The 54,238-nt window shown below is 69.2% G+C and carries 61 protein-coding genes and 2 pseudogenes (2 of these 63 cut by a window edge); 46 read left to right on the top strand and 17 right to left on the bottom strand.

The annotated features are described in order from the left end of the window. The 21 genes and pseudogenes from rplN to truA form a co-directional block, all read left to right on the top strand. Positions 1–193 carry the 3' portion of a 50S ribosomal protein L14 gene (gene rplN / locus ABZ896_RS06230; protein WP_003998823.1) on the top strand. 176 nt of this gene lie to the left of the window's left edge, so only the last 193 of its 369 coding nucleotides appear in the window; its start codon lies beyond the left edge, outside the window; its stop codon occupies positions 191–193. A 2-nt stretch (positions 194–195) separates the two neighbouring features. After that, positions 196–519, top strand: a complete 324-nt coding sequence (gene rplX, locus ABZ896_RS06235; protein ID WP_003992365.1) for a 50S ribosomal protein L24 — start codon at positions 196–198, stop codon at positions 517–519. After that, the gene (gene rplE / locus ABZ896_RS06240; protein WP_020135807.1) at positions 519–1,076 is read left to right on the top strand and encodes a 50S ribosomal protein L5; all 558 of its coding nucleotides are present in this window, start codon (positions 519–521) and stop codon (positions 1,074–1,076) included. Before rplX ends, rplE begins: the two co-directional genes overlap by 1 nt. Before the next feature lie 5 nt (positions 1,077–1,081). Continuing rightward, positions 1,082–1,267: a type Z 30S ribosomal protein S14 gene (locus ABZ896_RS06245; protein ID WP_003956452.1), complete on the top strand. Its 186-nt coding sequence runs from the start codon at positions 1,082–1,084 to the stop codon at positions 1,265–1,267. Positions 1,268–1,477: 210 nt separating this feature from the next. Beyond that, complete coding sequence (gene rpsH / locus ABZ896_RS06250) at positions 1,478–1,876, top strand: 30S ribosomal protein S8 (protein WP_013001411.1); 399 nt, start codon at positions 1,478–1,480, stop codon at positions 1,874–1,876. 25 nt (positions 1,877–1,901) lie between these two features. Continuing rightward, positions 1,902–2,441, top strand: a complete 540-nt coding sequence (gene rplF / locus ABZ896_RS06255; protein ID WP_360922716.1) for a 50S ribosomal protein L6 — start codon at positions 1,902–1,904, stop codon at positions 2,439–2,441. Between the two features lie 3 nt (positions 2,442–2,444). Then, the gene (rplR, locus tag ABZ896_RS06260) at positions 2,445–2,828 is read left to right on the top strand and encodes a 50S ribosomal protein L18 (protein WP_030930487.1); all 384 of its coding nucleotides are present in this window, start codon (positions 2,445–2,447) and stop codon (positions 2,826–2,828) included. Positions 2,829–2,864: 36 nt separating this feature from the next. Then, positions 2,865–3,470: a 30S ribosomal protein S5 gene (rpsE, locus tag ABZ896_RS06265; protein ID WP_009190144.1), complete on the top strand. Its 606-nt coding sequence runs from the start codon at positions 2,865–2,867 to the stop codon at positions 3,468–3,470. A gap of 2 nt (positions 3,471–3,472) precedes the next feature. Next, positions 3,473–3,655 carry a 50S ribosomal protein L30 gene (gene rpmD / locus ABZ896_RS06270; protein ID WP_003974250.1) on the top strand — a complete coding sequence of 61 codons (183 nt, stop codon included), beginning with the start codon at positions 3,473–3,475 and terminating at the stop codon, positions 3,653–3,655. Positions 3,656–3,657: 2 nt separating this feature from the next. Then, positions 3,658–4,113 carry a 50S ribosomal protein L15 gene (rplO, locus tag ABZ896_RS06275; RefSeq protein ID WP_003974249.1) on the top strand — a complete coding sequence of 152 codons (456 nt, stop codon included), beginning with the start codon at positions 3,658–3,660 and terminating at the stop codon, positions 4,111–4,113. Positions 4,114–4,308: 195 nt separating this feature from the next. Beyond that, on the top strand, positions 4,309–5,622 hold the full coding sequence (gene secY, locus ABZ896_RS06280; RefSeq protein ID WP_360922720.1) for a preprotein translocase subunit SecY: 1,314 nt from the start codon (positions 4,309–4,311) through the stop codon (positions 5,620–5,622). Further along, positions 5,622–6,284, top strand: coding sequence for an adenylate kinase (locus ABZ896_RS06285; protein ID WP_360922723.1), 663 nt, complete (start codon positions 5,622–5,624; stop codon positions 6,282–6,284). Before secY ends, ABZ896_RS06285 begins: the two co-directional genes overlap by 1 nt. A 136-nt stretch (positions 6,285–6,420) precedes the next feature. Continuing rightward, positions 6,421–7,257, top strand: coding sequence for a type I methionyl aminopeptidase (gene map / locus ABZ896_RS06290; protein ID WP_360922726.1), 837 nt, complete (start codon positions 6,421–6,423; stop codon positions 7,255–7,257). 104 nt (positions 7,258–7,361) lie between these two features. Beyond that, positions 7,362–7,520: pseudogene (locus ABZ896_RS06295) on the top strand (type I methionyl aminopeptidase); the annotation flags it as partial. Between the two features lie 249 nt (positions 7,521–7,769). Beyond that, positions 7,770–7,991 (top strand): translation initiation factor IF-1, encoded by a 222-nt coding sequence (gene infA, locus ABZ896_RS06300; protein WP_003948620.1) that lies wholly within the window; start codon positions 7,770–7,772, stop codon positions 7,989–7,991. Positions 7,992–8,020: 29 nt separating this feature from the next. Next, the gene (gene rpmJ, locus ABZ896_RS06305; protein ID WP_003998809.1) at positions 8,021–8,134 is read left to right on the top strand and encodes a 50S ribosomal protein L36; all 114 of its coding nucleotides are present in this window, start codon (positions 8,021–8,023) and stop codon (positions 8,132–8,134) included. Positions 8,135–8,328: 194 nt separating this feature from the next. Further along, complete coding sequence (rpsM, locus tag ABZ896_RS06310; RefSeq protein ID WP_037680379.1) at positions 8,329–8,709, top strand: 30S ribosomal protein S13; 381 nt, start codon at positions 8,329–8,331, stop codon at positions 8,707–8,709. Between the two features lie 70 nt (positions 8,710–8,779). Beyond that, positions 8,780–9,184, top strand: a complete 405-nt coding sequence (rpsK, locus tag ABZ896_RS06315; RefSeq protein ID WP_003956432.1) for a 30S ribosomal protein S11 — start codon at positions 8,780–8,782, stop codon at positions 9,182–9,184. Between the two features lie 125 nt (positions 9,185–9,309). After that, complete coding sequence (locus ABZ896_RS06320; RefSeq protein ID WP_003966937.1) at positions 9,310–10,332, top strand: DNA-directed RNA polymerase subunit alpha; 1,023 nt, start codon at positions 9,310–9,312, stop codon at positions 10,330–10,332. Between the two features lie 173 nt (positions 10,333–10,505). Beyond that, the gene (gene rplQ, locus ABZ896_RS06325; RefSeq protein WP_360922730.1) at positions 10,506–11,015 is read left to right on the top strand and encodes a 50S ribosomal protein L17; all 510 of its coding nucleotides are present in this window, start codon (positions 10,506–10,508) and stop codon (positions 11,013–11,015) included. Between the two features lie 74 nt (positions 11,016–11,089). Continuing rightward, positions 11,090–11,947: a tRNA pseudouridine(38-40) synthase TruA gene (truA, locus tag ABZ896_RS06330; protein WP_360922735.1), complete on the top strand. Its 858-nt coding sequence runs from the start codon at positions 11,090–11,092 to the stop codon at positions 11,945–11,947. A 26-nt stretch (positions 11,948–11,973) separates the two neighbouring features. Here the strand turns inward: truA and ABZ896_RS06335 are convergent, their stop codons facing one another. The 8 genes from ABZ896_RS06335 to ABZ896_RS06370 form a co-directional block, all read right to left on the bottom strand. Then, the gene (locus ABZ896_RS06335; protein WP_360922738.1) at positions 11,974–13,179 is read right to left on the bottom strand and encodes a glycosyl hydrolase family 28-related protein; all 1,206 of its coding nucleotides are present in this window, start codon (positions 13,177–13,179) and stop codon (positions 11,974–11,976) included. Between the two features lie 26 nt (positions 13,180–13,205). Next, positions 13,206–15,227, bottom strand: a complete 2,022-nt coding sequence (locus ABZ896_RS06340) for an acyltransferase family protein (RefSeq protein ID WP_360922741.1) — start codon at positions 15,225–15,227, stop codon at positions 13,206–13,208. 35 nt (positions 15,228–15,262) lie between these two features. After that, entirely contained in the window at positions 15,263–16,363 is a 1,101-nt protein-coding gene (locus ABZ896_RS06345) for an NDP-sugar synthase (protein ID WP_360922744.1), read from the bottom strand. Between the two features lie 16 nt (positions 16,364–16,379). Then, positions 16,380–17,624: a hypothetical protein gene (locus ABZ896_RS06350; RefSeq protein ID WP_360922747.1), complete on the bottom strand. Its 1,245-nt coding sequence runs from the start codon at positions 17,622–17,624 to the stop codon at positions 16,380–16,382. A gap of 23 nt (positions 17,625–17,647) precedes the next feature. Then, the gene (locus ABZ896_RS06355; protein WP_360922750.1) at positions 17,648–19,099 is read right to left on the bottom strand and encodes a glycosyltransferase family 2 protein; all 1,452 of its coding nucleotides are present in this window, start codon (positions 19,097–19,099) and stop codon (positions 17,648–17,650) included. A gap of 243 nt (positions 19,100–19,342) precedes the next feature. Further along, entirely contained in the window at positions 19,343–20,683 is a 1,341-nt protein-coding gene (locus tag ABZ896_RS06360) for a glycosyl hydrolase (RefSeq protein WP_360922753.1), read from the bottom strand. A gap of 10 nt (positions 20,684–20,693) precedes the next feature. Further along, entirely contained in the window at positions 20,694–22,709 is a 2,016-nt protein-coding gene (locus tag ABZ896_RS06365; protein WP_360922756.1) for a glycosyl hydrolase family 28-related protein, read from the bottom strand. Between the two features lie 71 nt (positions 22,710–22,780). Further along, complete coding sequence (locus ABZ896_RS06370; protein WP_360922759.1) at positions 22,781–23,662, bottom strand: hypothetical protein; 882 nt, start codon at positions 23,660–23,662, stop codon at positions 22,781–22,783. Between the two features lie 336 nt (positions 23,663–23,998). Here ABZ896_RS06370 and rplM point away from each other — a divergent pair, with 336 nt between their 5' ends. The 4 genes from rplM to ABZ896_RS06390 all read left to right on the top strand — a co-directional run bounded on the left by rplM (position 23,999) and on the right by ABZ896_RS06390 (position 28,082). Then, positions 23,999–24,442: a 50S ribosomal protein L13 gene (gene rplM / locus ABZ896_RS06375; RefSeq protein ID WP_058923752.1), complete on the top strand. Its 444-nt coding sequence runs from the start codon at positions 23,999–24,001 to the stop codon at positions 24,440–24,442. Positions 24,443–24,482: 40 nt separating this feature from the next. Continuing rightward, complete coding sequence (gene rpsI / locus ABZ896_RS06380) at positions 24,483–25,010, top strand: 30S ribosomal protein S9 (protein WP_360922763.1); 528 nt, start codon at positions 24,483–24,485, stop codon at positions 25,008–25,010. 167 nt (positions 25,011–25,177) lie between these two features. Beyond that, positions 25,178–26,536, top strand: a complete 1,359-nt coding sequence (gene glmM, locus ABZ896_RS06385; protein WP_360922766.1) for a phosphoglucosamine mutase — start codon at positions 25,178–25,180, stop codon at positions 26,534–26,536. A 247-nt stretch (positions 26,537–26,783) separates the two neighbouring features. Then, positions 26,784–28,082 (top strand): glycosyl hydrolase family 28-related protein, encoded by a 1,299-nt coding sequence (locus ABZ896_RS06390; protein ID WP_360922769.1) that lies wholly within the window; start codon positions 26,784–26,786, stop codon positions 28,080–28,082. Between the two features lie 14 nt (positions 28,083–28,096). On the opposite strand, the gene ABZ896_RS06395 is transcribed toward ABZ896_RS06390, so the two are convergent. From ABZ896_RS06395 to ABZ896_RS06405, 3 genes are all read right to left on the bottom strand, one after another. After that, positions 28,097–29,026, bottom strand: a complete 930-nt coding sequence (locus tag ABZ896_RS06395; protein ID WP_360922772.1) for a DUF389 domain-containing protein — start codon at positions 29,024–29,026, stop codon at positions 28,097–28,099. A 26-nt stretch (positions 29,027–29,052) separates the two neighbouring features. Further along, on the bottom strand, positions 29,053–30,021 hold the full coding sequence (gene coaA, locus ABZ896_RS06400; protein ID WP_360922888.1) for a type I pantothenate kinase: 969 nt from the start codon (positions 30,019–30,021) through the stop codon (positions 29,053–29,055). An 88-nt stretch (positions 30,022–30,109) separates the two neighbouring features. Beyond that, complete coding sequence (locus tag ABZ896_RS06405; RefSeq protein WP_360922775.1) at positions 30,110–30,628, bottom strand: hypothetical protein; 519 nt, start codon at positions 30,626–30,628, stop codon at positions 30,110–30,112. Between the two features lie 107 nt (positions 30,629–30,735). On the opposite strand from ABZ896_RS06405, the gene glmS reads away from it, so the two are divergent. Further along, positions 30,736–32,583 (top strand): glutamine--fructose-6-phosphate transaminase (isomerizing), encoded by a 1,848-nt coding sequence (glmS, locus tag ABZ896_RS06410; RefSeq protein WP_360922778.1) that lies wholly within the window; start codon positions 30,736–30,738, stop codon positions 32,581–32,583. Here glmS and ABZ896_RS06415 read toward each other — a convergent pair. Next, complete coding sequence (locus ABZ896_RS06415; protein ID WP_360922781.1) at positions 32,544–32,750, bottom strand: DUF397 domain-containing protein; 207 nt, start codon at positions 32,748–32,750, stop codon at positions 32,544–32,546. The two genes, glmS and ABZ896_RS06415, sit on opposite strands and share 40 nt — an antisense overlap. 8 nt (positions 32,751–32,758) lie before the next feature. Next, a complete protein-coding gene (locus tag ABZ896_RS06420; RefSeq protein WP_360922784.1) occupies positions 32,759–33,592 on the bottom strand; it encodes a helix-turn-helix transcriptional regulator in 834 nt (277 codons plus the stop codon). Between the two features lie 174 nt (positions 33,593–33,766). Between ABZ896_RS06420 and ABZ896_RS06425 the strand changes: the two genes are divergently transcribed. Further along, positions 33,767–34,195 (top strand): ATP-binding protein, encoded by a 429-nt coding sequence (locus tag ABZ896_RS06425; protein ID WP_360922787.1) that lies wholly within the window; start codon positions 33,767–33,769, stop codon positions 34,193–34,195. Between the two features lie 1,157 nt (positions 34,196–35,352). Then, on the top strand, positions 35,353–35,526 hold the full coding sequence (locus ABZ896_RS06430; RefSeq protein ID WP_360922790.1) for a hypothetical protein: 174 nt from the start codon (positions 35,353–35,355) through the stop codon (positions 35,524–35,526). On the opposite strand, the pseudogene ABZ896_RS06435 reads toward ABZ896_RS06430, so the two are convergent. After that, positions 35,523–35,767: pseudogene (locus tag ABZ896_RS06435) on the bottom strand (transposase); the annotation flags it as partial. The gene ABZ896_RS06430 and the pseudogene ABZ896_RS06435 overlap by 4 nt on opposite strands. Before the next feature lie 60 nt (positions 35,768–35,827). On the opposite strand from ABZ896_RS06435, the gene ABZ896_RS06440 reads away from it, so the two are divergent. The 8 genes from ABZ896_RS06440 (at position 35,828) to ABZ896_RS06475 (ending at position 42,341) form a co-directional block, all read left to right on the top strand. Next, on the top strand, positions 35,828–36,034 hold the full coding sequence (locus ABZ896_RS06440) for a hypothetical protein (protein WP_360922793.1): 207 nt from the start codon (positions 35,828–35,830) through the stop codon (positions 36,032–36,034). A gap of 38 nt (positions 36,035–36,072) precedes the next feature. Continuing rightward, on the top strand, positions 36,073–36,444 hold the full coding sequence (locus tag ABZ896_RS06445; RefSeq protein WP_360922796.1) for a holo-ACP synthase: 372 nt from the start codon (positions 36,073–36,075) through the stop codon (positions 36,442–36,444). An 83-nt stretch (positions 36,445–36,527) separates the two neighbouring features. Next, positions 36,528–38,147, top strand: a complete 1,620-nt coding sequence (locus ABZ896_RS06450; RefSeq protein ID WP_360922799.1) for an NAD(P)H-hydrate dehydratase — start codon at positions 36,528–36,530, stop codon at positions 38,145–38,147. A 135-nt stretch (positions 38,148–38,282) separates the two neighbouring features. After that, positions 38,283–38,909: a M23 family metallopeptidase gene (locus ABZ896_RS06455; RefSeq protein WP_360922802.1), complete on the top strand. Its 627-nt coding sequence runs from the start codon at positions 38,283–38,285 to the stop codon at positions 38,907–38,909. A 71-nt stretch (positions 38,910–38,980) separates the two neighbouring features. Beyond that, positions 38,981–40,147, top strand: a complete 1,167-nt coding sequence (alr, locus tag ABZ896_RS06460; protein WP_360922804.1) for an alanine racemase — start codon at positions 38,981–38,983, stop codon at positions 40,145–40,147. Positions 40,148–40,278: 131 nt separating this feature from the next. Beyond that, positions 40,279–41,538, top strand: coding sequence for an alpha/beta hydrolase (locus ABZ896_RS06465; RefSeq protein ID WP_360922807.1), 1,260 nt, complete (start codon positions 40,279–40,281; stop codon positions 41,536–41,538). Continuing rightward, entirely contained in the window at positions 41,507–42,037 is a 531-nt protein-coding gene (gene tsaE, locus ABZ896_RS06470; RefSeq protein ID WP_360922810.1) for a tRNA (adenosine(37)-N6)-threonylcarbamoyltransferase complex ATPase subunit type 1 TsaE, read from the top strand. Before ABZ896_RS06465 ends, tsaE begins: the two co-directional genes overlap by 32 nt. Positions 42,038–42,176: 139 nt before the next feature. After that, a complete protein-coding gene (locus tag ABZ896_RS06475; protein ID WP_360922813.1) occupies positions 42,177–42,341 on the top strand; it encodes a hypothetical protein in 165 nt (54 codons plus the stop codon). Between the two features lie 8 nt (positions 42,342–42,349). Here ABZ896_RS06475 and ABZ896_RS06480 read toward each other — a convergent pair whose 3' ends face one another. After that, positions 42,350–42,895 carry a hypothetical protein gene (locus ABZ896_RS06480; protein ID WP_360922816.1) on the bottom strand — a complete coding sequence of 182 codons (546 nt, stop codon included), beginning with the start codon at positions 42,893–42,895 and terminating at the stop codon, positions 42,350–42,352. A 157-nt stretch (positions 42,896–43,052) separates the two neighbouring features. Here ABZ896_RS06480 and tsaB point away from each other — a divergent pair, with 157 nt between their 5' ends. The 4 genes from tsaB to ABZ896_RS06500 are packed head-to-tail and all read left to right on the top strand — an operon-like array spanning position 43,053 to position 45,541. Further along, positions 43,053–43,706 (top strand): tRNA (adenosine(37)-N6)-threonylcarbamoyltransferase complex dimerization subunit type 1 TsaB, encoded by a 654-nt coding sequence (gene tsaB / locus ABZ896_RS06485; RefSeq protein WP_360922819.1) that lies wholly within the window; start codon positions 43,053–43,055, stop codon positions 43,704–43,706. After that, positions 43,703–44,209, top strand: coding sequence for a ribosomal protein S18-alanine N-acetyltransferase (rimI, locus tag ABZ896_RS06490; RefSeq protein ID WP_360922822.1), 507 nt, complete (start codon positions 43,703–43,705; stop codon positions 44,207–44,209). Before tsaB ends, rimI begins: the two co-directional genes overlap by 4 nt. Continuing rightward, positions 44,202–45,287 carry a tRNA (adenosine(37)-N6)-threonylcarbamoyltransferase complex transferase subunit TsaD gene (gene tsaD, locus ABZ896_RS06495; protein ID WP_360922825.1) on the top strand — a complete coding sequence of 362 codons (1,086 nt, stop codon included), beginning with the start codon at positions 44,202–44,204 and terminating at the stop codon, positions 45,285–45,287. Before rimI ends, tsaD begins: the two co-directional genes overlap by 8 nt. Further along, positions 45,284–45,541 carry a hypothetical protein gene (locus ABZ896_RS06500; RefSeq protein ID WP_360922828.1) on the top strand — a complete coding sequence of 86 codons (258 nt, stop codon included), beginning with the start codon at positions 45,284–45,286 and terminating at the stop codon, positions 45,539–45,541. The genes tsaD and ABZ896_RS06500 overlap by 4 nt, the downstream gene beginning before the upstream one ends. Here the strand turns inward: ABZ896_RS06500 and ABZ896_RS06505 are convergent. Together ABZ896_RS06505 and ABZ896_RS06510 are read right to left on the bottom strand one after the other, a co-directional pair. Further along, entirely contained in the window at positions 45,492–46,040 is a 549-nt protein-coding gene (locus ABZ896_RS06505) for a hypothetical protein (RefSeq protein ID WP_360922831.1), read from the bottom strand. The genes ABZ896_RS06500 and ABZ896_RS06505 overlap by 50 nt on opposite strands. Before the next feature lie 33 nt (positions 46,041–46,073). Further along, the gene (locus tag ABZ896_RS06510; RefSeq protein WP_360922834.1) at positions 46,074–48,389 is read right to left on the bottom strand and encodes a glycoside hydrolase family 3 N-terminal domain-containing protein; all 2,316 of its coding nucleotides are present in this window, start codon (positions 48,387–48,389) and stop codon (positions 46,074–46,076) included. A 131-nt stretch (positions 48,390–48,520) separates the two neighbouring features. Here ABZ896_RS06510 and ABZ896_RS06515 point away from each other — a divergent pair, with 131 nt between their 5' ends. The 6 genes from ABZ896_RS06515 to ABZ896_RS06540 form a co-directional block, all read left to right on the top strand. Further along, positions 48,521–49,555, top strand: coding sequence for a LacI family DNA-binding transcriptional regulator (locus tag ABZ896_RS06515; RefSeq protein ID WP_360922838.1), 1,035 nt, complete (start codon positions 48,521–48,523; stop codon positions 49,553–49,555). A 141-nt stretch (positions 49,556–49,696) separates the two neighbouring features. After that, positions 49,697–51,025, top strand: coding sequence for an endo-1,4-beta-xylanase (locus ABZ896_RS06520; protein ID WP_360922841.1), 1,329 nt, complete (start codon positions 49,697–49,699; stop codon positions 51,023–51,025). A gap of 62 nt (positions 51,026–51,087) precedes the next feature. Then, the gene (locus ABZ896_RS06525) at positions 51,088–52,143 is read left to right on the top strand and encodes an LCP family protein (protein WP_360922844.1); all 1,056 of its coding nucleotides are present in this window, start codon (positions 51,088–51,090) and stop codon (positions 52,141–52,143) included. A gap of 135 nt (positions 52,144–52,278) precedes the next feature. Then, positions 52,279–52,635 carry a YciI family protein gene (locus tag ABZ896_RS06530; protein WP_360922846.1) on the top strand — a complete coding sequence of 119 codons (357 nt, stop codon included), beginning with the start codon at positions 52,279–52,281 and terminating at the stop codon, positions 52,633–52,635. A 117-nt stretch (positions 52,636–52,752) separates the two neighbouring features. Beyond that, on the top strand, positions 52,753–53,970 hold the full coding sequence (locus ABZ896_RS06535) for an RNA polymerase sigma factor (protein ID WP_360922891.1): 1,218 nt from the start codon (positions 52,753–52,755) through the stop codon (positions 53,968–53,970). A gap of 86 nt (positions 53,971–54,056) precedes the next feature. Further along, positions 54,057–54,238, top strand: the 5' end (the start) of a protein-coding gene (locus ABZ896_RS06540; protein ID WP_360922849.1) for an NACHT domain-containing protein. It continues 3,187 nt past the right edge of the window; only the first 182 of its 3,369 coding nucleotides appear in the window; its start codon is at positions 54,057–54,059; its stop codon lies beyond the right edge, outside the window.

The following is a 54,238-nucleotide window of genomic DNA, read 5'->3' on the forward strand; positions in this document are numbered from 1 at the left end:
GGCGGTCATCGTTCGCACCGTCAAGGAGCGCCGCCGTCCGGACGGCTCGTACATCCGCTTCGACGAGAACGCCGCCGTCATTCTGAAGAACGACGGCGACCCTCGCGGCACCCGTATCTTCGGCCCCGTCGGCCGTGAGCTGCGCGAGAAGAAGTTCATGAAGATCATCTCGCTCGCGCCGGAGGTGCTGTAAGCATGAAGATCAAGAAGGGCGACCTGGTCCAGGTCATCACCGGTAAGGACAAGGGCAAGCAGGGCAAGGTCATCGCGGCCTTCCCCCGCGAGGACCGTGTCCTGGTCGAGGGTGTCAACCGGGTCAAGAAGCACACCAAGGCCGGCCCGACCGCTCGCGGTTCGCAGGCCGGCGGCATCGTCACGACCGAGGCCCCGATCCACGTCTCCAACGTCCAGCTGGTCGTGGAGAAGGACGGCAACAAGGTCGTCACGCGTGTCGGTTACCGCTTCGACGACGAGGGCAACAAGATCCGCGTTGCCAAGCGGACGGGTGAGGACATCTGATGGCTACCACCACGACTCCGCGTCTCAAGACGAAGTACCGCGAGGAGATCGCGGGCAAGCTGCGTGACGAGTTCAAGTACGAGAACGTCATGCAGATCCCCGGCCTCGTCAAGATCGTGGTCAACATGGGTGTGGGCGACGCCGCCCGCGACTCCAAGCTGATCGAGGGCGCCATCCGCGACCTCACCACGATCACCGGTCAGAAGCCGGCCGTCACCAAGGCCCGCAAGTCCATCGCGCAGTTCAAGCTGCGTGAGGGCCAGCCGATCGGTGCCCACGTCACGCTCCGTGGCGACCGCATGTGGGAGTTCCTGGACCGCACCCTGTCGCTCGCGCTGCCGCGCATCCGCGACTTCCGTGGTCTGTCCCCCAAGCAGTTCGACGGCCGTGGCAACTACACCTTCGGTCTCACCGAGCAGGTCATGTTCCACGAGATCGACCAGGACAAGATCGACCGTACCCGGGGCATGGACATCACCGTGGTGACCACGGCGACCAACGACGCTGAGGGCCGCGCGCTCCTTCGTCACCTCGGCTTCCCCTTCAAGGAGGCGTGAGCGAGATGGCGAAGAAGGCTCTGATTGCCAAGGCTGCTCGCAAGCCCAAGTTCGGTGTGCGCGCGTACACCCGCTGCCAGCGCTGCGGCCGTCCGCACTCCGTGTACCGCAAGTTCGGTCTGTGCCGCGTGTGCCTTCGTGAGATGGCTCACCGTGGCGAGCTGCCGGGCGTGACCAAGAGCTCCTGGTAATCCCCTAGTTGGGATTACCTGAAGCTCTCGGTAAGCAAAGGGTTTGGTCAGGGGCCCACCCCTTCATGGCTTAGGCTAGGAGGGTTGGGCGCCCTGACGCCCGTACGACTTACTACGCCGTAGGTCCACCGCACCGCACCCGCCTCGTCTCGGATCGAGGAGAGGGATGGGCACCTGGAAACCCCGGCGAGAGAGGCCGAAGGCCAATTCATGACCATGACTGATCCGATCGCAGACATGCTTACGCGTCTGCGGAACGCGAACTCGGCATACCACGACTCCGTGACGATGCCGGCGTCCAAGATCAAGTCTCACATCGCGGAGATCCTCCAGCAGGAGGGCTTCATCACGGGCTGGAAGGTCGAGGACGCCGAGGTCGGCAAGAACCTCGTCCTGGAGCTGAAGTTCGGCCCCAACCGTGAGCGCTCCATCGCGGGCATCAAGCGGATCTCCAAGCCCGGTCTCCGGGTTTACGCGAAGTCCACCTCCCTGCCCAAGGTGCTGGGCGGCCTCGGCGTGGCGATCATCTCCACGTCGCACGGGCTCCTCACCGACAAGCAGGCCGGCAAGAAGGGCGTAGGCGGAGAAGTTCTCGCCTACGTCTGGTAGCGGAAAGGAATCGGAGGAAACAGCTATGTCGCGTATTGGCAAGCTCCCCATCACGGTTCCCGCCGGCGTGGACGTCACCATCGACGGCCAGACGGTCTCGGTCAAGGGCCCCAAGGGCTCGCTGACTCACACCGTCGTGGCGCCGATCGAGATCGCCAAGGGTGAGGACGGCGTGCTGAACGTCACCCGCCCCAACGACGAGCGTCAGAGCAAGGCCCTGCACGGCCTGTCCCGCACGCTGGTGGCGAACATGATCACCGGCGTGACCCAGGGTTACGTGAAGAAGCTCGAGATCAGCGGTGTCGGTTACCGCGTGCAGGCCAAGGGTGCGAACCTCGAGTTCGCGCTCGGCTACAGCCACCCGATCACCGTCGAGGCGCCCGAGGGCATCACCTTCAAGGTGGAGAACCCGACCCGGTTCTCGGTTGAGGGCATCGACAAGCAGAAGGTCGGCGAGGTTGCGGCCAACATCCGCAAGCTGCGCAAGCCCGACCCGTACAAGGCCAAGGGCGTCAAGTACGAGGGCGAAGTCATCCGCCGCAAGGTCGGAAAGGCGGGTAAGTAAGCCATGGCATACGGACAGAAGATCCTCAAGGGCGACGCCTACAAGCGCGCCGCGATCAAGCGCCGCCACATCCGGATCCGTAAGAACATCAACGGAACGGCGGAGCGTCCGCGTCTGGTCGTTACCCGCTCGAACCGCCACATCGTGGCCCAGGTGATCGACGACATCAAGGGTCACACCCTGGCGTCGGCGTCCACCCTGGACACCTCGATCCGCGGTGGCGAGGGCGACAAGTCCGCGCAGGCCAAGCAGGTCGGTGCCCTGGTCGCCGAGCGCGCCAAGGCCGCCGGTGTCGAGGCCGTCGTATTCGACCGTGGTGGCAACCAGTACGCCGGGCGCATCGCCGCCCTGGCGGACGCCGCCCGCGAAGCCGGGCTCAAGTTCTGAGCCGCTCGTAGCTAGCGGAAAGAGAGAGGTAATCCAATGGCTGGACCCCAGCGCCGCGGTGGCGGTGCCGGTGGCGGCGAGCGGCGGGACCGTAAGGGCCGTGACGGTGGCGCAGCCGCCGCCGAGAAGACCGCTTACGTTGAGCGTGTCGTCGCGATCAACCGTGTCGCCAAGGTTGTGAAGGGTGGTCGTCGCTTCAGCTTCACCGCGCTGGTCGTGGTGGGCGACGGTGACGGCACCGTGGGTGTCGGTTACGGCAAGGCCAAGGAGGTGCCGGCCGCCATCGCCAAGGGTGTTGAGGAGGCCAAGAAGCACTTCTTCAAGGTCCCCCGTATCCAGGGCACCATCCCGCACCCCATCCAGGGTGAGAAGGCTGCCGGCGTCGTTCTGCTCAAGCCCGCGTCCCCCGGTACCGGCGTTATCGCCGGTGGTCCGGTGCGCGCCGTGCTCGAGTGCGCCGGTATCCACGACGTGCTGTCGAAGTCGCTCGGCTCCGACAACGCCATCAACATCGTGCACGCGACCGTGGAGGCCCTGAAGGGTCTGCAGCGTCCCGAGGAGATCGCGGCCCGCCGTGGTCTGCCGCTCGAGGACGTCGCCCCCGCGGCTCTTCTCCGTGCGCGTGCCGGGGCGGGTGCGTAATCATGGCGCAGCTCAAGATTACGCAGGTCAAGTCCTACATCGGCAGCAAGCAGAACCACCGTGACACCCTGCGTTCCCTTGGTCTCAAGGGCATCAACACGCAGGTCGTCAAGGAGGACCGCCCCGAGTTCCGCGGCATGGTGCACACCGTCCGCCACCTCGTGACGGTCGAGGAGGTCGACTGATCATGGCGGAGAACAACCCGCTCAAGATCCACAACCTCCGTCCCGCCCCGGGCGCCAAGACCGCCAAGACCCGTGTGGGTCGTGGTGAGGCGTCGAAGGGTAAGACGGCCGGTCGTGGTACCAAGGGCACGAAGGCCCGCTACCAGGTTCCGGAGCGCTTCGAGGGTGGGCAGATGCCCCTCCACATGCGTCTTCCGAAGCTGAAGGGCTTCAAGAACCCGTTCAAGACCGAGTTCCAGGTCGTGAACCTCGACAAGCTGGCCGCGCTCTACCCCGAGGGTGGCGAGGTCACGGTCGAGGGTCTGGTGGCCAAGGGTGCGGTTCGCAAGAACAGCCTCGTCAAGGTCCTCGGCCAGGGCGAGATCTCCGTGGCGCTGCAGGTGACGGTCGACGCCGTCTCCGGCTCCGCCAAGGAGAAGATCACCGCCGCCGGCGGCACCGTCACCGAGCTCGTCTGAACTCAACAGGCGTCTCGATGACTTGAGCGATCCCGACCGGGGATACCCCATGAACGGGGTATCCCCGGTTGGTCGTTCCACAGGGAGCAGTCTCGCCGGTAAGGTAGCCTGCGCTGTTCTTTTCTGTATCCCTCATTCGTCGAACCTCAAGACCGTCACCCTTGACGCAGTAGCGCGGGGGTCGCAGGAGGCACCGTGCTCACCGCGTTCGCCCGGGCGTTCAGGACGCCCGACCTGCGCAAGAAGCTGCTCTTCACGCTCGCCATCATCGTGGTGTACCGGGTCGGTACCCACATCCCGATCCCGGGCGTCGACTACAAGTCCGTCCAGGAGTGCGTGGACCAGGCGTCCGGCAACCAGGGACTCTTCGGTCTGGTCAACATGTTCAGCGGCGGCGCACTGCTGCAGATCACGGTCTTCGCGCTCGGCATCATGCCGTACATCACCGCGAGCATCATTCTCCAGCTGCTGACCGTGGTCATCCCGCGCCTCGAAGCCCTCAAGAAGGAGGGCCAGGCCGGTACGGCGAAGATCACGCAGTACACCCGTTATCTCACGGTGGCCCTCGCCATCCTGCAGGGCACCGGCCTGGTGGCCACCGCCCGCAGCGGCGCCCTCTTCTCCGGCTGCACCGTCGCGTCGAGCATCGTCCCGGACCGCGCGATCTTCACCACGATCGTCATGGTCATCACGATGACCGCCGGTACGGCCGTCGTCATGTGGCTCGGTGAGCTCATCACCGACCGCGGCATCGGCAACGGCATGTCGATCCTGATGTTCATCTCGATCGCCGCCACCTTCCCGTCCGCGCTGTGGGCCATCAAGAAGTCGGGCACCCTGGCCGACGGCTGGATCGAGTTCGGCACCGTCATCCTCGTCGGCCTGGTCATGGTCGGCCTGGTGGTCTTCGTCGAGCAGGCCCAGCGCCGTATCCCGGTGCAGTACGCGAAGCGCATGATCGGCCGCCGTTCCTACGGCGGTACCTCGACGTACATCCCGCTGAAGGTCAACCAGGCCGGTGTGATCCCGGTCATCTTCGCGTCGTCGCTGCTCTACATCCCGGCTCTGATCGCGCAGTTCTCCAGCGGCCAGTCCGGGTGGAAGACGTGGATCGAGCAGAACCTCGTCAAGGGCGACCACCCCATTTACATCAGCATGTACTTCCTGCTGATCGTTTTCTTCGCGTTCTTCTATGTGGCGATCTCCTTCAACCCCGAGGAAGTCGCCGACAACATGAAGAAGTATGGTGGCTTCATCCCGGGCATCCGGGCTGGCCGACCGACCGCTGAGTACCTCTCCTACGTGCTCAACCGGATCACCTGGCCGGGTTCGCTGTACTTGGGTCTGATCGCTCTTGTTCCAACGATGGCGTTGGTCGGCTTCGGGGCAAGCCAGAACTTCCCGTTCGGCGGGACCAGCATCCTGATCATCGTGGGTGTCGGTCTTGAGACGGTGAAGCAGATCGAGAGCCAGCTCCAGCAGCGCAATTACGAAGGGTTCCTCCGCTGATGCGTATCGTCCTCGTCGGGCCGCCGGGTGCCGGCAAGGGAACGCAGGCTGCGTTCCTCGCCAAGAACCTGTCGATCCCGCACATCTCCACGGGCGACCTGTTCCGCGCCAACATCAGCCAGCAGACGGACCTCGGCAAACTCGCGAAGTCCTACATGGACGCGGGCAACCTGGTTCCGGACGAGGTCACCATCGGGATGGCCAAGGACCGCATGGAGCAGCCGGACGCCGAGGGCGGCTTCCTGCTGGACGGCTTCCCGCGCAACGTGTCGCAGGCCGAGGCGCTCGACGAGATGCTGCAGACCGAGGGCATGAAGCTGGACGCCGTGCTCGACCTCGAAGTACCCGAGGAGGAGGTCGTCAAGCGGATCGCCGGCCGGCGCATCTGCCGCAACGACTCCGCGCACGTCTTCCACGTCTCGTACAAGGCGCCGAAGACGGAAGGCGTCTGTGACGTCTGCGGCGGCGAGCTGTACCAGCGCGACGACGACTCCGAGGAGACCGTCCGCAAGCGGCTTGAGGTCTACCACACCCAGACCGAGCCGATCATCGACTACTACAAGGCCCAGGGCCTGGTGGTCACGATCTCGGCGCTCGGCAAGGTGGAGGCGGTCACCGGCCGCGCGATGGAGGCGCTCCAGCACCAGGACGACGCCGCGTAGCGGTTTCTTGTACGAGCATGTCAGCCGCGGTTCCCTTGACAGGGGGCCGCGGCTGCTGTGTGGGTGCACGTATCGTTGAGGGCGTCCGTGAGGGCGTCCGTCCTTCTTCCCTCTTCCCCTGAAAGGCTCCCACCGCATGGTGCAGATCAAGACCCCCGAGCAGATCGCCAAGATGCGCGAGGCGGGGCTGGTCGTCGCCGCCATCCACGCGGCGACCCGTGAGGCCGCGGTGCCCGGGGCCACGACCAGGGATCTCGACCAGGTCGCGCGCAAGGTCCTCGCGGAGCACAACGCCAAGCCGAACTTCCTCGGGTACGGCGGCTTCCCCGCGACGATCTGCACCTCCGTGAACGAGGTCGTCGTCCACGGCATCCCGTCCGACGAGGTCGTCCTCAAGGACGGCGACATCATCTCCATCGACTGCGGCGCGATCATCGACGGCTGGCACGGGGACGCGGCGTACACCGCCTTCGTGGGCTCGGGGCACGCTCCGGAGCTGCTGGAGCTGTCCCGGGTGACCGAGGGGTCGATGTGGGCCGGGATCGCGGCGATGAAGCACGGACACCGGCTCGTGGACGTCTCCCGGGCCATCGAGACGTACATCCGCCGGCAGCCCAGGCCCGGCGGCGGGCGGTACGGGATCATCGAGGACTACGGCGGCCACGGCATCGGCACCGAGATGCACATGGACCCGCACCTGCTGAACTACGTCGACCGGCGGCGCGGCAAGGGGCCGAAGCTGGTCACCGGGTTCTGCCTGGCGATCGAGCCGATGGTGTCCCTGGGCACACCGAAGACAGAGGTCCTGGCGGACGACTGGACGGTCATCACGACGGACGGTACGTGGTCGTCCCACTGGGAGCACTCGGTCGCGCTGACGGAGGAGGGGCCCTTGGTGCTCACGGCTCCGGACGGCGGGAAGGCGAAGCTTGCGGAGTATGGGGTGACCGCGGCTCCTGATCCTCTCGCCTGACGGCGGCGGGTGCCGCGACCGCCGGTCGGAGGCCGGCGCAGCCGCTCGAAGCTTGTGAGGCGCCTTGGGCGCCGAGCCCGCGAGAGCGGCGTCCAGGATTGGTCGACTGGACGGTCATCACGACGGACGGTACGTGGTCGTCCCACTGGGAGCACTCGGTGGCGCTGACGGAGGAGGGGCCCTTGGTGCTCACGGCTCCGGACGGGGGGAAGGCGAAGCTCGCGGAGTACGGGGTTGTCGCGGCTCCGGATCCGTTGGCGTAGGTCGTCTGCCGTCTGCGAGTCGTGTGTGGCTGGTCGCGCCCGCGCGGCGGAGCCGCATATCGACACAGCCCCGCGCCCCTGGGTGTCCTCGCTGCCTCGGTGTGCTTAAGGATCTCCGTCTCGGGGCATGAATCCTCGATTCGTCTTTCTGGGTGTGCTGACGTAGACTGACTCGTCGGCTCTCGTGCACCCGCATGTCTTCATGCGCTGGCGGGAGTCGATCAAGGTAGTCGATTCGAAGGGCGAAGCGTGGCCAAGAAGCAAGGTGCCATCGAGATCGAGGGCACTGTCGTCGAGTCTCTTCCGAACGCCATGTTCAAGGTCGAGCTCCAGAACGGCCACCAGGTCCTGGCACACATCAGCGGCAAGATGCGTATGCACTACATCCGCATCCTCCCTGACGACCGGGTCGTGGTGGAGCTGTCTCCGTACGACCTGACGCGTGGCCGGATCGTCTACCGGTACAAGTAGATCCCTCTGACTCGGAGAACCTCAATCCCATGAAGGTCAAGCCGAGCGTCAAGAAGATCTGCGACAAGTGCAGGGTGATCCGCCGTCACGGTCGGGTCATGGTCATCTGCGAGAACCCGCGCCACAAGCAGCGCCAGGGTTAATCGCAATCGGCCTCACCTTCTGCATCCGCAGAGATTCGCGCGACGCGAGCTGAAAAAGTAATTACGTGGAACCCGGGCCGCCCTGTGCGCGCCTGACACCCCCGGTTCGGAGGCCGGGGACCCGATTCGTACCTGGTACGGCGGTCGGGAACCGGTTCTGCGGCAGACCTCCGAAGATCACCAGGAGCCATTGAATGGCACGCGTTTCCGGTGTTGACATCCCGCGCGAAAAGCGCGTGGAGGTCGCCCTGACCTACGTGTTCGGTATCGGTCGGACCCTCTCCCAGCTGACGCTGGCCGAGACCGGCATCGACCCGAACACCCGCGTTCGCGACCTCTCCGAAGAGCAGCTCGTCGCGATTCGTGAGTACGTCGACAACAACATCAAGACCGAGGGTGACCTCCGTCGCGAGATCCAGGCCGACATCCGCCGCAAGGTCGAGATCGGCTGCTACCAGGGTCTGCGGCACCGCCGTGGTCTGCCCGTCCGTGGTCAGCGCACCAGCACGAACGCTCGTACCCGCAAGGGCCCGCGTCGCGCGATCGCCGGCAAGAAGAAGCCGGGCAAGAAGTAGTCCTCAGCGGACAACGCTTCATCAGCGGTCTTCGCTGTAGGACCGACCACCTCCCCGTAGGAGTTTGTAGATGCCCCCCAAGGGTCGTCAGGGCGCTGCCAAGAAGGTGCGCCGCAAGGAAAAGAAGAACGTCGCTCACGGCCACGCGCACATCAAGAGCACGTTCAACAACACGATCGTCTCCATCACGGACCCGTCCGGCAACGTGATCTCCTGGGCCTCCGCCGGCCACGTCGGCTTCAAGGGCTCCCGGAAGTCCACGCCGTTCGCCGCGCAGATGGCCGCCGAGTCGGCTGCCCGTCGCGCGCAGGAGCACGGCATGCGCAAGGTCGACGTGTTCGTGAAGGGTCCCGGCTCCGGCCGTGAGACCGCGATCCGCTCGCTCCAGGCCACGGGCCTCGAGGTCGGCTCCATCCAGGACGTCACCCCGACCCCGCACAACGGCTGCCGTCCGCCGAAGCGTCGTCGCGTCTGACGCACGGCTGCTTCGTGCAGGCTTTCGGGCGGTACGGCTCTGTAAGGGTCGTATCGCCCGTACCCTTGTAGCAGTACCTCAGGGCATCAAATAGTGGGTGCCCCTGAACTGAAGGATCTCACCACATGCTGATCGCTCAGCGTCCCTCGTTGACCGAAGAGGTCGTCGACGAGTTCCGCTCCCGGTTCGTGATCGAGCCGCTGGAGCCGGGCTTCGGCTACACCCTCGGCAACTCGCTCCGCCGCACCCTCCTGTCGTCGATCCCCGGTGCCGCTGTCACCAGCATCCGGATCGACGGCGTCCTGCACGAGTTCACCACCGTGCCGGGCGTCAAGGAGGACGTCACCGACCTGATCCTCAACATCAAGCAGCTGGTCGTCTCCTCGGAGCACGACGAGCCGGTCGTGATGTACCTGCGCAAGCAGGGCCCGGGTCTGGTCACCGCCGCCGACATCGCGCCCCCGGCCGGTGTCGAGGTGCACAACCCCGACCTCGTCCTCGCCACGCTCAACGGCAAGGGCAAGCTGGAGATGGAGCTGACGGTCGAGCGTGGCCGCGGTTACGTCTCCGCCGTGCAGAACAAGCAGGTGGGCCAGGAGATCGGCCGTATCCCGGTCGACTCCATCTACTCGCCGGTTCTCAAGGTCACCTACAAGGTCGAGGCGACCCGTGTCGAGCAGCGCACCGACTTCGACAAGCTGATCGTCGACGTCGAGACGAAGCAGGCCATGCGTCCCCGTGACGCCATGGCGTCGGCCGGCAAGACCCTGGTCGAGCTGTTCGGTCTCGCCCGCGAGCTGAACATCGACGCCGAGGGCATCGACATGGGCCCGTCCCCGACGGACGCCGCCCTTGCCGCCGATCTGGCCCTGCCGATCGAGGAGCTGGAGCTCACCGTTCGGTCGTACAACTGCCTCAAGCGTGAGGGCATCCACTCCGTGGGTGAGCTCGTGGCGCGCTCCGAGGCGGACCTCCTGGACATCCGCAACTTCGGTGCGAAGTCCATCGACGAGGTCAAGGCGAAGCTGGCCGGCATGGGCCTGGCCCTCAAGGACAGCCCGCCCGGATTCGACCCGACCGCCGCCGCGGACGCCTTCGGCGCGGACGACGACGCGGACGCCGGGTTCGTCGAGACCGAGCAGTACTGAGAGCTCGGGACCACCGGTCCGTACTCGGGCGCGGGTGCGCTGTGCTTGATCGCGCAGTTCCCCGCGCCCCTTCCAGGCCCCTTCGGGGACCTGGATCTCCGACAGGCGGCCGCCTGCTCGGATACTGACCCCGGTACCTAGTACGGCCGGGGCAGACATCTAGGAGAAACACCATGCCGAAGCCCACCAAGGGTGCCCGTCTGGGCGGCAGTGCCGCGCACGAGAAGCTGCTCCTCGCGAACCTGGCGAAGAGCCTCTTCGAGCACGGCCGTATCACCACCACCGAGGCGAAGGCCCGCCGCCTTCGTCCGTACGCCGAGCGTCTGGTCACCAAGGCGAAGAAGGGTGACCTTCACAACCGCCGTCAGGTGCTCCAGGTGATCACGGACAAGAGCGTCGTCCACACGCTCTTCACCGAGATCGGCCCGCGCTACGAGAACCGTCCGGGTGGCTACACCCGTATCACCAAGATCGGTAACCGCCGTGGCGACAACGCGCCCATGGCTGTCATCGAGCTGGTCGAGGCGCTGACCGTCGCGCAGGAGGCCACCGGCGAGGCCGAGGCCGCCACCAAGCGTGCCGCCAAGGACGCCGAGGCCGCTCCGGTCGCCGAGGAGACCAAGGTGGACGTGACCAAGGCCGACGAGGCCGAGGACGCTGCCGAGGAGTCGAAGGACGCGTAAGCGTTCTGCCGACGTGGGCGGGTCCGTTCCTTTCGGGAGCGGGCCCGCTTTGGTGTTCTTGAGAGGATCTCTGGGTGAGTGACGAAGCAGCGCCCGGTCACGTCCGTGTCCGTCTCGACCTGTCCTACGACGGGACCGACTTCTCCGGCTGGGCCAAGCAGGCCGGCGGACGGCGGACCGTGCAGGGCGAGATCGAGGACGCGCTGCGGACGGTGACGCGGTCGGGGGAGACGACGTACGAGCTGACCGTGGCCGGGCGCACCGACGCCGGGGTGCACGCACGCGGGCAGGTGGCGCATGTCGATCTGCCCGAGCCGGTCTGGGAGGAGCACCGCGAGAAGCTGCTGAAGCGGCTCGCGGGGCGGTTGCCGAAGGACGTGCGGGTGTGGTCCCTGGAGGAGGCCCCGGCCGGGTTCAACGCGCGGTTCTCCGCGATCTGGCGGCGGTACGCCTATCGCGTCACCGACAACCCCGGTGGCGTCGACCCGCTGCTGCGGGGGCATGTCCTGTGGCACGACTGGCCGCTCGACGTCGACGCCATGAACGAGGCGGCGCGGCGCTTGCTCGGCGAGCACGACTTCGCGGCGTACTGCAAGCGGCGCGAGGGTGCGACGACGATCCGTACGCTCCAGGAGCTGAGCCTCGTGCGCGGTGCGGACGGGGTCGTCACCGCCACCGTGCGGGCCGACGCCTTCTGCCACAACATGGTGCGCTCGCTGATCGGGGCGCTGCTGTTCGTGGGGGACGGGCACCGGGGGGCCGAGTGGCCGGGGAAGGTGCTGGCCGCCGGTGTCAGGGACTCGGCCGTCCATGTCGTACGACCGCACGGGCTGACGCTGGAGGAGGTCGGGTACCCGGCGGACGAGCTGCTGGCGGCGCGGAACCTGGAGGCGCGGAACCGGCGGACGCTGCCGGGAGCGGGCTGCTGCTGAGCGGCCGCTCCCGGCAGGGCGTCTCGTCAGCCGGTGCCCACGAGGGTTCCCTTGACGAACTTGGTGTTGCCGGTGCCGGTCGGCCAGGGGTTCGTGACTCCCTGCAGATGGCCCGAGTTGACCACGACGTAGGCGGAGTTGTCGGCCCGGACACCGTACTGGGGGCTCGCCACCCCCGTTCCGTCGTCGTCCTTGCCCGTGAGGACCACGAGTCCGTCGGCGATGACCTTGCACTGGGAGCTCGCGACGGCCAGTCCCGCGTAGCCGCCGCCACCGCTGCCGTTGTTCTTTCCGTCCCGGGTGAGCTGGGTGGCGGAGAGCATCAGGACGCTGGTGGTGTCCGTCGCGTGGACGTACATGCCGTTCCAGCCGTTGCGGTCGGTGGAGCACGCGACCATCTTGATCACTCCGGGGACGGACTCGATGTCGAACCCGTGCAGCTTCGACCACTCCGCCCGGCAGCTGGTGAAGGAGGAGTTGCCCGCGCCCGACATCCACCAGCCGCAGCCGCCGACGCCCAGGACGTACACGTCGTGGAAGACGGAGTCGGTGGAGTTGTTCAGCACGATGCCGTGGGAGCCGGCCCACAGCACGGAGACGCGGTCGTAGTGCAGGCAGAACGGGGCCTGGGGGCCGCCGGTGGCGTTGAAGTTGTACCAGGTGTTGATCCCGATGCCGGTGACCGAGCGGACGTGGACGTCCCGGAGCTGGAGGTGCTGGATCTGCCCGGTCGCGCGGATGCCGTCGATCTCCGCTCCGGAGCTGGGCAGGGCGGACCCGTCGATGGTCAGGGAGAAGATGCGCTGCGCGTTGGCCGGGCGGGAGTAGCCGCCCAGCTGCTGGTCCAGGATCTCGACGACGGCGTTTCCCGTGAACGACGGGAGGGGGCGGATGCCGACCACCGGGTTCTCGGCGTTGGGCTGGGACTCCCCGCCGGCGTGCGAGCCCTGGAGGGTGACGTAGGGGCCGATGCGCACGGGAGCGCTCGTGCGGTACACCCCGGCGGGGAGCACGGTGACGTTGCCCGGCTGGCAGGCGTCCAGCGCCGCCTGGATGGCGGCGGTGTCGTCGGTGGTGCCGTCTCCCTTGGCGCCGTAGTCCTTGACGTTCACCCATCCGGCGTCGGCCGCCACGGCGGCGGCGTCCCCGGTGGAGACCGCGGTGGCGGAGACGGCGACACCGCCCACCGCGAGGGCCGATCTGAGCACGGAACGGCGTGAGTTAGAGGTCACTGCTGGTCTCCAAGGGACGTGATCTGTCAGCCGGCGAGGATCTTCTCCAGGGCTGGCTCGAGGAAGGGCTTCAGCGTCTTCGAGTACGACGACGTGATGTGGCTGTTGTCGTAGTAGACGACCTGGTCTCCGATGACCGACGGGCAGACGTCGTTCGCGCAGAACGCGTCGGTGGTGTCGATGATCTCTGCCCCGTACTTCTCGGCCACCTCCTTCTCCATGGCGCGGAAGTCCGTGTACTCCAGGGCCTGCCATTCAGGGCGGTTGCATGCGGTCGCGTCGTCCAGGTGGGTGGCGAGGCAGTCGGGCACGTTCTGCCCGGGCTGCGGAGTGTCCGTCATGTAGACGAGCTGGGAACCGGTCTTCTGGAGCACTTTCCAGGCGGCCACGGCGCCGTCCCGCCCCGCCTCCTGCCGGACCCGGTCGGCGACGACGATGACGTCGGGCTTCGACTTCGTCAGTGCCGCGAAGGCCGATTCGCGCCAGGAGTCGCACTCCCGGTACTCACGGTTCACCTGGGGATTGAGGATCCGGTACATCTGCGGCGAGCAGCCTGCCTTCGAGATGACCGTGACACGGATGCCGAGATCCTTGCCGATCATGTCGTACAGGTCCATCCACTGCCAGGCGTGCGAGTCGCCGAAGAGCGCCATGGTCGTCTTGGCGTCGGAGGCGCCCACCACGCATGTGTCGAGGGGCTGGTACCGCGTGACCTCGATGGTGGCGATGCAGTCGCGGTCGGTGGTGTCGCCGAGGGCCTGGGGCAGCGCTGACTGGGTGAGTGCCGAGAGCTTCGTGACGGTGACGGCCTTCCGGACGGAGGTCCGGTCCGTGTAGCCCGCGGCGACCGCGCCCGAGGAGGCGGTCGCCAAGTGCAGCGGGACGATCGCCGCCAGGACCATTGCCCCGGCCGTGCTTGCGGTGGTGAAGCCGCCGGTGAAGACGCCCTTCCAGGGGCGGGTCACCAGCGACACGTTCTTCTTGAACCTGCGCTCGACGGCGTAGTGCATGACGATGGCCACCAGGAACGAGAGGACGACGACACGCATCCGCTCCTCGAAGGTGAAGTCCCGGTCGGTGATGGACGGCCAGAGCACCAGGAGCGGCCAGTGGGTCAGGTACCAGCCGTAGCTGACGTTGCCGACGAAGTCGAGGACGGGGTTGTCCAGCAGCCGCTCGGCGCCGAACCGGGGATTGGCGCAGCCACCGGCGATGACCATGACGGCGCCGATGACCGGGCCGGCCACCGCGTAGCCGGGCAGCGGTGTCTCGTCGGAGATGAGCATCGCGGTGACGAGCACGGTGCCGAGCCCCAGCCACGAGACGACCGCGGCCAGACCGGTGTTCATACGGGAGACCAGCGGAGCGGCGAGGGCGAGCAGGACGCCGCAGGTGATCTCCCAGATCCGGGTGTGCGTACTGAAGTACGCGAGCGGCTGGTTCTCGGACGTCTTCGACCAGCCCAGGTAGAACGATCCGGCGATGGCGGCCGTCAGGAACAGCGCGACGAGAGCGCGGTTGCGGAAGATCTTGCGGCTGATCCAGACCAGCGCGACGAGGATGATCGGGGCGGCGGCGTAGAACTGCTCCTCGATGCCCAGCGACCAGAAGTGCTGGTACGGGGACTGCGTCCCGTCGTTGGCGAAGTAGTCGGTGCCGGTCTCGACCAGGCGCCAGTTCAGGAAGCTGAGAGACGCGCTGAGGCCGTCCTCGATGTAGGAGCGGAACCTGAGCGGGCTGCCGTACATCCAGGCCAGGACCGCGGTGCCGACGATGACGACGGCCATGGGCGGGGTCAGCCGCCGGAAACGGCGGGCCCAGAACTTGGTCAGGGAGACCTTTCCGGTCTTGTCGATCTCCGCGAAGAGCTGGCCGCCGATGAGGAAGCCGCTCAGCACGAAGCTCACGTCCACGCCACCGTGGATGTCGAGAATGCCGCAGTGCATGGCGACGACCATCATGATGGCTACGGCACGCAGGCCCTGGATGTCGGGCCGGTACTTACGGAGACGCTCGGTCTCCTCGTCCGTGGTGCGATGGCGGGACATGGTTCTCCAGTGACTGTCCGGGCGGACCGGCTGATTCAGTGGACCGTCGGGCAGGCGAGAGCCGTGCCGCTGACGCGTACGCCTTGGGCGGGGATGCGGATGCCGCAGGACAGCCGCAGTTGGGCGGGCAGCTCGTTCTGGGCGCCGACGTGCGAGTGGCAGCCGACCACGACCTCGCTCAGGAGCGACTCGCTGCCGATCGAGGAGTCGTGGTCCACCACGGACTCGTGCACCCGGGCGCCCTCGGAGACGACGACGCTCGCGCCGATGATCGAGCGGTCGACGACCACGTGCGCGCCGATGACTGCGTGCGGGCCGATCGTCGAGCCGCCCGTGACCCGGGCGGTCGGGTCGACTACGGCCGTGGGGTGGATCAGTGCCTCGGCCGGCCCGCCCACCAGGGGTGAGGTCGCCCTGCCGGTGACCAGGTCGGCGGAGCCCTGGACGAAGGCCAGGGGGGTGCCGAGGTCCCGCCAGTAGTCGTCCGTGGTGTGGCCGAACACCCGCCCGCCCCGGGCGACGAGCTGCGGGAACGTCTCCTGCTCGACCGAGACCTCGCGGTCGGCCGGGATGGCGTCCAGGACGGACCGGCGGAAGACGTAGCAGCCGGCGTTGATCTGGTCCGTGACGCATTCCGCCACGGTCTTGGGCTTCTCCAGGAAGGACAGCACCCGCCCGGAGTCGTCGGTGGGGACCAGGCCGAAGGCGCGCGGGTCGGAGACCCGGGTGAGGTGCAGGGTCACATCGGCTTCCCGCGCCTCGTGCCGCTCCAGGAGGGCGGGCAGGTCGACGCCGGAGAGGATGTCGCCGTTGAGGACGAGGACCGGTGCGTCCGCCGAGTCGCCGCGCAGCAGCCGCGCGGCGTTGCGGATCGCGCCGCCCGTGCCGAGCGGGACCTCCTCGATGGCGTAGGAGATCTCCAGGTCCTGGGAGAAGTCCTTGAACTCCTCCTCGAAGAGGCTGGCGAGGTACGAGGTGGCGAACACCACGTGCCCGATGCCCGCGTCCATCAGCTTGGCGATCTGGTGCCGGATGAAGGACGAGCCCGCGACGCTCAGCAGCGGCTTCGGGGTGTGGTTGGTCAGGGGGCGCAGGCGGGTTCCCTTGCCGCCCACCAGAATGATGGCTTCCTGCATGATTGCCTCCGCTCGGTCAGCTTGCGGTGTCGGTCCCGGGTCCTGCGTAATCAGAGGTGAAACAGGACTTGATCGCTTTTTCGGAGAGCGGACGTCCGGCGAAGTCGAGGCGGGAGGCAACCTTGTCGTCGGGCTTGGTGTTCGGATCGTCGTCGAACCAGAGCGACCACCAGTAGATGCCCTGCATCTTCCGGTCCTCGACCACTTCGCAGACGGCCTTGTACCAGTTGGCCTGCACCTCGGGGTTGACGGCACGCTTCGTGTAGAAGTCCCCGGGGGCGTGGTAGGCGCCGTTCATGGCGCCGATGCCGGTCTCGGAGATGAGGATCTTCGGCAGCGGGCCGGTGGCCTTCTTGTCCAGCCAGTCGTTCCAGCCGTCGACCAGGTCGGAGACCGGGGCGGTGTCCGGCACCTTGATGGGGAAGTAGGCGTCGACGCCGAGGTGGTTGACCGGCATGTTGATGCGGCCGGAGACGTAGTTGTCCCAGTTGGCGTCGTAGGAGATCTCACCGGGGAAGGTCTTCTCGGCGGACGAGACCAGGGTGTCCCACTCGGGGTCGCCCTCCAGGGAGTTGAGCTCGGTGGCGATCACGAAGGTGTTGGCCTTCGCCTCGTCGGCGGCCTTGAGGTACGGGGTGAGGAACTTCTTGTACGAGGCGAACCAGGCGGAGCGGGAGGCGGGGTCGATGTTGCCGCGCCAGCCGTTGTTCTGCTCCAGGTTTCCCTCGTCCATGATCGGGCGCAGGGTGGTGCGGAACCCGGCGTCCTTGAACACCTTCAACACCTTTTCGAGGCGTTCGGGAGACGGCGTCTGGGCACCGGCCGAGAGTTCGTCGGACGTGCTGCCCCCGATGAAGAAGGGGAAGGAGAGGGAGACCGAGTTCGCGCCCAGGCCGATGAGGTACTCGGCGTGCTTGCGGGCCTGCTTCTCGATGAAGGTGTCGGACCGTTTCTCCTTCTCCTTCTCCTCCTCCCAGTAGAGCTGGACGCCCCACTGCGGCATACCCGGCTTCCAGGGCTTGGCGACCTGGAGGGCGTCGGTGGCGGAGGAGGCGGACCCGGACGGAGCGGAGGCCTGAGCCGTGTCGGAGCCGTCGTCGGACGGGGTGGCGGAGTCCTCGGAGCCGCCCACCACGAGCTTGGGCAGGGCCGAGCCGGCCTCCCAACGCACCGGGTGGTTGCCGAGGACGAAGGGGGTGCCCAGCACGACGGTGAGGACCGTCACCGGGAAGATGGCGAGCAGGGGCAATCGTGAGCGCATGTCAGTGGGTGTCTTCCGGGCGGCTAGGCGGGTTTGGCGATCACGACGAACTTGTTCTCCTCGCGCCGGACGAACTTCAGGAAGCCCTTGAAGCCGCCGATTCCCTCCAGCACGGAGAAGACGGGGATGAGCGCTACCACCACGATCGGCTCCCACCACTTGCGCCGGCCGCTGATCGACGCGAGCGCGTTCAGTCGCAGGCCCTCCCAGTACGTCCAGATGACGTAGGCGAAGTTGAAGGCCCAGAGGATGGTGACGGACTGGGTCACCGGCGAGGTGTTCATGTCGTTGATGAGCCAGCCGACGAGGAGTACGGCGCCGATGTGCTGGAGCGGGCCGAGGATCCAGGTGGTCACGCAGATCGACAGGAACCAGCGGTAGCGCAGGGGCACGGCCCGGTTGAAGCAGAGCGCCACCAGACCCCAGGCCCAGCGGTCGCGCTGCTTGATGAAGTCGGCCGCGCTCGCCGGGGAGGCGCCGTAGCAGCGGCCGTTGAACCAGTCGCTGCGGCCCGGGTACTTGCGGCAGAAGGTCAGGGCGAGCCGGGCGTCCTCGACGATCTCCTTGGGACCGAAGTCCCAGCCGATCTCGGCCTCGATGGACGCGCGTAGCACCAGCAGCTCGCCGTGTACGCCGGCCGCCGGGGTGCCCATACCGGTCAGCGCACGGAACCGGGCGATGTCGTCGGCGGGGCGTACCGCGTCGGCGAGCCAGGTGAACATGTTGACCGCGTTCTCGCGCGGGTACGTGAGGATGCCCTGCGCCATGTGCTTGGCCTCGTCCGGGTGGGCGCGGCGCTGGCGGTTGATGAACTGGGCGAGCGAGGAGGCGGTGTCGGGCCCGACGCCGGTGTCGTCGTCCATGTGCAGCACCCAGACGTACTCGAGGGCCTCGCCCTCGGCGATGCGCAGCTCATGGGCGTAGTGGTTGGCGCGGGCCTTGAAACGGGTGCCGTTGGCCGGGACGTAGTCCTTGGGCACGGTGACCACCCGGATCAGCGGGTGGGAGTCGGCGAGCCGGTCGATGTCCGCGGCCGCCTCGCAGCCCTCCTCGGTGAGGATGTCGACGCGCAGGTACGGGAACCACTCGGGCAGGTGCTCGACGTACGAGAGGATCGAGCGTTCCAGGGCCGGGTAGGTGTCGTTGCGCCCGATGGTGGGGCACAGGACGATCAGGAAGTCCTGCTCGGCCGGTGCGGGCGGGACCATCTGATCGCTCTTGCGAACCCGGCGGCGGATCAGCAGGGCGCCCTGGATGCCGACCAGCACGCCGGCCACCGGAAGGGACCAGACGACGGTCAGGATCCAGCTGATGGCGGACGAGCTGGGCCGGTAGCTCCACAGCCCGAAGACGACGAGCAGGACGAAGGGCAGCAGGAACGGCAGGATGCCCGGTCTCCACTCAGCCGTGCGTTTCGCGAGCTTCTGGTTGTGCCGCGAATGCGGCGCGCCCCCGTCGACGGTTGTCGATGCCATGACGACTACGGAACTCCCCGTGAGATCGGTTGGTGCGTTGAGGCATCGACGGATCTCGGCCATGGGCATGCGTACGCACCGTGACCAGCAGCAGGTGTAACGGGTCCATCCCCCTCAACGCCTTCATTGGCGTGTCGGTCAGTCGCGCTCAGATGCCCCCCAGGCGCCCGAAGACCGACCGAACAGAACACAGATACTCGCATGCATGAACGAAAAATGGGAATGCTTGTGAGCTTCATGTGCTCAAAAGTTAATCAAGTCACGTCTTGTGTGGAGATCTTGGGCGGTCATCACCACGGGTGACGTGTAGGTCTGTTTCACGTCAGCGGCGGTGTTCTCGGCGGTCAGCCCCTGCCCCCACACCGTCCACAGCACCCAGGGCGTCCGGGACAGCGTCCCCGCCTGGGCCGCGTTCAGCGGTACGTGGAAGGACTCCGCGAGGATGCGCGGCCTGCGGTACTTCTCCAGACCGCGGTACCAGACCTCCGTCCAGGATCCGCCGCCGAACGGCCGGGCCGGGGTGTCGCTGTAGTCGTCGACGCCGACGACGTCGACGTAACCGCCGCCGGGGAAGTACGCGTCCGGGTCACGGCCGTAGGAGCCGTCCCAGGAGTTCGGCGACCAGACGAAGACCAGGTTGTGCAGGCCGCGCCGGTGCACCAGGTAGTCGTACGTCAGCCGCCACAGCCGGTGGTAGTCCGCGGGCTCCTGGCCCGCCCACCAGAAGCCCCGCCCGGGTGCCGTGTTCATCTCGTGGTACGGCCGCAGCAGCACCGGTACGCCCCGGCCCGCGAGGTAGCCGAGGTGGTCGGCGAGGAACGCCAGGTCGCCCAGCAGGGCCCGGTGCTCGGAGGTGCCCTCGGTGACCACCCGGCCGAACCAGGCACGGTCCTTCGCGCCCGGGGAGTTGCGGTGCAGCGTCTGCGCGTAGCCCTTGACCGGGCTGCCCGGATACGGCTGGTGGAAGGAGAAGCCGACCAGGCTCTGCGGTCCGGCTCCGATGTCCGGCAGGGACACCTCCGCGCCGGTCGCGCACTCCCGGTGCGTCCCGGAGGGCCGGTAGGAGCCGTCGGCCGGCCGGGGCAGGCCCGCCCACACGCCGACCGCGAGGTCCATGGCGTCCTCGACGTACCCCCAGGCGCGACGGCAGCTCGGCCAGGCGCGGTTGTACGAGCGGGCCTCGCCCACCGCCCAGCCGGGCTGTCCGTAACCGGGACCGAGGTCCAGCTCCAAGAAGGCCGGCAGCTTGCCGGTGATGTCCCGCGCCTTGCGGTAGTAGTAGCCGGGCTGCTTGGTGCCCCGGTAGTCGCCGTACCGCGCGTTGTACCGCTCGTTGTGCAGCTCCACGTGCTGGCCGATCAGCGTGCGGGTGGCGTGGCCTCGGCGGGCGTCGTTCTCCAGGCCCGCCAGCAGCGCGTACGCCCGGCGGGCCTGCGGGGTCGCCTTCGGGTCCCGGTCCCGCAGATCGGTGGGGACGGCTCGTGGGCCGTCCGTCCCGTCCCGCTCCGACCAGGCCCACACCCCCAGCGGGGCCAGCAGTGCCGCCCCCACCGCGGTCCCGACGAGCCTGACCCGTCCCCGCATGTCCATGGCCCTAGGCCGGTTCCACGATGAGCCACGCGACGGTCGAGGTGTCACCGGCGACTCCCTTGACGCTGAAGGACCTGCCCGCGGTGCGGCCCGAGACGTAGGCGACACCGGCCGGGGTGCCGCCGGGGGCCTGCACGGTGAGGAAGACGCGGCTGGTGGCGGTGACGGCGGTGGTCGCCACCTCGACCGCGGTGGCGCCGTTCAGGGTGAGCGTCCCCATTTTGGCGTCGGTGCCCTCTTTGACGCGAAGGCCCTTTCCGGCCATGCCCGCCACGATGTCCGAGTCACTGCTGCCCACCCGGGCGGCGCCCAGTCGCCCCCAGCTCGTGTCGCGCCCCGCGCCCCCGCCCGGCCCGAAGGTCTGGGTGCCGTCGACCCCGATGGCGAAACGGTTCACCGAGTCGCCCGTGACCTGGGACTGGAAGGCGCGCGCGGAGGTGTCGGGGCCCGTGACGGCGTAGCCCTGGCCGGCGGCCTGCGTCTGGACGAGGTTCACGCCCGGGCTGGCCGTGGCGTTGACCACCATGCCCGGGGTGGTGAGCGTCACGCGGCCCGAGGCGCGGCCCACGGTGAGCGGGGTGTCGAGGGCGGCGCCGTTGTCGGCGTACCGGACCAGGGCGAAGTCGGAGCCCTGGTTCGCGCCGGACTCCGCGGCGGCCGTGGCCCGCAGCGCCCAGCGGACGTTCGCGCCCCGGCTCCAGAACTCCACGTCCCGGACCGTCCCGGGCGCCCCGGACAGCCGGTGCACATCGGACTTGTCCCAGACGATGCCCGTGTCGGTCTGCGTGCCGGCGGCGACCCCGCTGTGCCGGACCACGACCGCGCCCACGTCGTGGAAGGGACCCTCGGTGCCGACGTACTCACCGCCGACGACCGAGACACAGCTCGCCGAGTTCAGCGCCGAGGTGGTGATGCCGTACGACGGCGAGAAGGCGCCGGTGTTGTCGTCGTCGCGGCCGGTGGAGGTGGAGCAGCCGGTCAGGACGACGCCCTCGGCGGCGGTGCCGGTGACCCGGAAGCCCGCCGAGTCGGTGGCCTCGCGGCCGTCCCGCTTGGCGAGGCAGCCCACGAGCTGGGCGAACCGGCCGCCGGCCGACGTGGCGAGGTGGAAGCCGTCCGCACCGTTGCGGTCGGTGTTGCAGCCGACCATCACCAGCGAGTAGTTGATCCCGGTGATGTGGAAGCCGTGCTGGTCGTTCCACTCCGACCGGGAGTCGACCAGGGTCACGGCGTTGGGGTTGAGGATGTCGTAGCCGTGTCCGCCGTTGCCCTGCGCGTAGCACTGGAACAGGTCGGCGTCGACCAGGCCGCCGCCGGTGCCCTGGGAGTCGCCCCAGGTAAAGCCGTGGCCGTCGTTGCCGACGCAGTGCACCTGGTTGAGCTGGAAGGCGGCCGCGTTCTGGGCGTTCAGGCCGTCGCCGGTGAACCGCCAGACGGTCACCTTGTCCATGCCGACGTCCTTGACGCCGGGGGTGACGCGGATGCCGTCGATGCCGGTGCCCGCCTTGTTCTGCGCCTTGAGGTTCTGGTCGTCGTAGCACCCGCGCAGGGCGAGGCCGTACAGGCGCGGCCCGCCCTGGTAGGCGGACTTGAAGTAGGTGTCCTGCACCGGGGCCGGGTCCACGACGATCAGGGCGTCGCCGTCGAAGACGCCGCCGTAGGCGGGGCGGATGAAGGAGTCCACCATGAAGGTGCGGTCCGGGAAGTGCGGGTTCCAGTCGCCGCGCAGCGTCACGCCCAGGGAGAGCCTGAGCGGGGCGGCGATCCGGTAGCGGCCCGGCGGGAGGTAGACCGTGCCGCCCTGACCCGCCGCGTCGATGGCCTTCTGGATCGCGGGCCCGTCGTCGGCGGCGTTGTCGCCGAGGGCGCCGTACGCCGGATCCCGCACGTTCAGCCAGCTCGCACCGGTGTCCGCCGCGGCCGCCTCGCCGGCGGTGGCGACCGTGGCGGCGAGGGCGGTGCCGCCGAGGCCGGCGGCGGTGGTGAGCAGATGGCGTCTGGACGTGCGGTGCGCGGCCATGGACAGTCCCCCCAGGACGTGATCAGCCGATGATCGGAAGGGGGGAGGCTCTCACACGGCCGCGCGGACTGTCACTGGCTCGCCGCCGCCGAGGCCTGGGTCTCGCCGCGCCGGCGGATCTGCCGGAAGGCGAACTCGGCGAGGTCGTCGCCGGTCTGGAAGACCTGGGTGTCCTTGTCGGTGACGTTCTTGCCGTCGGTGAAGCCGGCGGTGGTGAAGTAGGCGTAGCGGCCGTAGGAGTTCGTGGTGGTGCGGCAGACCGCCGCGTTGCAGAACGCCTTGATGCCGTCGCCGGCGAGCGAGCTGATGAGGCTCTTGTTGGTCGACTGCTTCTTCGCCCTGGTCGCCTGCGCCTCGGTGTCGAAGACGGCCACGCCGACCGTCACCGCGACACCGCCCTTGACGTAGCTGACCCGCAGCAGGCGCGTGCAGCCGTTGTCGGTGAGGATCTTGGGCAGGGTGCCCTTGGCGGCCGAGGCGCAGTTCTTGGTGTCGGCCGTGGCGCCCTTCTTGTACACCGTCGAGCCCATGGTCAGCTGCGTGCCCGGGAACAGGTCCGTCACGCTGAGCGGAGCCGTGTCCTTGGCCTTGCTGGCGATGAACTCCTTGGGGTCCAGCGGCGGCGGGGCGCTGGTCGGCGCGAAGGAGGGCGCCGAGCCGCTCGCGCTGGGGAGGTCGGAGGCGGCCGGCAGCGAGGAGGTCGGTTTGTTCGACTCGTCGTTACTGCCGTTCGCCGATACGACGGCCATCGCCACGGCGGTGCCGATCGCCACCGTGGCCAGCGCGCCGCCGACGATGAAGAGCACCTTGCGCCGCTTGTTGCGCGTCTCGGACGCTTCGGCGAGCGCGGCCCAGTCCGGGGTGTCGCCGCTGCCGCTGTCCCACGGCTGCTGCGAGTTCGGTTTCCAGGGATCCCACTGCGACTGGGGTCCCCCCTGCTGCCCAAAGCTCATGGGGCGCATCTTAGACGGGAGACGGGAGGTGCTGTCGGGCCTGTGGACACCGGCCGCGGGGACCTTTCCGGCACCGCCGCACAAAGGCGTCGTCCCGGCCGTGAAGAGTCGCCGGAGCCCCGTTTTGACCCGTCCGGGGCAGCGCTAGTACCCTTGCAGTTTGTTATGCGTATCGGTCTGGTCGCTCTCAGGCGAGAGGCCCTTACGTAGGTTCCCTGGAGCAGTTACCAGTGGGCGGCATACGGGCAGTGTTCCCGGCTTCTGTCGTCCCCAGCTGCACGATCGCTTCAAGGATGCCTTGTGTCAGCACCCATCCCTGAAGAAGAAGGCTGAGAAGTGCGTACGTACAGCCCTAAGCCCGGCGATGTGACTCGCCAGTGGCACGTCATCGACGCTCAGGACGTTGTCCTGGGTCGTCTCGCCACCACCGCCGCGTCCCTCCTGCGGGGCAAGCACAAGCCGATCTACGCGCCCCACGTCGACACCGGTGACTTCGTCATCATCATCAACGCCGACAAGGTGCACCTGTCCGGCAACAAGCGGACCCAGAAGATGGCGTACCGCCACTCCGGCTACCCGGGTGGTCTGCGCTCCGTCCGCTACGACGAGCTGCTCGACAAGAACCCCGAGAAGGCCATCGAGAAGGCCGTCAAGGGCATGCTCCCCAAGAACACGCTGGGCCGTCAGATGCTCTCGAAGCTGAAGGTCTACAAGGGTGACCAGCACCCGCACGGCGCGCAGCAGCCGCAGCCGTTCGAGATCACCCAGGTCGCGCAGTAGTTCCGGCCACCCCCAAGACGAAGAGAAGCTGAGGAAAACCGTGGCCGAGACCACCGCTGAGCAGCCGGTCGAAGAGACCGAGACCGAGCTCGTCGACATCGACAGCTACACCACCGAGTCCGAGGTCCCCGTCGAGGGCGAGTACACCTCGGAGTCGCTCGCGTCCCGCTTCGGCGACCCGCAGCCGGCCGCCGGCCTGGGCCGTCGCAAGAACGCCATCGCCCGCGTCCGGATCGTCCCGGGCACCGGCAAGTGGAAGATCAACGGTCGCACCCTCGAGGACTACTTCCCGAACAAGGTGCACCAGCAGGAAGTCAACGAGCCCTTCAAGGTGCTCGAGCTCGAGGGCCGCTACGACGTCATCGCCCGCATCGCGGGTGGCGGTGTCTCCGGCCAGGCCGGCGCCCTGCGCCTCGGCGTGGCCCGCGCGCTGAACGAGGCCGACGTGGACAACAACCGCGGCGCCCTCAAGAAGGCCGGCTTCCTCCGCCGCGACGACCGTGCGGTCGAGCGCAAGAAGGCCGGTCTCAAGAAGGCCCGCAAGGCCCCGCAGTACAGCAAGCGTTAATCGCAGCTGCCTGTACGTCCGAACGCCCCGGCGGCACGCCACAGTGCCGCCGGGGCGTTCGTTTATCACAGTCTTGGGCGTATAACGGCACAAGACGCTCAAAGGCTCATGTGATCGGTTGATCCAGGCAAGGATTCTCCGAAACTGACGCTTCCTCAGGAGGACAAGTGGGACGACTCTTCGGCACGGACGGCGTGCGCGGTGTCGCCAACGCGGATCTGACGGCCGAGATGGCGCTCGGTCTGTCGGTCGCGGCGGCGCACGTGCTGGCCGAGGCGGGTTCGTTCGAGGGCCACCGGCCTACGGCGGTCGTCGGACGCGATCCCCGCGCGTCCGGGGAGTTCCTGGAGGCCGCGGTCGTCGCGGGCCTCGCCAGCGCCGGCGTCGACGTGCTGCGGGTCGGCGTCCTGCCGACACCCGCCGTGGCGTATCTCACGGGCGTCCTCGGCGCCGACCTCGGCGTGATGCTCTCCGCGAGCCACAACGCCATGCCCGACAACGGCGTGAAGTTCCTCGCCCGCGGCGGCCACAAGCTCGACGACGAGCTGGAGGACCGGATCGAGGCGGTCTACGAGGCCCACCGGCACGGCGAGCCGTGGGAGCGGCCGACCGGTGCCGGGGTCGGACGGGTGCGGTCCTACGACGAGGGGTTCGACCAGTACGTCGCCCATCTGATCGCCGTACTGCCGAACCGTCTGGACGGGCTGAAGATCGTCCTCGACGAGGCGCACGGCGCGGCGGCGCGGGTCTCGCCGGAGGCGTTCTCGCGGGCCGGGGCCGAGGTCATCACGATCGGGGCGTCGCCGGACGGGCTCAACATCAACGACGGCTGCGGGTCGACGCATCTCGGTCTGCTGAAGGCCGCGGTCGTCGAGCACGGGGCCGCGCTCGGGATCGCGCACGACGGGGACGCGGACCGGTGTCTCGCCGTCGACCACACCGGTGCGGAGGTGGACGGCGACCAGATCATGGCGGTGCTCGCGCTGGCGATGCAGGAGCGGTCCGCTCTGCGGTCCGACACCGTCGTGGCGACCGTCATGTCCAACCTCGGGTTCAAGCTGGCGCTGGAGCGGGAGGGGCTGCGGCTCGTCCAGACCGCGGTCGGTGACCGGTATGTGCTGGAGGCGATGAAGGAGCACGGGTACGCGCTCGGGGGTGAGCAGTCCGGGCACGTGATCATCCTCGATCACGCGACCACCGGGGACGGGACGCTGACGGGGCTCATGCTCGCGGCCCGGGTCGCGGAGAGCGGGCGGTCGTTGCGGGAACTGGCGTCCGTGATGGAGCGGTTGCCGCAGGTGCTGATCAACGTGCCTGATGTGGACCGGAGTCGGGTGGCGACGTCCGCGGAACTGGCGTCCGCGGTTGCCGACGCGGAGCGGGAACTCGGCTCCACCGGGCGGGTGTTGCTACGGCCGTCCGGGACCGAGCCGTTGGTGCGGGTGATGGTCGAGGCCGCGGATATCGATCAGGCTCGGTCTGTGGCGGGGCGGTTGGCGGATGCGGTGAAGTCGGCGCTCGGCTGAAATGCCGGACAGGGGCGGGGGGTTGGTGTGCTCTGCGGGCTGCGGGTTCGTTGTGGCTTGTCGCGCAGTTCCCCGCGCCCCTGGGTGGGTTCTGGAGCCGCTTCTGGAACAGCGGAGTGAGCGTGTCTGCCGGGACGGTGGCCCTTAGGATCGGCTGATCTGGTGATCGTCGAGTTGGGGGGCCGGGATGGACGCTGGGCAGGAGTCGGGCGGTAGAGCGGGGCGGCGTACGTTTCTCACGGGGGCGGTGACCGGTCTGGCCGGTGCGGCCGTGGCCGTGGCCGCCGCCGCACCCGCCGTAGCGTCCGCGGCGGTGGACTGGTTCAACGTCAAGGACTTCGGGGCCGTCGGCGACGACGCCACCGATGACACGGCGAAGATCCAGGACGCGATCGACCAGGCGGCCGTCGGGGGCGGCACCGTCTACTTCCCGCCGGGCAGGTATGTCGTCAAACCCTCGGGCAGCACACCCGCGCTGACCGTGCCCGGCAACAACATCCGGATCGTGGGCGCGAACAACAGGGCCTCGATGCTCAGGAAGGGAGCCGACGGCCTCCTGCTGCGCTTGTCGGGGCCCGGCGCCGACAACTCCGGTGCCACACACCGGCGTTACTGCTCCATCGACAACCTCGGGTTCAACGGCAACTCGCTGACCGGCCCCCTGCTGGAGCTCTACTACACCGACAACTGCTACTTCCGCGACGTCTACATGACGAGCAATCAGGGCATCTGCGTGGACGCGGTGGAACTCTGGGACTCCAGGTTCTACAACCTGGTGATCGAGTCGTCGTCGGGGCCGGCGGCGAGTACCGCCCACCCCAACATCTGGCTGCGCAACACCTCCACGGCCACCGCGGGCGCGTGGGGGCACAGCACCGACAACATCAACCAGGTCCACTTCGTCGGCTGCCGTCTGGAGGGCTTCGGCACCGGTGGGCTGTGGGTGACTCAGGGACCGGCGGCCACCAACAGTCCCAACGGCATCCATCTGACGGACTGCAAGTTCGAGACCTCGCAGATGCAGGGCGGGCCGCACCTGAAGGTCGACGCCTCCTGCAAGCACGTCCACGCCGGCAACATCTACGCCTACGCGGGTGGCTTCGCCTCCGGCTTCTCCACCGCGCAGAACATCATCTCCTGGGCCGGTACCGCCAGTTCACTGGAGAACGTCCTCATCGCCAACGGCGGTACGGCCACCGTCAATTCGGGAGTCGTCCTCTACGCCGGCGCGGGCACCACCGCCGTACTGCGCGATGTCGTCGGCCTGTACGGCACCAAGCCGACGGGGACGCACATCTACTACGAAGCGAGCAGCACCGGGGACTTCCTGGTGGAGAACAGCTACGGCAACATCGGCGGCCAGGCGAGCGGCACCATCCCGACCCGCAACCAGCCCGGCCCTCCGCTGCGCCGGGTGAACGGCGCGGTCAGCGACTCCTCCTTCACCAGGGCGCCGCTCGACGGGACGATGGCCCTGGACACCGCGAACGAACGGCTGTACGTGCGGGTCGGTGGTGCGTGGAAGTGGACGCAGCTCAACTCCTAGGACTGGCGGCGTGGTCAGGCTCGGCGGCGCTGTTTGGCCCAGAGCCACTTCTGGAAGAGCAGGGTGAGGGTGCCTGCCAGGACGATGCCCAGGAGGTTCAGCAGGAGTTGGTTGGTTGAGCCTGCTGTTTGTTGGGTGTCGCCGTACGCCAGGGCCACCGCCGCGTTCGCAGCCGCCGGGACCGTCGTGACCGAGATGGCCACCCCTACCAGCGCACCGGACTTCGCCGAGGTCAGGCTCAGCGTGCCTGCGATGCCCGCCAGGACCGCCACCACGAAGGAGAACGCGTCGGGGGCGTAGACGAAGCCCGTGTTCGGGCGGTCGGCCTCCAACTGGGCCTTGGTGAAGAGGTTCAGGGCGTCCATGAGCCAGGTGAAGCCGACCGTGACCGCCATCGCCACCGCGAAGCCGACCAGGAGGGCGATCAGGGAGCGGAGCGCCAGGCGGGGGTGGCGTTGGACCACCGAGGTGCTGAGGGCCGCCAGCGGGCCGAACTCCGGCCCCACTGCCATCGCGCCGACGATCAGGATCGCGTTGTCCAGCACCACTCCGCAGGCCGCGATCATCGTGGCCAGCGTGAGGAAGGCGAGGTAGGTGATGGAGAGCGTCGACTCCTCGTGCGTCGCGTCCGTCAGGTGCTCCCACAGGACCGCGTCCGCGCCCTCGCCGGGTGCCTCGTCCTCGGCCTTGTCCGCGCGCTTGGAGAGCGACAGGTCGATGTTCTCGACGGCGATCGAGCCGGTCTCGTCCAGGCCCAACCCGCGGAGCGCGCCGATGAGTTCGTCCCCGGCCTCGCGGGCCACGTCGCACATCACGACGTCCCCGACGGGGTTGCGGGCGGCGCCCGGCATCACCACGAGGTGGGTGGTGCCGACCGTCCGCTCGATGAGCCGGACGACGTCGTCGGTCTTCTCGGCCGGGGTGATCAGACGCAGATGCAGCATGACGTCTTTCTAACAGGCGGACGTTGCTACAGCTTGCGGAGGCTCAGCTTGCGCACCTTGTGGTCCTGGCCCTTGCGGATGACGAGGGTGGCGCGGCCGCGGGTGGGGGCGATGTTCTCGACCAGGTTGGGCTTGTTGATCGTGCGCCACAGGGTGCGGGCGTAGTCGAGTGCCTCCTCCTCCGACACCTGCGTGTACTTCCTGAAGTACGAGTCGGGGTCCTGGAAGGCGGTCTGCCGGAGCTTCTTGAACCTGCTCAGGTACCAGCGCTCGATGTCCTCGGCGCTCGCGTCGACGTACACGCTGAAGTCGAAGTAGTCGGCGAGACCGACGCGGGTGCGGCCGTCGGTGCCGGGGAGGGCGGGCTGCAGGACGTTCAGGCCCTCGACGATCAGGATGTCGGGGCGGCGGACGCTCAGCCGCTGGTCCGGGACGATGTCGTAGATGAGGTGCGAGTAGACGGGGGCCGTCACCTCGTCCTTGCCCGCCTTGATGTCGGCGACGAAACGCGTGAGCGCGCGGCGGTCGTACGACTCCGGGAAGCCCTTGCGCGACATGAGCCCGCGCGCCTCCAGCTCCCGGGTGGGCAGCAGGAAGCCGTCCGTCGTGACCAGCTCTACGCGGGGGTGCTCGGGCCAGCGGGAGAGGAGGGCCTGGAGGAGGCGGGCGACCGTCGACTTGCCCACGGCGACCGATCCCGCGACCCCTATGACGAAGGGCGTGCCCGACTGGGAGCCCTGTTCGCCCAGGAAGGTGTTCAGGGCGCCTCTGAGGCCGTCCGTGGCACCGACGTAGAGGTTGAGGAGGCGGGACAGCGGGAGGTAGATGTCCCGCACCTCGTCGAGGTCGATGACGTCACCGAGTCCGCGCAGCTTCTCGACCTCCTCGGCGGTGAGGGGGAGCGGCGTCTTGTCACGCAGCGCGCTCCACTCGGAGCGGGTGAGGTCGACGTAGGGAGTCGCCTCCGGCTTCTGCCGGTGGGCGCTCCGGGGCATCGAGGAGACCGGGGAGATCACAGTCCATTGTTAACGGAGTTTGAACGGGGTGGCGGGGTGGGGTGCGTCACGTGGGCGTCGGCGCGGCTCAGCTGTCCTCGCAGGCCTTCGCCTTGAACTTCTCGATCGGGACCGTGACCTCGGTGTCCGTCTCGTAGCGGACCATGCCCGGGGTGAGCCGGTCCCGGTCCGCCGGGGTGAAGGAGACGCTGGTCGACGACGAGGAGTTGTCGTCGGTCCAGCCGTAGAGGACGTACGTCGACCCGGCCGTGAGCCGGCCGAGGGGCTGGTCGGCGGTCCAGCCGGTGCCGGGGTCGGTGAGGGACCAGGTGGTGAGGCCTTCGCCGAGCTGCGGGCCGGCGGTCCAGGAGCCGACGTCCTCCTGGCGGTCGGGGTCGTCGGCGTCCTTGTAGAGGGTCGCGCCGTCGATGTGGTGTCCGCAGACCATCATCACGCCGAGCAGCTCGCCGTCCTCGGTGACGGAGATGCCGGCCACCGCGTCGACGGGGACCGTGCACCCCGAGAGCGCGGCCAGGCCGACACCGGCGAGGAGCACGGCGAGGGCGCGGCGCGGGACGAGGGCGCGGCGCCGGACGAGTAAGGGCATGCACGGGATCGTAGAGCCTAATCCGCCGCTCGTATCCCCGTGGGAATATCCGAAATCGGGCACGAAGTGCCGTGTCCGGGAGGGTCTCGGCCCCTAGGCTGCCGCGCATGTGCGGAATCGTGGGATACGTGGGGTCGCAGTCGGCGCTCGATGTCGTGATGGCCGGGCTGAAGCGGCTGGAGTACCGGGGGTACGACTCGGCCGGGGTCGCGGTGCCGGCGGACGGCGGCCTCGCGGCGGCCAAGAAGGCCGGGAAGCTGGTCAATCTGGAGAAGGAGCTGGTGGACCGGCCGCTGGTGGCGGGTTCGACCGGGATCGGGCACACCCGGTGGGCGACGCACGGCGGGCCGACCGACGTGAACGCCCATCCGCACCTCGACAACGCGGGGCGGGTCGCCGTCGTGCACAACGGGATCATCGAGAACTTCGCGCTGCTCAGGGCCGAGTTGGCGGAGCGGGGGCACGAGCTGGTGTCGGAGACCGACACCGAGGTGGTCGCGCATCTGCTGGCGGAGGGATTCTCGGTGACCGCGGATCTCGCGGAGGCGATGCGGTTGGTCTGCCGGCGGCTGGAGGGCGCGTTCACGCTGGTCGCGGTGCACGCGGACGAGCCGGACGTGGTGGTGGGGGCGCGCCGGAACTCCCCGCTGGTGGTGGGCGTTGGAGAGGGTGAGGCCTTCCTCGCCTCGGACGTCGCCGCGTTCATCGCCCACACGCGGTCGGCGATCGAGCTGGGGCAGGACCAGGTCGTGGAGCTGCGCCGCGACGGGGTGACGGTGACGGGCTTCGACGGCAGCCCGGCCGAGGTGCGCTCGTACCACGTCGACTGGGACGCGTCGGCGGCGGAAAAGGGGGGTTATGACTACTTCATGCTCAAGGAGATCGCCGAGCAGCCCAAGGCTGTCGCCGATACGCTCCTCGGCCGGATCGACGCGGCCGGCTCACTGACGCTGGACGAGGTGCGGATTCCGCTGGCGGAGCTGCGCGAGGTCGACAAGGTCGTCATCGTCGCCTGCGGTACGGCCTTCCACGCCGGGCTGATCGCCAAGTACGCCATCGAGCACTGGACCCGGATTCCGTGCGAGGTGGAGCTGGCGAGCGAGTTCCGCTACCGGGACCCGATTCTCGGTGCGCGGTCTTTGGTGATCGCCATTTCCCAGTCCGGCGAGACCATGGACACGCTCATGGCGCTACGGCACGCCCGTGAGCAGGGCTCCAAGGTGCTGGCGATCTGCAACACCAACGGCTCGACGATCCCCCGGGAGTCGGACGCGGTGCTGTACACGCACGCGGGGCCGGAGGTGGCGGTCGCCTCGACGAAGGCGTTCCTGACGCAGCTGGTGGCGTGCTACCTGGTCGCGCTGTATCTGGGCCAGGTGCGCGGCACCAAGTGGGGCGACGAGATCTCCGCCGTCATCCGGGACCTGTCGCGGATCTCCTGCGAGGTCGAGCGGGTGCTGGAGACGATGGAGCCGGTGCGGGCGCTGGCGCGGTCGCTGGCCTCGAAGAACACGGTGCTGTTCCTCGGCCGGCACGTCGGCTACCCGGTCGCTCTGGAGGGCGCGCTGAAGCTGAAGGAACTCGCCTATATGCACGCCGAGGGCTTCGCGGCGGGCGAGCTGAAGCACGGGCCGATCGCGCTGATCGAGGAGGACCTGCCCGTGGTCGTGGTCGTGCCCTCGCCTCGGGGGCGATCGGTGCTCCACGACAAGATCGTCTCCAACATCCAGGAGATCCGGGCGCGGGGGGCGCGGACGATCGTGATCGCGGAGGAGGGGGACGAGGCGGTCGTCCCGTACGCCGACCACCTGATCCGGATCCCGGTCACTCCTACACTGCTTCAGCCGTTGGTGGCTACGGTGCCGTTGCAGGTGTTCGCGTGTGAGCTGGCTACGGCTCGGGGGAACGAGGTGGATCAGCCTCGGAACCTGGCGAAGTCGGTGACGGTGGAGTGAGCGAGGGACTGTAGGAAGGCGGCGAAGGCTCCGGTGGGGAAGGTGAGGGTTGCTTCGGCCGGGGCCTTTGAGTCGCGGACGGCTGTGTGGGTGGGGGAGGTGGCTATCTCTACGCATTCGTTGCCGTCGCCCTCGCCCGAGTGGGAGGACTTCCGCCAGTTGTCCATGGGGTACCTCACAGCTCCTTCGCCAGCCGGTGGATGAAGTCGCGGGTCTCGTTCGGTTCGAGCGCTACAGCCTCCACCATACGGAAGCGTGTTCGGTAGATGGTGAGTTGTGCCTCGGAATCGATGAGCACCGAGCCATGAGGTGCGTCCCGCACCACGGTGTCCAGCTTGGGCAGGGGGCCACCGGCGTACGTCATCGTGCTGGAAGCGGCGAAGTCGTCCAGGTCGAACGGAATGGCGCGCAAGGTGACGTGCTCCGCGTCGGACAGCTCAAGGAGTCGCGTGAGCTGGGCCTTTGAAGTGGCGCGATCCCTGACCCTGATGCGCAGGGCCGCCTCGTGGATCAGTGCCTCGTACGGGATCGTGATCTCCTGGCGCGCCTTGCGGTGCTGGATGCGCAACTCGAGTTCTTCAGGGGTGAGTTCGGGCAGCCTCGACGAGAAGACGGCGCGGGCGTAGTCCTCCGTCTGCAAGAGACCCGGCACGTACAGGATGGCCACGTGTCGTAGGAACCGGGCATGGTGCTCCAGCTCGGACAGGTCCAGGAAGGACGTGGGCAACAGGTTCCGGTACGACTCCCACCAGCCGCGCGTCCGGTCCGTGGCCATCGCGACGAGGGCATCGATGAACTCGGCGTCCGTGCAGGCGTAATGGGATGCCAGCCGGCGAATCCGTTGCTCGCTCACGCCGGTGATGCCGGATTCGACGTGAGTGATCTGGACCCGATTCACCCCTAGCAGCGCCGCGGCCTCAATGGTGGTCAGCCCGGCGGCTTCACGGAGCCTCCGGAGTTCGACGCCCAGGCGCATCTGCCGCGCGGTTGGCTCGCGCCTCTGGACCATCGACTTCTCCTCGTTCAGGGGCGGATTGCGGGATCGGCTTGCTCCGACACACATGTTATCCCTACCGTCGGTGACGTAGCGACCACTCTGCGGAAGCGCACCGCTTCGCCCTGCCCGGGCGGCCGCGGCACTGCCACCGCAATCAACTCCCCCTCACCTGAACGGAGTTCTCGCATGCCCGAAAACGAGCCGGAGCCCTGGGAGTACACGTTGTACATCCCGAACGACGTCCGAGCGGTGACCGTCTCCCGCCGCACCCTCCGCCTGATCCTGGCGATGCACGGCCTGATCCGCCTCGTCGACACCGCGGAACTCCTGGCAACGGAACTGATCTCCAACGCCGTACGCCACACGAAGGGCCCGGCGGCGCTGAGGGTGCGGTGGTCGGCGGGGGTGCTGCGGCTCGGGGCGTGGGACGCGAACCCTGAACCGCCGGGGCCGCCGGGGCCGCCGGGGGAGTTGGGGCCGCTTTCGGAGGCGGAGGCGGAGGAGGGGAGGGGGCTGGCGTTGGTGAGGGAGTGCGCGGATGTGTGGGGGTGGCAGCCGTTGTCGAGGAACGGGAGCCGGGGGAAGTACGTGTGGTGTGAGTTGGAGGCGGCGTAGTGCCCAGCCCGTCGCGCAAGGCCATGCACCGCATCTTGCCGAGCGGTGCGCATGCAGGGGCGCCAGAGCGGCGGCAGCCGAGACCGGGGGGATGATTGGCGACTTTGTCCCAGGCCTCAGCGTATTCGGCCAAGTCAGTCCCAGGCGAGGGCGGGACAAATGCGCCAATCCCTCGATGTTCTCCAGCATCGGCACCACACCGACCAAGCCCCGCATCCCGCAGAACCCCAATCGCGGCAAAAACCCGGTACCCGCTCCCACCCGTCCCCCTGCCCCCAAGCCCCGCGTCGAAGCCTGCCTCGACAGCACCTACCTGGCCAAGCACCGGGGAACGGCTACCAACTGGAGGAAGGTGGCTCCGCCTGGATACGAGTGGGCTCGCGACTATGCGACCTGCTTGGGTAACCGTCCGCCCGGTGAGTGGGTGAATGCTTGCCACCTGCTCGGCAAGAGTCTCAGCGGTAATGGTCTGCAACCGGAGAACCTGGCCGCGTGTGCCCGCTCGACCAACGCTGCTGCCCTTGGCGGCGTTCGAGAGCAGAGTGAAGGCGGCGATCGATTCGGGGCAAGTCGTGCGCTATGAGGTGACCCCGAAGTAGCTCAATTTGGAGCGGGGTCAATCGAGGGCAGTCTCTACGTTTCAATCCCGCGTCCCGGCGTGACGGGGCAACCACTGACGGTGGCGCGTCTGCCATGGAAGACTATCGAATCTGATTCGATGAACACCTGGCAGGAATCTTCCGTCGGCTCCAGGTTTCGACTGGAGGACGTGCTCGTGTGGGGCCAGACCAATAGTGCGGATGCCTTGTGTTGGGTGACTTCGGAGGCATGTCGGAGTCATTCTCAGGACGAAGCGTTGGGGGATCCGGAACGCCAGATTCCTCAACTTTAGGGGTGAGGAACGACTGCTGGACTCAGGGGTGGACCCATGGACGGGTAGGACCTTTAACAGATTTGACTGATCAACCCCATTGCAGCGCTGATGGCAGGGGCGCGATGGGATGGGTAGAGAGTGCTGTTGCCTCTCTCTGGAGCCGTGGAATTGTCAGTTCGGTGCGGTCATCCATGACCGCCTTGCAGACGACCGCGAGGGGCAGGAGTGCTGCTTCCTCATGCGGTTCTGGTGGCAGCTGTGCATGTCATACCAAGAGGTGTCGATGGAGCAGCTCAGCCTGAACGTCCGCGAGTCGAAGCTGGCCGTGCTTGAACGGCTGATCAGTGCCATCAGGACATCCCATGATGAGATCGATGCGTGGGTGGTCACCACCCAGGAAGCCTTCCCACTGGTCCAAGATCGTGGGTTCAGGGCCGCCTCCGGAGGCAACAGCTAACGCGGCAGGCTGAGTTGCCGGTGGGAGATGAGGCAGCAGGCGAGCCTGAGAAGCGCTTCGTGGATGTCAGCTCGTCGTTCCCGGCGGATGCGTAGGCGTTGGAAGCCGTGAAGTCAGGCGAAGGTGCGTTCGACCACCCACCGGTAGATTCCGAGACCAGTGCCATGCCGGGTGCCGCGACTCCATAGCTGTCGTAGCCGCGGTCCGCGAACAGAGAGTCGGGTTTGCGCCGTGGCTGTCCGACGACTTTCTGGAAGTCACCCTGGGCAAGACCCTCGCCGGAGAGAAATGGAGTCAGATCATGTCGTTCGTCAGCTACTTCCCTGGGCGCGGGACGGTTCGGGAGACGGCCTATCGGGAGGGCAGGGCTGAAGGGGAGGCCAAGGGGGTTCTCTTCGTGTTGGAGGCGCGTGGCACCTGGGTCGAGCGCTCGCGCACGGTCGAGCGGGTCGAGGATCTGTTCGGTGAGGGCGTGGAAGCTGCTGGGGACCGCTCCGAACAGGGCTGAGAATCCCGGGGCGTGCGATCGGACCGTAGGGTGCGCGCATGAGCATTGTCGGGGTTGGTATCGACGTGGCTGAGATCGAGCGGTTTGCCGGGGCGTTGGAGCGGACTCCTGGGATGGCCGAGCGGCTGTTTGTGGAGAGTGAGTTGTTCTTGGGGAGTGGGGAGCGGCGGGGGGTTGCCTCGCTTGCGGCTCGGTTCGCTGCCAAGGAGGCTCTGGCCAAGGCTCTTGGGGCGCCTTCCGGGCTGCGGTGGACCGATGCCGAGGTGTATGTCGAGGAGAGTGGGCAGCCGAGGCTCAGGGTCAGCGGGACCGTTGCCGCTCGGGCCGCTGCGCTCGGGGTGCGGTCCTGGCATGTGTCGCTCAGTCATGATGCCGGGGTCGCCTCCGCCGTGGTGATCGCCGAAGGGTAGTCCCACAGCCCCGGAGCGGTAGTCCCACAGCCCCGGATGGGCGGCTCCTGCGCTCGGTCGTGCCGTGCGCGAGACTCGGTCTCATGCGTACTGCTTACAGCGTGGAGACGGTCAGGGCTGCCGAGCGGGAGTTGATGGCGCGGTTGCCGGAGGGTGCGCTCATGCAGCGGGCGGCCGCCGGGCTCGCCGCGGCCTGCGCGGATCTGCTGGGGCGGGTGTACGGGCGGCGGGTCGTGCTGCTGGTGGGCAGTGGGGACAACGGTGGGGACGCGCTGTATGCCGGTGCGCGGCTCGCACGGCGGGGCGCGGGGGTTACGGCCGTACTGCTCACGCCCGAACGCGCTCACGCCGGAGGCCTCGCGGCGCTGAGGCGGACCGGAGGGCGCGTGCTGGCACTCGGAGGGCCCGCACAACCGCTCGAAGGCACGGGCGGCTCCTCGCGCGCACCGCTTGAAGGCACGGGCGGCTCCTCGCGCGCACCGCTCGAAGGCACCGGCGGCTCCTCGCACGCACCCCTCGAAGGCAACGGCGACCCCTCACACGCACCGCTCGAAAGCACCGCCCGCCCCTCACGCACCCCACTCGACGACGTCCGGCTCCTCATCGAGCGGGCCGACCTCCTCCTCGACGGCATCGTCGGGATCGGGGGGAAGGGTGGGCTGCGGCCCGATGCGGCCCGGCTCGCCGACCTCGTCGGACGCGCCCGCGGCGCCGTCGTCGCCGTAGATCTGCCCAGTGGGGTCGACGCCGATACCGGGGAGGTGCGCGGGGTGGCCATGAAAGCCGATCTCACCGTGACCTTCGGGGCGCACAAGCCCGGGCTGCTCGTTGATCCCGCGCGGGAGTACGCCGGGTCCGTGCGGCTCGTCGACATCGGGCTCGGGCTGCCCCCGAAGGCCGAGATCGAGGCTCTTCAGCACGTCGACGTCGCGCGGCTGCTGCCCGTGCCCGGTGGAGAGAGTGACAAGTACCGGCGGGGGGTTGTGGGGATCGCGGCCGGGTCCGCGCGGTATCCCGGTGCCGCCGTGCTCGCCGTCGCCGGGGCGCTGCGCGGGGGCGCCGGGGCCGTGCGGTATGTCGGGCCCGCCGGGGGCGCCGTGCTCGCGCGTTTTCCCGAGACGCTCGTCTCCGACTGGGGGCCGAGGCAGGCCGGGCGGGTGCAGGCGTGGGTCGTCGGGCCCGGGGCCGGGGAGGACGGTGCCGCCGTCTCCGAGGTGCTGTCGGCCGACGTGCCGGTGCTGATCGATGCGGACGGGCTGCGGCTCGCCGACCGGGATGCCGTACGACGGCGTAGTGCGCCCACGCTCATGACCCCGCACGCCGGAGAGGCCGCCGCGCTGCTCGGGGTGGCCCGGGAGGAGGTTGAGGGGGCGCGGCTCGCGTCGGCGCGGGAGCTGGCCTCGCGGTACTCCGCGACCGTGCTGCTCAAGGGGTCGACCACGCTGGTCGCCGACGCGGCCGGTGGTGCCGTACGCGTGAATCCGACCGGTACGGCCTGGCTGGCCACCGCCGGGAGCGGTGACGTGCTGTCCGGGCTCGCGGGGTCGCTGCTGGCCGCCGGGCTCGACGCGCGGGACGCCGGCAGTGTGGCCGCCTACCTCCACGGCCTCGCGGGACGGTTCGCGGCGAACGGCGCACCGATCGGCGCGCACGACGTGGCGGAGGCGATTCCGGCCGCCTGGCGGGACGTCCGGGAAGGGTGACGTCGTAAATCCGGCAAGGACGAACACCGCCCCAAGCCCTACCTGAAGACGAACACCGCACCAAGACCTACCTGATGGGAGTAATCCCCGTCGGCCGAATGTGCGGAGCCGAAAGGGCGATGTTTCGCTGGCCGCATGGATGAGCCACATATACGCGGCGCCACCCGGCGCGAGGTGCTCGGGGGAGCGGCCGCCGTGCTGGGAAGTCCCGTTCTCGGGGGGCACACAGGGACCCGGGAGCCCCCGGACACGGATTCCGCCGGCAGCTGCGGCAGTGACTACGACGAGGAGTTCGAGGAACTGCTGGAGGCCGCCCCCGACCCGGAGGTCCTCGGCGACCGCTCTCTCGCCGCCGCCCGCTGGAGCCGCCCCCTGCGGCGCCGTTTCAAAGTGACGATGCGTTACAAGGTGCGCGGCAACTGGCTGGTCGGCTACCACACCGGCATCGACCTCGCCGTACCGAGAGGCACCCCGGTCTACGCGGTCGGCTCCGGGGTCGTCGTGCTGGCCAGCTGGTCGGGGTCGTACGGGAAGGCCGTGACGATCAAGCTGAGTGACGCGCACTACGTCGTCTACGGGCACCTGAACCGCATCTCGGTCGCGCGCGGCGCGAAGGTCAGGGCCGGGACCCGGATCGGCAACAGCGGCAGCACCGGCCGCACCACCGGCCCCCATCTGCACTTCGAGGTCCGCGCCCGGCGGCAGTACGGCTCGGACATCGACCCGGTGAGATACCTCGCCCGGCACGGTCTCAAACTGTGAGGCGTGCTCCCCGCCCCGCTGGGGACGTGCTCAACGGGAGTCACCGACCCCTCTGAGACACTGGGGACGCCATGAACGAGACAGCCACCGCCCCGACCGCACCCCTGCGCGCCCGCGCGGAGATCGACCTGGCCGCGCTGCGGAGCAACGTACGCGCGCTGCGCGGCCTCGCCCCGGGTGCCGCGCTCATGGCCGTGGTCAAGTCCGACGCGTACGGCCACGGCGCGGTGCCGTGCGCCCGCGCCGCGGTCGAGGCGGGGGCGTCCTGGCTGGGCACCGCCACCCCCGAAGAGGCCCTGATGCTGCGGGCGGCGGGCCTTCCGGGACGCATCATGTGCTGGCTGTGGACGCCCGGCGGGCCCTGGCGGGAGGCGATCGAGGCCGATCTCGACGTCTCCGTGAGCGGGCTGTGGGCGCTGCGCGAGGTCATCGAGGCGGCCCGCGCGGCCGGCCTCCCCGCGCGCGTGCAGCTCAAGGCCGACACCGGCCTCGGGCGCAACGGCTGCCAGCCCGACGACTGGCCGGATCTCGTCGCCGAGGCCCTCGCCGCCGAGCGCGCGGGCCTGCTCCGCGTCACCGGGCTCTGGTCGCACTTCGCCTGCGCCGACGAGCCCGGCCACCCCTCGATCGGTGCGCAGCTCACGAGCTTCCGCGAGATGGTCTCGTACGCCGAACAGCGCGGCGCCCGCCCCGAGGTGCGGCACATCGCCAACTCGGCCGCCACCCTCACGCTCCCCGAGAGCCACTTCGACCTGGTGCGCGCCGGGGTCGCGGTCTACGGCATCTCGCCCAGCCCCGAGATCGGCGCCCCCGCCGACTTCGGACTGCGCCCGGTGATGACGCTCTCCGCGTCGATCGCCCTGGTCAAGCGGGTCCCGGGGGGCCACGGCGTCAGCTACGGCCATCGGTACGTCACCCCGGGCGACACCACCCTCGGGCTGGTACCGGTCGGCTACGCGGACGGCGTCCCGCGGCACGCCTCCGGCACCGGGCCGGTGCTGGTGGACGGCAAGTGGCGTACGGTCGCCGGGCAGATCGCCATGGACCAGTTCGTCGTCGATCTCGGCGGCGACGAGCCCGCGAACGGCACCCGGGCCGTCCTCTTCGGCCCCGGCGACGACGGCGAGCCCACCGCCGAGGACTGGGCGCAGGCCGCGGGCACCATCGCGTACGAAATCGTCACCCGGATCGGAACGCGCGTTCCCCGCGTCTATGTGAACGAGGAACTAGCGGGGTGACAAGCGGGGTAACCGCACAGAGCGCGCACGAAACGGCGCGTCGGCACCACCCGTAGCCCCGGGCACCATCCATAGCCCCGGCACCACCCGGCACCACCCGGAACATCCGGCCCAGTGAACAGGAGCGGTACGTGAGCGAGAGCAGCGCGGAGGCCGTCGCGAGCGCCGCCACGGCGGTCGTCGCCTCCGCCGCCACGGGGGCGGCGAGCGGTGGCTGGCGCAGGGCCACCGGGATCGCGGGGGCCGCGATAGGCGTGGTCGCGGCCGGCGCCGCGGCCGGTGTGGCCATCGAACGGCTCACCGTCGGGCGCGGCATGCGCATGAAGGCGCGGCTCGCCCTCGACTCGACCGGGCCCTACGGCGCGCTGCGCGGCACCCCCGGCAAGGCGCAGGCCGACGACGGCACCGAGCTGTACTACGAGGTCGACGACGTCGACCCGGACGCCGTACCCCCGCTCTCGCCGCGCCGGCGCCGGTTGTTCGGGCGCAAGGCACCGGCACCCGTCACCGTCGTCTTCAGCCACGGCTACTGCCTCAGCCAGGACTCCTGGCACTTCCAGCGGGCGGCCCTCAGGGGCGTCGTGCGCAGCGTGTACTGGGACCAGCGCAGCCACGGGCGCTCCGCGCGGGGCGTACGGCAGGTTCAGGACGGGGTGCCGGTCGACATCGAGCAGCTCGGGCGGGACCTGAAGGCCGTTATCGACGCGGCGGCGCCCGAGGGGCCGATCGTGCTCGTCGGGCACTCCATGGGCGGGATGACCGTCATGGCGCTCGCCGACCAGTACCCCGAGCTGATCCGGGACCGGGTGGTCGCCGTGGCGCTGGTGGGCACCTCGTCGGGGAAGCTCGGGGAAGTGAACTTCGGGCTGCCGGTCGCCGGAGTCAACGCCGTACGGCGGGTGCTGCCGGGGGTGCTCAAGGCGCTCGGGCAGCGGGCCGAGCTGGTGGAGAAGGGGCGGCGGGCGACCGCCGATCTGTTCGCCGGGATCATCAAGCGGTACTCCTTCGCCTCCCGGGACGTCGACCCGGCCGTCGCGCGGTTCGCGGAGCGGATGATCGAGGGCACGCCGATCGACGTGGTCGCCGAGTACTACCCGGCCTTCGACAACCACGACAAGACGGAGGCGCTCGCGCACTTCGCGGACAAGCCGGTGCTGGTGCTCGCCGGGGTGGGGGACATGGTGACGCCGAGCGAGCACAGCGAGGCGATCGCCTCCCTGCTGCCGGCGGCGGAGCTGGTCCTCGTCCCCGACGCCGGGCACCTCGTGATGCTGGAACACCCGGAAGTGGTCACCGACCGCCTCGCCGACCTCCTCACCCGTGCGGGTGCCGTGCCGGCAGGGGCTACCGTGGGCGGCTATGGAAGCACCAGCACCGCGCAACCAGGGTGAGCGGATCGACCGCCCGAGCCACCTGGACATCACCGTCACCTCCCCCGAGCAGATGACGGAGCTCGGGCGGCAGCTTGCCAAGCTGCTCAGGGCCGGGGATCTCGTGATGCTCAGTGGGGAGCTCGGCGCGGGCAAGACGACGCTCACCCGTGGGCTCGGTGAAGGGCTCGGTGTACGGGGCGCCGTCACCTCGCCGACCTTCGTGATCGCCCGCGTGCACCCCTCCCTCGGCGACGGGCCGCCGCTCGTCCACGTCGACGCGTACCGCCTGGGCGGCGGGCTCGACGAGATGGAGGACCTCGACCTCGACGTCTCGCTGCCCGAGTCGGTGATCGTCGTGGAGTGGGGCGAGGGCAAGGTCGAGGAGCTGACCGACGAGCGGCTCCAGGTCGTCATCCACCGGGCCGTCGGGGACACCGACGACGACGTACGGCACGTGACCCTGACGGGGCTGGGGGAGCGGTGGGCCGCCGCCGACCTGAGCGGGCTCGGGGCTTGACCGTCGGTCGATTTCCGTGAACGTTCCGACAAACCGTCGGCAAGATGTTGCATTCGGTGTCACGTGCGTGGTCACATGGTATCCAGCTTGTAGTTAGGTCTACCTAACTACGCCCGCCCCCGAACTCCAGGAGGCGTCCATGTCGGCCACCGAGAACAAGCCGGAACCGCGGCCGTACGCGGTCGTCGCCGGCGTGTCCATGCGCGATCTGCTGGCGTCCTGCGAGGCCGCTCGCGCGGTGTCGACGCCGCCGCGGGTGCCGGATCCGGGGACGGGGCGGGTCGTCGAGCGCAAGGCCGCGTAGAGCCACACTCAGTGGATCACCACGACCCGCACGCCGATCGTCGCGAACGTCCACATCGCCTCGCCGTCCTCGCGGGACTCGCGGATGCCGCCGGTTCGTGTGACGGGGACGGCGGTCGCGGGGGCCTTCTTCACGGCCGCGCTGAAGCCGATCGCCAGACCGTCCACGCCGGTGAAGCGGACGACGTGTTCGATGAGGGTGCCGTCGGAGCCGGTGATCTCGCCCGAGCGGGAGGTGACCGTGTAGGTGCCGGGAGCGGGGTCGATGGTGCCGGGGGTGACCGCGAAGGTGCGGGTGACCTTGTCGGCCTGTTCGACCAGCCAGACCCGGTTGTCGTCGAGGGAGTAGACGACGCGTTCGCCCTTGCCGGTGCCTGGGGGGAGGGCGGTGGGGTGCTGTTTGTCTCTCGGGGCCTTTGAGATCACGGCGGCGGGGACGGTGCCGGTGTGGGTCTTGTCGGGGGCCGTCGCGTGGGCCTGATAGGTGAGGAAGCCGACGGCTGCGAGGGCCGTTGCGGTGAGACCGGTTACGAAGCTTGCGTTGCTGGTGGGCACCGGTGGGTCACCTCTTGAGTGCTTGATCCCGATTTGTCGTGACGGTAGCAGGTTGTTTGTCGGGTGCGGCGCCATTGGGGCTGGTCGCGCAGTTCCCCGCGCCCCCAGGAAGCGGCCTGCGGCCGCTATAACCCTCCAGGAGCCGTACGCTGTTTGCGTGCTCTTGCTCGCTGTCGATACCGCCACTCCTGCCGTGACCGTTGCTCTGCATGACGGGCGGGGGGTCGTTGCCTCGTTCGGTCAGGTGGATGCTCGTCGGCATGGGGAACTGCTGCTTCCCGCCGTCGATCGGGTGCTCGCCGAAGGCGGGGTGAAGCTGGATGCCGTCACCGGGATCGTCGTGGGGGTCGGCCCCGGGCCGTACACCGGGCTCAGGGTCGGGCTGATGACCGCCGACACCTTCGGGCTCGCCCTCGGGATCCCCGTGCACGGCGTGTGCACACTGGACGGACTCGCGTACGCCGCCAAGGTCGAGGGGCCCTTCGTGGTCGCGACCGACGCGCGCCGCAAGGAGGTCTACTGGGCCCGCTACGGCGACCCGCGCACCCGGCTGACCGACCCGGCCGTCGACCGGCCCGCCGACATCGCCGCGCAGGTCGCGGGGGTGCCCGCGGTCGGGGCCGGGGCGCTGCTCTACCCCGAGACCTTCGCCGACGCCCGCGGGCCCGAGCACGTGTCGGCCGCCGCGCTCGCCTCCCTCGCCGCCGAACGGCTCGCCGCGGGCGAGGAGCTGGAGGCGCCCCGGCCGCTGTATCTGCGCCGGCCCGACGCCCAGGTCCCCAAGAACTACAAGGTGGTCACGCCCAAGTGACCACATCCCTGACTCCTGTGCTGCGCGAGATGCGCTGGTGGGACATCGATCCCGTGCTGGAACTGGAGAAGGACCTCTTCCCCGAGGACGCCTGGTCGCGAGGGATGTTCTGGTCCGAGCTGGCGCACGCCCGGGGGGCCGAGGCGACCCGGCGCTATCTCGTCGCCGAGTCGGGCGAGCGGATCGTCGGCTACGCGGGGCTCGCCAGCGCCGGCGAGCTTGGGGACGTCCAGACGATCGCCGTCGCCCGGGACCACCAGGGGACCGGACTCGGTGGCCGGCTGCTGACCGAACTGCTGCGGGCCGCCACCGAGTTCGACTGCGCCGAAGTGATGCTGGAGTGCCGGATCGACAACATCCGCGCGCAGAAGCTCTACGAGCGCTTCGGCTTCGAGGCCATCGGCTTCCGGCGCGGCTACTACCAGCCGGGCAACGTCGACGCCCTGGTCATGCGACTGACCGACCCTTCCACATCCGTACGAGGAACCGAGATCAATGGCTGACGAACCGCTTGTCCTGGGCATCGAGACCTCCTGTGACGAGACCGGCGTCGGCATCGTCCGGGGGACGACCCTGCTGGCCGACGCCATCGCGTCCAGCGTCGACGAGCACGCCCGGTTCGGCGGTGTGGTGCCGGAGGTGGCGAGCCGGGCACATCTGGAGGCCATGGTCCCCACCATCGACCGCGCGCTGAAGGAGGCGGGGGTGAGCGCGCGGGACCTGGACGGCATCGCGGTCACCGCCGGTCCCGGTCTCGCCGGTGCCCTGCTCGTCGGGGTCTCGGCCGCGAAGGCGTACGCCTACGCCCTCGGCAAGCCGCTCTACGGCGTCAACCACCTCGCCTCGCACATCTGCGTCGACCAGCTGGAGCACGGCGCGCTGCCCGAGCCGACGATGGCGCTGCTGGTGTCCGGTGGCCACAGCTCGCTGCTGCTGTCCACCGACATCACCTCGGACGTACGACCGCTCGGCGCGACCATCGACGACGCGGCGGGCGAGGCCTTCGACAAGATCGCCCGGGTGCTGAACCTCGGCTTCCCCGGCGGTCCCGTCATCGACCGGTACGCGCGCGAGGGCGACCCGACGGCGATCGCGTTCCCGCGCGGGCTGACCGGGCCGCGGGATCCGGCGTACGACTTCTCCTTCTCCGGGCTGAAGACGGCCGTGGCCCGCTGGATCGAGGCGAAGCGGGTGGCGGGTGAGGAGGTGCCGGTGCGGGACGTGTCGGCGTCCTTCCAGGAGGCGGTCGTGGACGTGCTGACCCGCAAGGCGGTGCGGGCCTGCAAGGACGAGGGCGTCGACCACCTGATGATCGGCGGTGGGGTGGCCGCCAACTCCCGGCTGCGGGCGCTGGCGCAGGAGCGCTGCGAGCAGGCCGGGATCCGACTCCGGGTGCCGCGGCCGAAGTTGTGCACCGACAACGGCGCGATGGTCGCGGCCCTCGGCGCGGAGATGGTCGCCCGGGGCCGCCCCGCCTCCAGCTGGGACCTCTCCGCCGACTCCTCCCTCCCGGTGACCGAACCCCACGTCCCGGGACACGACCACGTCCACGAGGTCAGCAAGGAGAACCTCTACTCGTGACGGTCGCGCTGATGTGGGAGGCCAAGGCGGCCGAGGGCCGCGGCGACGAACTCCTCGCCTGGGCCCGCTACCAGGATCTTCCCGTACGACCCCTGCGGCGCGAGACCTTCCGCGCACCGCAGGACCGTGTCCTGGTCATCACGTGGTGGGACGCGCCCTATGACGCAGATCTGCCGGAACTTCCGGAGCCCGAAGGGGAGTTGGTCACCCGGGCGGTCCATCGGTGGCGGTTCGAGTCGGTGGGCGTGGAGTGACGGGCGTGTAGTAGTACTCCGCCGGGTCCCTGCCCTTGCGGCCGAGCCACAGCAGTACGCCGTGCCGGCGCTCGTGACGGGCGCCGACCAGGCCGCGGCTCAGCGGGTCGAGGAACATGTACAACAGGCCCGCGATCAGGTACGGCTCCCACAGCAGGGACACGGGCAGCACCACGGCCACGGGGGCGGCGGCGAAGGCGAGCATGGCACCGTGGAACTGGGGCTGGAGCAGGGTGAAGCGGTCCGTCGGCCAGTAGCCGTAGGGGACGTGCCGGGGAAGCGCCGTCTCCAGCTCCCGCACCATGCCGAGCACGGGGACGCGGGTCGCCCGGAGCGCGAGGCACAGCACCAGGACCGCCGCCACCATGCCGAAGGTGTCCCACCAGCTCTCGCGCAGCAACGACGACCCGCGAACCGCGAACACGACCGCCGTGGTGATGGCCAGCGCACACCACGCGGCGATGGCCATCCGTAACTCGTGATGGACGTACCGGATCATCGCCCCCCCCGTGCGCTCCCGGCACCGGGCCGCTCACCCCGCGTCCGACACCTCCGTCTCGCAGCGCAGCCGCCGATCTGGCCCCAACTCCCGCACTGGACCCGTGAGTTCGATGCGGGCCGTGTGCCGGACGTCCGCGCTCGACACCGCCAACCGTAGTTCCAGGGCGCCCGGTTCGACCACCCTTCGGCCGGAACGGTCGGTGAAGGCCGAAAGATCCGCGTGGAAGTGGAAGGTGACCCTGCGGGACTCGTCCGGGGACAGCTCCAGGCGCTGGTAGGCGATCAGGCGGACGTCGGGGCGGGTCACCGAGGCGACCGGGTCGTGGAGGTAGAGCTGGATGACGTCCGCGCCGGCCCGGTCGCCGGTGTTGCGGACCGTGAGGGCGAGGTCGTACGTGCCGTCGGTGGTGAGCTCGGGGGCCGTGCCAGCGAAGTCGGACCAGGTGAACTCCGTGTAGGAGCGGCCATGTCCGAAGGCGTACAGCGGGGTCGGGTCCACGCTGCTGACCTCGCCCGCGAGGCCGAGCGGCGGCTGGAGGTAGGTCCAGGGCTGGCCGCCGGGCACCTGCGGGACGCTCACCGGCAGGCGGCCGGACGGGTTGACCCGGCCCGACAGCACGCCCGCGACCGCGGGGCCGCCCTCCTCTCCCGGGAAGAAGGCCTGTACGACCGCGCCGAGCCGACCGTTCCAGCGGCCGAGCGCGTAGGGGCGGCCGGTGAGCAGGACCAGCACGACCGGGACGCCCGTCGCCACCAGGGTGTCCAGCAACTCCGCCTGTACACCGGGGAGTTGGAGGTCCGTCACATCGCAGCCCTCGCCGGACGTGCCGCGTCCGAACAGACCCGCCCGGTCGCCCAGCACCGCCACGCAGACGTCCGCCTCGGCCGTCCGCGCCACCGCCTCCTCGAAGCCGCCGGTGTCGGGGTCGTCCACCCCGCAGCCCTCGGCGAACGTGACCTTGGCGTCGGGGAGTTCGGCCCGCAGCGCCTCCAGGACCGTGGGAATCTCGATGCCCATCGGGATCTCGGGGTGGTGGGTGAGGACGTGCGAGGGGAAGGAGTAGCAGCCCAGCATGGCCAGCGCGTCGGCGGCGCGCGGTCCGACCACCGCGATCCGGGTGTCCGGCGCCAGCGGGAGCAGGCCGTCGGGGTTGTCGAGGAGGACCACCGACTCCTCGGCCAGCCTGCTGGCGAGCGCGCGGTTCGCCGCCGAGTCGAGGTCGACGCGCTCGGCCGGGGTCGGGTCCCAGTCCTCGTCCAGGAGGCCCAACTCGCACTTCTGGAGCAGGACTCGGCGGGCCGCCCGGTCGATCAGGTCCTCCGGGACCTGCCCCGCCTGGACCGCCTCCAGCAGGGGTTTGCCGTAGCACTTCACCGTGGGCAGCTCGACGTCGAGACCCGCGTCGAGGGCCGCGTGCGCCGCGCCCGCCTCGGTGCCGGCGATCCGGTGCAGGCTCTTGAGGAAGCCGACGCCGAAGTAGTCGGAGACGACCGTGCCGGTGAACCCCCACTCCTCGCGCAGGAGTTGGCTGAGCAGGCCGGGGTCGGCGGAGGCCGGGACGCCGTCGATGTCGTTGTAGGCCGCCATCACCGACCGGGCGCCGCCCTCACGCAGGCCGAACTCGAAGGGCGGGAGGGTGATGTCGGCGAACTCCCGGACGCCCGCGCGCACGGGGGCGAGGTTGCGGGCGCCCGCCGAGGAGGCGTACCCGGCGAAGTGCTTGAGCGTGGCGACGACCCCCGTCGACTCCAGGCCCCGCACATACGCGGCGGCGATCGTGCCGACCAGGTAGGGGTCCTCGCCGATCGTCTCCTCGACCCGTCCCCAGCGCGGGTCGCGGACCACGTCCAGGACGGGGGCCAGGCCCTGGTGGACGCCGACCGCGCGCAGGTCGCGGCCGATGGCCCGGCCCACCTCCTCGACCAGGCCGGCGTCGAAGCTCGCGCCCCAGGCGAGCGGGACCGGGTAGGCGGTGGCCTGCCAGGTGGTGAAGCCGGCCAGGCACTCCTCGTGGGCGAGCGCCGGGATGCCGAAGCGGCCCGCCTCGGCGATACGGCGCTGGGCGCGGGCGAGCGCCTGCGCGCCCAGCGCCGGGTCCACCGGGGCGGTGCCGAAGGGGCGGGTGAGCTGGCCGAGCCCGTGGGTGATCAGCTCGGCCCAATCATCGTCGGAGAAGCCGGCGGCCATCTCGCTCTGCAGGGGCGCGACTCCGTCCCCGTCGGCGCTGGCGCCCACCCACACGCCGTACAACTGGGCGGTCTTCTCCTCCAGGGTCATCCGGGAGAGCAGGTCGTCGACGCGGTCGGAGGCGGGCAGGGCGGGGTCACGCCAGGGCGAGGTGGTCATGAAACTCCTGTCGGTTCGACTGTTGGTCGACGACCTCTAGCGAATGTTTCGACATGTAATCCGAATGTTTTGGGAACCTAGGGCGGTGCGGAAGGTTCGTCAAGAGGGCACGCAGGGATACGATCGCCGCCATGACACCCTCCGAGGCCGCCGGAAACCGTGCACAGACCGCCACGCTCGCCGAGATCGCCCGGGAGGCCGGCGTCTCGGCGCCGACAGTTTCGAAGGTCCTCAACGGTCGTGCGGACGTGGCCCCCGCGACCCGCAGCCGCGTCGAGGACCTGCTGCGCGCGCACGGCTACCGGCGCCGACGCGCCGAGGCGAGCCGCTCGCCCCTGATCGACCTGGTCTTCCACGAGCTGGAGAGCGCGTGGGCGATGGAGGTCATCCGGGGCGTGGAGAACGTGGCGCGGGACACCGGGCTCAGCGTGGTCCTCAGCGAGAGCGCGGGGCGGCTCACGCCGGGGCGGACCTGGGCCGACCAGGTCGCCGCGCGTCGCCCGCACGGCGTGATCCTCGTGCTGAGCGGCCTCGACGAGTCGCAGCGTGCGCTGCTGAGCAGCAGGTCCATCCCCTTCGTCGTGATGGACCCGGCCGGCGACCCGGGCGCCGACGTGCCCTCGATCGGCGCCACCAACTGGCAGGGCGGGCTCGCCGCGACCCGGCACCTGGTCGAGCTCGGCCACCGCAGGATCGGCGCGATCAGCGGGCCCTCCCGGATGATGTGCAGCCGCGCCCGTATCGACGGCTACCGGGCCGCCCTGGAGACCGCCGGGCTGCCGGTCGACCCCGGACTGATCATGGCCGGTGACTTCCACCATGAGACCGGCTACCGCCAGGGCCTGGAGCTGCTGCGCCGCCCGGACCGGCCCACCGCGGTCTTCGCCGGCAACGACCTGCAGGCGCTCGGTGTCTACGAGGCCGCGCGTGAGCTGGGTCTGAGGATCCCGGAAGACCTGAGCGTCGTCGGCTTCGATGATCTGCCGGTGGCGCCGTGGGTGGGGCCGCCGCTGACGACCGTACGGCAGCCGCTCACGGAAATGGCCGAGGCGGCGGCTCGCTTGGTGCTCGACCTCGGCCGCGAGGACGCCATGTCTGCGGCGACGCGGGTGGAGCTGGCGACGAGCCTGGTAGTGCGCAGTAGCACGGCTGTGGCTGGTGGCTGATTCGCGGGTGCGGGTGCGTTGTGGCTGGTCGCGCAGTTCCCCGCGCCCCTGAGGGTGGGTGACCTTGACGGGTGGTGTGCCTGCGCCCACACTCCTCCGAAGCCAATCGGTTGTAAGGCCGAAACTTTCGGAGGCACCCGCATGAGATCTCTGAGAACAGGCTTACCGCTGCTTTTCCTGGGCGCGCTCCTCGCGGCGGCCCCCGTCGCGCACGCCGCCGACACGCCCCTGCGTGACCTCGCCGCCGCCAAGGGCAAGGTCATCGGGACGGCGGTCACCGGGTCCAAGCTCACCGGGTCCTACGGCGACCTCGCGGGCGCGCAGTTCAACTCGCTGACCCCCGGAAACGCCATGAAGTGGGGCTCGGTCGAGCCGACCCGCGGCAGCTACAACTGGGCCGAGGCCGACCAGATCGTGAACTTCGCCGAGGCCCACGGCCAGCAGGTGCGCGGCCATACCCTGGTCTGGCACAGCCAGAACCCGAGCTGGCTGACGAACGGCACCTGGACCGCGGCCCAGCTGAGCACGCTCCTCAACGACCACATCGCGCTCGAAGTCGGCCGGTACAAGGGGCGGTTGGCGGCCTGGGACGTCGTCAACGAGCCCTTCAACGAGGACGGCACCTACCGTCAGACCCTCTGGTACAACGGCCTCGGCACCGGCTACATCGCCCAGGCCCTGACCGCCGCCCGCGCCGCCGACCCGGCCGCCAGGCTCTACATCAACGACTACAACGTCGAGGGCGTCAACGCGAAGAGCACGGCGTTGTACAACCTGGTCAAGTCCCTCAAGGAGCAAGGGGTTCCGATCGACGGCGTGGGTCTGCAGGCCCATCTGATCCTCGGCCAGGTGCCCGCCACCCTCCAGCAGAACATCCAGCGCTTCGCCGGCCTCGGCGTGGACGTGGCGATCACCGAGCTGGACATCCGGATGACGCTGCCGTCCGACAGCACCAAGCTCGCCCAGCAGGCCGCCGACTACAAGGCGGTCATGAACGCGTGCGTGGCGGTCACGCGCTGCGCCGGCGTCACCGTGTGGGGCTTCACCGACTCCGACTCCTGGGTGCCGAGCACGTTCCCCGGACAGGGCGCGGCGACGCCGTACGACGAGAACTACGCGCCGAAACCGGCGTACTACGCGATCGCGGAGGCGCTGGGCGGCAGCGGTCCCTCTACGGACGGCTGCACCGCCGCCTATGCCGTGACCAGCCAGTGGAACACCGGCTTCACCGGCCAGGTGACGATCTCCTGCTCGGGTGCCGCGCTGTCCTCCTGGAAGGCGGTGTGGACCTTCGGCGCGGGGCAGCAGATCACCCAGGCCTGGAACGCCACCTGCACCCAGACCGGGGCGGCCGTCAGCTGCGCCAACGCCTCCTACAACGGGACGGTGCCCTCCGGCGGCTCGGTGACCTTCGGGTTCAACGCGTCCTGGAGCGGAAACAACCCGGTGCCCTCCGTGACGTTGGGATGAGAAGTCTGAGAATTTCCGAAGTAATGGGGTCGGGTGGTTCCTGCCCGTAATAATTCGGACTTATGTTCCTGCCCGTGACAGGAGACGACGAGGGCAGAAGAGCGGGCCGGCGGCCCCGAATACTGAAGGTCGCCGGCCTCGCGCTCGCGGGTGTGCTGGTCGCCGGGTGCGCCGCCGGCGGCTGGGTGTACTGGCATCTCAACAGCAACATCAAGAGCGTCGACATCAACAGCGCGCTCGGCGACGACCGGCCCGCCAAGGCCGTCGTCACCCCCACCCCCTCCGGCACCGCCTCCGCCACCCCACTGCCCACCGGCTCCGTGAACATCCTGGTCCTCGGCTCGGACTCGCGCAGCGGCAAGGAGAACAAGGCGCTCGGCGGCGGCAGCAGCACCGGCGCCCGCTCCGACACCGCGATGGTCGTGCACATCGACGCGGGCCGCAGCAGCGCGACGGTCGTCAGCATCCCGCGCGACACCCTCGTCACCCGCCCCTCCTGCCCGCTGGCGGACGGCGGCTCCACGGCGGTCGCCTACAACGCGATGTTCAACAGCGCCTACTCGGTGGGCGGGCCGGTGTGCGCGGTCAAGACGGTCGAGTCGATCACGAACGTCCGCATGGACCACTACATCGAGATCGACTTCTCGGGCTTCGCGAAGCTGGTGAACGCGCTCGGCGGGGTCACGGTGACCACGGACGAGGACATCTCCGACTCCGACAGCCATCTGAATCTGAAGGCCGGCACCCACCACCTCGACGGCAAGACCGCCCTCGCGCTCGCCCGCACCCGGCACGGCATAGGCGACGGCAGCGACCTCGGCCGCATAGGCCTCCAGCAGAAGCTGGTGAAGGCCCTCCTGGAGCAGATCTCCTCGACGAACCTGCTCACCGACCCGGCCAAGCTGTACACCGTCGCCGACGCGGTCACCGACAGCCTCACCACGGACACGGGCCTCGACTCCCTGACCGAACTGATGGAACTGGGCCAGAGCCTGAAGGGCCTGTCGGCCGCCGACGTGAAGACCGTGACCATGCCGGTCGTCACCGCGCCCTCGAACCCGAACCGGGTGGTCGCGAAGGAGCCGGCGGCGGGGGAGCTGTGGGAGTCGTTGAAGTGAGGCGCTGAAGTGATGCGCTGAGGTGAGAAAAAAATCTTCGGGGAATTTCAGGGCGGGTGTCGATCCGGGCGTTCCCCGATCGACGCAGGGGTGAGAGGCCGGAAGAACCGGCCTCCGAACCCTTGAGGAGTCACCATGCCGCGTTACCTCTCCCTCGTGCAGATCGACGAGAAGACCGCGCCCGCCGAAGGCCCCAGCGCCGAGCTGATGCAGCGGATGGGGGAGCTGATCGAGGAGATCACCAAGGCCGGGGTGATGCTGGACACCGCCGGGCTCACGCCGTCCGCGCAGGGGACGCGGGTGCGCTGGGAGGGCGGCGAGATCTCCGTGACCGACGGGCCCTTCACCGAGGCCAAGGAGGTCGTCGGCGGGTACGCGCTCATGCAGTGCAAGGACAAGGCCGAGGCCCTGGAGTGGACCAAGCGCTTCCTGAAGGTGCACGAGCCGTTCTGGACGGTGACCTGCGAGGTCCGCGAGATCGCGGAGGGCTGAGCCCGCCGTTCCCTGGCCGGGGGGGACGTACGGGGTGTCGAATGGGGGGCTGTGAGCACACAGCCCCCCGCCGACGCCGTAGCCGACACCCCCGCCGGCGCCGACCCCCGTCACGCCATCGAGACCGTCTTCCGTATCGAGTCGCCCAGGGTCGTCGCCGGCGTCACCCGTGTCGTCCGTGACGTCGGCATCGCCGAGGAGCTGGCTCAGGACGCCCTGGTCGCGGCGCTGGAGCAGTGGCCCCGGGACGGCGTCCCCGACAACCCGGGCGCCTGGCTGATGGCCACCGCCCGCAACCGCGCCGTCGACCTGATCCGGCGCCGGGACACCTACGCCCGCAAGCTCGCCGAGATCGGCCGCAGCCTGGACACGACCGTCCCGCCGGAGGAGCCGGCCGACCCGGACGACATCGACGACGACCTCCTCAGACTCGTCTTCACCACCTGCCACCCGGTGCTCTCTGCCGAGGCTCGCACGGCCCTCACCCTGCGCCTGCTCGGCGGCCTGACGACCGCGGAGATCGCCCGCGCCTTCCTCGTCCCGGAGCCGACGGTCGCCCAGCGCATCGTCCGCGCGAAACGCACCCTCGCCACGAAGAACATCGCCTTCGAGGTCCCCTACGGCCCCGACCGCGAGGCCCGCCTCGGCTCGGTCCTGGACGTCATCTACCTGATCTTCAACGAGGGTTACGCCGCCACGGCCGGCGACGACTGGCTGCGCCCCTCCCTCTGCGAGGACGCCCTGCGCCTGGCCCGCGTGTTGGCGGCCCTGATGCCCAAGGAACCCGAAGTGCACGGCCTCGCCGCCCTGTTGGAGTTCCAGGCCTCCCGCGCGGCGGCCCGCACCGGCCCCTCCGGCGAACCGGTCCTCCTCAAGGACCAGAACCGCGGCCGCTGGAACCGCATGCTCATCGCCCGCGGCATCAAGTCCCTCGCCCGCGCCGACGCCACCGCCACCGGCGCCCCCGGTCCGTACGTCCTCCAGGCCACCATCGCCGCCTGCCACGCGCACGCCCACTCCTACGACGAGACCGACTGGCCGAGCATCGTGACCCTCTACGCCCTGCTCGCCGTACGCACCCCGTCCCCGGTCGTCGAACTCAACCGCGCGGTCGCCGTCTCCATGTCCGAGGGCCCGGGCCCGGCCCTGGCGATCGTGGACGCCCTCACCGACGAACCGGCCCTGCGCGACTACCACTTGCTCCCCAGCGTCCGCGGCGACCTCCTCACCCGCCTGGGCCGTACGACGGAGGCACGCGCGGAGTTCGCCCGGGCGGCGGCGCTGACCCGCAACGCCCGGGAGCGAGAGCTGCTGCTGCGCAGAGCGGCCGACTGAGGCTTCGCCCAAGGGGTTTCACCGGCCGCCGTCGCTGTCAGAATCAACAGAGGTACATAGGGGGACGCAGAGGGGCAGGGGGGCCTGTGTCGCTGTCGTGTTCGTGGTGGGCTTCGGGTGAGTACCTCGCACTGGACGGCGCGTCGGTCGTCACGGCGCTGGGCGGGCTGCTGGTCGCGATGGTCGCGGCGACGGTGGCGATCTGGCAGATGCAGCGGGTGCAGAGCCTGGAGCGGGAGAAGATCCGGCTCGAGACGGCGGCCCAGAT

The organism is Streptomyces sp. NPDC047072 (genome assembly GCF_040643855.1).
In the GTDB taxonomy this organism is placed as follows: Bacteria; Actinomycetota; Actinomycetes; order Streptomycetales; family Streptomycetaceae; genus Streptomyces.

Coding starts and splice junctions, on each gene's coding strand:
- rplX (WP_003992365.1), top strand. CDS start 196: ATGAAGATCAAGAAGGGCGACCTGGTCCAGGTCATCACCGGTAAGGAC.
- rplE (WP_020135807.1), top strand. CDS start 519: ATGGCTACCACCACGACTCCGCGTCTCAAGACGAAGTACCGCGAGGAG.
- ABZ896_RS06245 (WP_003956452.1), top strand. CDS start 1,082: ATGGCGAAGAAGGCTCTGATTGCCAAGGCTGCTCGCAAGCCCAAGTTC.
- rpsH (WP_013001411.1), top strand. CDS start 1,478: ATGACCATGACTGATCCGATCGCAGACATGCTTACGCGTCTGCGGAAC.
- rplF (WP_360922716.1), top strand. CDS start 1,902: ATGTCGCGTATTGGCAAGCTCCCCATCACGGTTCCCGCCGGCGTGGAC.
- rplR (WP_030930487.1), top strand. CDS start 2,445: ATGGCATACGGACAGAAGATCCTCAAGGGCGACGCCTACAAGCGCGCC.
- rpsE (WP_009190144.1), top strand. CDS start 2,865: ATGGCTGGACCCCAGCGCCGCGGTGGCGGTGCCGGTGGCGGCGAGCGG.
- rpmD (WP_003974250.1), top strand. CDS start 3,473: ATGGCGCAGCTCAAGATTACGCAGGTCAAGTCCTACATCGGCAGCAAG.
- rplO (WP_003974249.1), top strand. CDS start 3,658: ATGGCGGAGAACAACCCGCTCAAGATCCACAACCTCCGTCCCGCCCCG.
- ABZ896_RS06285 (WP_360922723.1), top strand. CDS start 5,622: ATGCGTATCGTCCTCGTCGGGCCGCCGGGTGCCGGCAAGGGAACGCAG.
- map (WP_360922726.1), top strand. CDS start 6,421: ATGGTGCAGATCAAGACCCCCGAGCAGATCGCCAAGATGCGCGAGGCG.
- rpmJ (WP_003998809.1), top strand. CDS start 8,021: ATGAAGGTCAAGCCGAGCGTCAAGAAGATCTGCGACAAGTGCAGGGTG.
- rpsM (WP_037680379.1), top strand. CDS start 8,329: ATGGCACGCGTTTCCGGTGTTGACATCCCGCGCGAAAAGCGCGTGGAG.
- rpsK (WP_003956432.1), top strand. CDS start 8,780: ATGCCCCCCAAGGGTCGTCAGGGCGCTGCCAAGAAGGTGCGCCGCAAG.
- ABZ896_RS06320 (WP_003966937.1), top strand. CDS start 9,310: ATGCTGATCGCTCAGCGTCCCTCGTTGACCGAAGAGGTCGTCGACGAG.
- rplQ (WP_360922730.1), top strand. CDS start 10,506: ATGCCGAAGCCCACCAAGGGTGCCCGTCTGGGCGGCAGTGCCGCGCAC.
- ABZ896_RS06340 (WP_360922741.1), bottom strand. CDS start 15,227: ATGTCCCGCCATCGCACCACGGACGAGGAGACCGAGCGTCTCCGTAAG.
- ABZ896_RS06345 (WP_360922744.1), bottom strand. CDS start 16,363: ATGCAGGAAGCCATCATTCTGGTGGGCGGCAAGGGAACCCGCCTGCGC.
- ABZ896_RS06350 (WP_360922747.1), bottom strand. CDS start 17,624: ATGCGCTCACGATTGCCCCTGCTCGCCATCTTCCCGGTGACGGTCCTC.
- ABZ896_RS06355 (WP_360922750.1), bottom strand. CDS start 19,099: ATGGCATCGACAACCGTCGACGGGGGCGCGCCGCATTCGCGGCACAAC.
- ABZ896_RS06360 (WP_360922753.1), bottom strand. CDS start 20,683: ATGCGGGGACGGGTCAGGCTCGTCGGGACCGCGGTGGGGGCGGCACTG.
- ABZ896_RS06365 (WP_360922756.1), bottom strand. CDS start 22,709: ATGGCCGCGCACCGCACGTCCAGACGCCATCTGCTCACCACCGCCGCC.
- ABZ896_RS06370 (WP_360922759.1), bottom strand. CDS start 23,662: ATGAGCTTTGGGCAGCAGGGGGGACCCCAGTCGCAGTGGGATCCCTGG.
- ABZ896_RS06395 (WP_360922772.1), bottom strand. CDS start 29,026: ATGCTGCATCTGCGTCTGATCACCCCGGCCGAGAAGACCGACGACGTC.
- coaA (WP_360922888.1), bottom strand. CDS start 30,021: ATGCCCCGGAGCGCCCACCGGCAGAAGCCGGAGGCGACTCCCTACGTC.
- ABZ896_RS06405 (WP_360922775.1), bottom strand. CDS start 30,628: ATGCCCTTACTCGTCCGGCGCCGCGCCCTCGTCCCGCGCCGCGCCCTC.
- glmS (WP_360922778.1), top strand. CDS start 30,736: ATGTGCGGAATCGTGGGATACGTGGGGTCGCAGTCGGCGCTCGATGTC.
- ABZ896_RS06415 (WP_360922781.1), bottom strand. CDS start 32,750: ATGGACAACTGGCGGAAGTCCTCCCACTCGGGCGAGGGCGACGGCAAC.
- ABZ896_RS06420 (WP_360922784.1), bottom strand. CDS start 33,592: ATGGTCCAGAGGCGCGAGCCAACCGCGCGGCAGATGCGCCTGGGCGTC.
- ABZ896_RS06425 (WP_360922787.1), top strand. CDS start 33,767: ATGCCCGAAAACGAGCCGGAGCCCTGGGAGTACACGTTGTACATCCCG.
- ABZ896_RS06430 (WP_360922790.1), top strand. CDS start 35,353: ATGGAGCAGCTCAGCCTGAACGTCCGCGAGTCGAAGCTGGCCGTGCTT.
- ABZ896_RS06440 (WP_360922793.1), top strand. CDS start 35,828: ATGTCGTTCGTCAGCTACTTCCCTGGGCGCGGGACGGTTCGGGAGACG.
- ABZ896_RS06445 (WP_360922796.1), top strand. CDS start 36,073: ATGAGCATTGTCGGGGTTGGTATCGACGTGGCTGAGATCGAGCGGTTT.
- ABZ896_RS06450 (WP_360922799.1), top strand. CDS start 36,528: ATGCGTACTGCTTACAGCGTGGAGACGGTCAGGGCTGCCGAGCGGGAG.
- ABZ896_RS06455 (WP_360922802.1), top strand. CDS start 38,283: ATGGATGAGCCACATATACGCGGCGCCACCCGGCGCGAGGTGCTCGGG.
- alr (WP_360922804.1), top strand. CDS start 38,981: ATGAACGAGACAGCCACCGCCCCGACCGCACCCCTGCGCGCCCGCGCG.
- tsaE (WP_360922810.1), top strand. CDS start 41,507: ATGGAAGCACCAGCACCGCGCAACCAGGGTGAGCGGATCGACCGCCCG.
- ABZ896_RS06475 (WP_360922813.1), top strand. CDS start 42,177: ATGTCGGCCACCGAGAACAAGCCGGAACCGCGGCCGTACGCGGTCGTC.
- tsaD (WP_360922825.1), top strand. CDS start 44,202: ATGGCTGACGAACCGCTTGTCCTGGGCATCGAGACCTCCTGTGACGAG.
- ABZ896_RS06505 (WP_360922831.1), bottom strand. CDS start 46,040: ATGATCCGGTACGTCCATCACGAGTTACGGATGGCCATCGCCGCGTGG.
- ABZ896_RS06510 (WP_360922834.1), bottom strand. CDS start 48,389: ATGACCACCTCGCCCTGGCGTGACCCCGCCCTGCCCGCCTCCGACCGC.
- ABZ896_RS06515 (WP_360922838.1), top strand. CDS start 48,521: ATGACACCCTCCGAGGCCGCCGGAAACCGTGCACAGACCGCCACGCTC.
- ABZ896_RS06520 (WP_360922841.1), top strand. CDS start 49,697: ATGAGATCTCTGAGAACAGGCTTACCGCTGCTTTTCCTGGGCGCGCTC.
- ABZ896_RS06525 (WP_360922844.1), top strand. CDS start 51,088: ATGTTCCTGCCCGTGACAGGAGACGACGAGGGCAGAAGAGCGGGCCGG.
- ABZ896_RS06530 (WP_360922846.1), top strand. CDS start 52,279: ATGCCGCGTTACCTCTCCCTCGTGCAGATCGACGAGAAGACCGCGCCC.